Source organism: Paenibacillus liaoningensis (genome assembly GCF_059609455.1).
On record NZ_JCAALU010000001.1, the window covers coordinates 346,030 to 403,700 of the forward strand.

Sequence of the window (57,671 nt, forward strand, 5' to 3'; positions counted from 1 at the left end):
CCTTCATGACCATGGCGTACATACTGGCTGTAAATCCGATTGTGCTCACACCAGCCGGATTTGACTGGGGAGCCGTATTTTTGGCCACGGCACTGTCAGCAGGTATTTTCACGATTGCCATGGGGCTGTTCGTTAATTTCCCCGTAGCTCTCGCGCCCGGAATGGGGCTTAATGCGTATTTTGCAGCTACGGTTATTTCTTCACAGGCGACTGGAAAACCGATTTCCATCGCGATGGGACTTACAGCGGTTTTTATTTCGGGTATTATTTTTATTATATTGACCGTGACTCAAATCAGGCAAATGCTGATTACAGCCGTACCAGACAGCCTTAAGCATGCGATTACTGTCGGTATCGGCTTGTTTATTGCGATTATCGGCCTGAAGGGCAGCGGCATTATGACGATTGCCGTATCCAGCTTCACGGATATTAAGCAGGGCGCTTATACCGACGTATCGGGCTCGGAGACGGTTATTCACCTTGGCAGCCTGCACAATGGTACGGTAGCACTCACGGTTGTGGCGCTGTTCATTATCGGGATTATGATGGTGCTTCGCATTCCTGGGGCGATTTTGTGGGGAATTTTGCTCACGACGGCCATTGCGATTGTTATCGGTCAGGTGAACGTCAGCGAGAAACTGAGCGGACAAACATGGGTGCCTGATTTTTCAAAAATGAATTTATTCCACTTTGATTTCCCTGGTGTATTGGAAGTTGGCCTCGTGACCGTCATTCTGACGTTTACGTTCGTCGAGCTGTTCGATACCTTCGGAACGCTTGTCGGCACGGCGAACCGCGCTGGCTACATGAAAGATCCGGTGGAAGGCAAGAAGCGCATCGGCAAAGCGATGTTCGTCGATGCTATCGGCGTTAGCGGCGGCGCAATGCTCGGAACGAGCACAGTGACAGCGTTTGTGGAAAGCTCCTCCGGTATCGCTCAGGGCGGACGTACAGGCCTCACCTCGGTTACGACAGGTATCTGCTTCCTGCTGGCTGTGTTCCTCTCGCCGCTCGTTGCACTTGTGCCTCCAGCAGCTACGAATGCGGCTCTCATTATTGTCGGCGTGCTGATGATGCAGTCGATCAAGGAAATTGATTTTTCGGATATGGTTTATGCGATTCCGTCATTTTTGACGCTCGCCTTGATGCCATTTACGTACAATATTGCGAACGGCATTTCGTTCGGTATCGTATCGTACGTTGTATTGGCCTCGGTTGCCAACCTGTCAGGCAAAGCAAAGGAAAAATACCATATTCACTGGCTCATGTGGATACTCGCCGTGCTCGTCATCGGGCGCTACGTATTCATGGGCGGCGAATAAACAACAAAAAGCGTTCAACCCGCTCATGCAGCAGGGTTGAACGCTTTTTTTACGTTTAATAAGGATAAAGAAATTCGTACAAGCCATTACTTGAAAAACAGGAAGCTCGTTGGCAGCTTGCGGAGCTGGCGATCGGAAGGGCTATTAATGACGCTGCCGTTCCAGATCAGCGACGAGGAGCCGCCGCCATCGAGATTAAAGCCATTAACGGCGCCGTAGCGCTTAAGTAAAATTTGCAGTTCTTCCAGCGTCGCGCCGGAGCTGCCATTCTCGTTATAGCCATCGGCGACGAGAAGTAGCAGCTGATTGTCCTTGTAGTTCGCGATGACCGTGCGAGGTGCGCGCTTGGGGCTATTTTTCCACTTATCGGGAATCGGCATGGCGGCACCATTTTGCAGCAGAACAGGCACGAACGAAGCGCCAAACTTCATGTGCTGGCTATCGAGCTGCGCCTTGCTCGTGAACTTACCGCCGACGAGCTCGTTATCCTCGTTCAAGCCGACAAAAAATAAATCGGCAAACGATGGCTCAAAGCCATTCACATATTCGCCGTCAATCATCGTCGTGCTTAGGGGGTAGCGAACGCCCTGAGCGTCTGCGAAGCCTCCGGCATTGATACCGATATACGCGCCGAGGCGCTTCACCGCTGCGAGCGTCGTCTCCGCGCCGCCATACTTGTCTCCGCCGAGCGACATTTTCATTGCATCGTCTGATTTCAGCTCGATTTTCACCGCGTAGCTTTGAAAGTTTTGCGTCTTGATTTGGAAGAGCTGGGCGCGAAGCTTGTCCGTATTAACGGTAGCCGACGGTGCTCCAAGCTTGCTCGTGATGAGCTGGTCGTAAATTTCAAGCGGTATGCGGGCTTGGGCAGCTGCGGTGCTGGCGATTTGCTTCATTTCCGCATTGGTCCGGTTATACAGCGTAATTTCCTTCTTAATCAGCTTTCCCGTCTGCTCGGCTGTTGTACGAGCCTGCTCCAGTCCCGCCGCTGTCTTCGAGGTGAAGGCTGCGGGCTCTTGCCGCTGCGCTTCAGCCTCGTGAACGGGAAAAGCAGTGGTGGACAGCTCAACGGCCACCTCCGACAGCAGCAGCCAAAGCAGCATGCCGAGAAAAGGGGTACACGCGAGCAGCATCGTCCTATTGAGTGCTTTTACGGATACATTCATTTCAACACATCCAGATTTTTTTGCAGTTCGTTCAGCTTCTTCTTCACTTCATTAAGCTGGGTATACAGCTTGTTGCTGTTGTCGGTCTTGGAGTCGGCATTATCCTTCGTAAAGGTCAACAGCTCATTCAAGGCATCCACCTTGGCATCGAGCTGGGCCAGCTCTTCCTTATAGGAAGCTTCCAGCTTGTCCATCCGCTGCGTGTAGTCCTGCTGCATCGCCGCGATTTGCGCGGACGTCTGGCGCTCCAGATCAGCTGCGACGTCGCGCTGGATTTTGTCGCTGTACCATTTGGCGCCCATAATGCCGCCGGAAATGAGAATGATCCAGACGATAACGAATACGAAAAAAGCGCGATTGCTCCGTTTGCGCCGCCGCAGCGGCTCATGGTGGCTGGAGAGCTCAGCTTCTTGCAAGTTGCTCATATTTTAACGTTCACCTCATTTTGAAAGTCATATTGTGTGCTGCAACGAGGCTGAACGAACTGCAATCGTAACCTGACTTATACGGCTATAGTATTGGACGGAAAAAAAGCCATTTTGTTGCGCGTGTCACTACATTGTAACAAAGAATAGGGCGCAGGTCTTGTTGTCCTTTTGCGGAGGCTGGCAGTTGAGGTATAATAAGGGTCAGGCGATTGTATAGCAGCAGCGGCTGCAGCAAGCCTGTAAAGGAGGCTGTATAGACATGTCAGTTGAGTTTAATGAAACCCAGAATGAGTCACCATCCTATGAAAAGGCGATATTCGCCGGAGGCTGTTTCTGGTGCATGGTTTCTCCATTCGAGGAGATGCCCGGCATTATCGAGGTAGTATCGGGCTATACAGGCGGTCATGTGCCGAATCCAACCTATGAACAAGTCTGCTCGGAGACGACAGGCCATACTGAAGCGGTGCAAATTACATTTGATCCGGCGATTTTCCCCTATGAGAAGCTGCTTGATGTTTTTTGGCAGCAGATCGATCCGACCGATCTGGCTGGCCAGTTCGCGGATCGCGGCAACTCGTACCGTCCCGGCATCTTTTATTATAGCGAGGAACAACGGGAGAAGGCGGAAGCCTCGAAGAAGGCGCTTGATGCAAGCGGCCGATTCGATAAGCCTGTCGTAACGCCGATTGAACCGGCGCAGCCTTTTTATTTGGCGGAAGATTATCATCAGGGCTTCTACCGTTCAAATCCGCAGCGCTACAAATCTTACCGCAAAGGCTCTGGACGTGAGGATTTCCTCGCAAACCATTGGCAATATAAGAAGAGTCTGGGAGAGCTGAAAGAGCGACTGACGCCTATTCAGTTCGAAGTGACGCAAAACAGCGGCACGGAGCGGGCATTTACCGGCGAATATTGGGATCATAAAGAAGAAGGCATCTATGTGGATATCGTGTCGGGAGAGCCGCTGTTCAGCTCGCGCGACAAGTTTGATTCAAGCTGCGGCTGGCCAAGCTTTACGAAGCCGATTCAGGAATCGAAAGTAACGGAGCACCGCGATATTAGCCATTTTATGATCCGTACGGAGGTCCGCAGCAAGGCGGCTGATTCGCATCTGGGGCATGTTTTTAATGATGGCCCTGGACCAAATGGCTTGCGCTACTGCATTAATTCCGCAGCTCTTCGTTTTATTCCAAAGGATCAACTTGAGGCAGAGGGCTATGGCGAGTATGCGGCCTGGTTGAAAGCTTAATTTGAGGAATGGGGGAATGGACATGCAAGTGGAAGAGGCTATAAGGGGAAGACGTACAATCGGAAGGGTCAAACAGGACCCGATTGATCGCCGTCTCATTGAAAAGCTGCTGGAGGCGGCTAGCTGGGCGCCGAGCCACCATAATACGCAGCCATGGAAATTTATCGTCATGACAGGAGAGGGCCGCGCCAAGCTGGGCGAAGGCTACGCGCGCGTTGCGCTGGCTTCACTGGAGACCGGCATAGGTACCGCTCTTGAGGACCGCCTGGCGAAGGAGCGCTCTAAAGCCTACCGTGCCCCTGTCGTCATTGGCGTCGTATGCTCGCCGGCAGAGGACCCGCGCGCTGTCTATGCGGAAGAGCTGGCGGCCGCGCATGCCGCTGTGCAAAACCTGCTGCTCGCGGCCCATGCCAATGGACTGGGCGCCATCTGGCGCTCAGGCGAGCCCATGTACCATCCGCTGATGAAGGACACATTTGGCCTTGATGCGGAGGAGCAGTTTGTTGCCCTTATTTATCTCGGATATCCCGATATGCAGCCATTGGAAGCGAAACGGACATCCGTCTCCGATAAGACGGTATGGCTGGAAGGGTAAAATGAATTATAGATTTTAATAGCCGAAGTCCCAAGCCTTCCTGAACCGCATTAGCATGCGGGGATGGGAGGCTTTTTGGCGTGGAATAGCAGCTTCAGGACACTTAAGCCGATAAAAAAGTCGTGAAACTGGCAGTGATAGGTCGTCCAAGCGGCGGCACATCGAGGGAAGGCCAGACTACAATGAAGAAAAACAGATGAGCAGCCTGGTGAATAACCGAGAGCTTGGTCACTGCCCTTCCAGAGGAGGAACTGAATATGCTATTTTCTAATCCTATATTAAGCGGTTTTTATCCTGATCCGAGCGTGTGCCGTGTCGGGGACGATTATTACTTGGTGACGAGCTCGTTTGAATATTTTCCAGGCGTTCCGATTTTTCATAGTACGGATTTGGTCAACTGGCGGCAAATCGGGCACTGCCTGACGAGAGAAAGCCAAGTACCCCTGCACGGAAGCCCAAGCTCCAGAGGGATTTTTGCGCCGACACTAAGGCATCACAATGGGCGCTTCTATATGATTACGACGAATGTATCGGTAGTCAAAAATTTTTACGTATGGGCGGACAGCCCTGAGGGCCCTTGGTCGGAGCCGGTATGGCTTGAGGATTGGCCGGGTATCGATCCGTCGCTGCTCTTCGATACGGATGGGAAAGTCTATATTACCGGAACGAGCGTCATGTTTGGCGGTGAGCTTCCGGGCATTTACCAGGCAGAGCTGGATTTGCAGTCGGGCCATCTGCTTAGCGAGCGGAAGCTGATCTGGGAAGGAACAGGCGGTTCCTTTCCTGAAGGGCCGCATCTTTACCGAATCGGCACGTGGTACTACCTCATCATTGCCGAAGGCGGTACCGAATACGGGCATATGGTCACTGCGGCGAGGAGCAAGGAGCCGTTTGGACCGTTTGAAAGCTGCCCGCATAATCCGATTTTGACGCAGCGCAGCACGGATAACCCGATACAGGCGACCGGACATGCCGAGCTTATCCAAATTTCCGAGCAGCAATGGTGGGCGGTGTTTCTTGGCATCCGCCCGATAGGCTACCCGGCGGCGCATCATTTGGGCCGCGAAACGTTTGGCGCGCCAGTGACTTGGACTGCGGACGGCTGGCCGATCATTGGCAACCATGGCCGGGCGGCATTAGAGCTGGAGTCACCGTCATTGCCGCTCTGCGAGCGGGAAGCGTGGCAGGAGCTGGATCATTTCAATCAACCGCAGCTCGCGCTCAGTTGGAATTTTTTGCGGAATCCGAGCGAGTCAAGCTGGTCGCTTGCGGAGCGTCCGGGCTGGCTGGCGCTGCACGGCAGCGCCTATACGCTGGACGATACGGAGTCGCCTGCATTTGTTGGCCGGAGGCAGCAGCATTTTAAGGCAAAATGGTCGACTTTAATGGCATTTCAGCCGCAGCAGGACGGAGAGGAAGCGGGGATGACGGTGCTCATGAATGAGCGCTACCATTATGAAATTGCACTCGCCAGGCTGGAGGGCAAAAATCGGGTGATTTTGCGCCGCCGGATCGGAAGCCTTTGGAAAATTGAGCATTCGGCGGATTACAACGACTCACTTATCGAGCTTGGCATTGCAGCAAATGAAACCCATTATACGTTTACCTACTCAGTACCGGATGGGCAGACGCATGTATTAGGAACGGGAGAATGTGCCATGTTATCCAAAGAGGTAGCTGGCGGCTTTACAGGGGTGTATGCCGGACTTTATGCAACGGGAAATGGAGAAAACAGTACAGCGCCAGCGTATTTCGACTGGTTCAAATATGAAATAGAGGCATAGCAGGAAGCGTATGGCAGCTGGGAGCGATTTTCGACAAAGGTTTCGACAAATTTCCCGATAAAGATTGATCTTCCTTCCTAGAGCGTGCTAAGTTTCATGATAATGGCATTGAAATTTTGGCTCATTATCGCGGAGAACGGGGGGCTTGTGGATGAACAGTCGATTGAAAATTTTATCGTGGAGCTCGATCCGAACGAGATTGATTACCAGCGTTTTACTATTTACTTTGCCGCTCATCGTATTGCTGCTGTATAACAGCTTTTATTCGATTGATGTCGTGCGCAATCAGGTGGCCAACTCGAACCGGAATATGATGACCTTGTATATGGATCAGATTGACCAGAGCCTCGAGGATGTTGATCAATATGTGAACAGCATCGCCGCTGTTGATCCGGATTTGCTCGTAATGGGCACGACAAGGCAGCCGGATGAATATTATATGGCGAAAATCAGCCTGTCCAACAAGCTGTCGCAAGCGCTGGCGATTTATAAAAGCATGGATGCTTTTTTCGTCTATTCGGATCAGGAGAAGGAATTAATGCTTAGTCCGCAAGTAGGCAGGCCCTTCGGAGAACGGGAAAGAATGCGGGGGTTTTTGAACCAGGTGATGCTCGACAAGAACAGCAACGGAAGCTTGCTGAATACCGCTCATTGGAAAATTACGCAGTTGAATAATCAATATTATATTTATCATATCGTGGAATCGGGCGGCAGCTATATTGGTGCCTGGGTAAATGCCAATCGATTAATTGGCGCGCTGGGATTGATTGATCTGGGTGAAAAGGGACAGTCGCTGCTGACGACGAGCGATGGAATCCCGCTAACGACGTCCAGTCTGTTTCAGGAACATGGTATTGAGCTCAATCATAGCTTGGCTGATTATTATATGACCGGGGATAAAACCCGGTTTCTTGTCGTAGGCTCCCCTTCGCTTCGAGGGGATTTTAATCTAGTTGCGGTCATACCAGATGAAAAAATACTTGAAAATCTCCCTTATTTGCGGAGTCTGATCACCTTTGTCGCGCTGGGCTCGCTGATCATTTTACCGCTTGGACTGCTTATGCTGCGCCGGGAAATATTGATCCCGCTGAACCGGATTTTGGCGGCGATGAAGCGGATACGTGAAGGCAATCTGGACGTCCGAATCAAGGCCGCTCCAAGCGCCGAGGAATTCAAGCTAGTTAACGAAACATTCAATACGATGATGGCGGATATTCAGCAGCTGCGTATTGATGTATACGAGGAGCAGCTGAGCAAGCAAAAGGCGGAATTGCAGCATTTGCAGCTGCAAATCAATCCCCATTTTTTCATGAATTCTCTGAATATGATGTACAGCCTTGCCCAGGTGCGCAATTATGAGCTGATTCAAGAGCTGACGCTGTGTTTGGTAGGCTATTTCCGCTATATGTTTCGCAGCAATCTCAGCTTCGTTTCCTTGAAGCAGGAGCTGGATCATGTAAGCAACTATGTCCGCATTCAGGAGCTGCGTTATCCGGACAGCCTGACAAGCAGCATCGAGGCGCCTGATTATATGATGAATGCCAGCCTGCCGCCGCTCATTATTCAGTCCCTTGTTGAAAATGCCGTAAAATATGCCGTAACGCTGGATGAAGCGGTGCATATTCATATTCGCATCGAGCTTCTGGATACGACCGATGAACCCAAAATGCGAATTGTCGTGCAGGACACCGGCAAAGGCTTCGAGGAAGAGGTATTGAAGGAGCTTCAGGAAGGAAGAAAATTAATGAGGGAACAAGGCGGTCAGGTCGGCATTTGGAACATTTGCGAACGGCTGCGGCTGCTTTATGAAGGCCGGGGGCAAATATCATTCGCCAACGCTCACGGTGGAGGGGCGATTGTTGAAATCATCCTGCCGATGAATGCGGAAGCGGAGCATAGCTAGCGAAGGGGGAGTTTACATGTATTCGGTACTCATTGTCGATGATGAAGTGCATGCGGTCAAGGCGATTGAATCGGCCATCGATTGGGACAAGCTTCAAGTGAGCGAAGTGTATACCGCCTATAATATCCGCCAAGCGAAGGAAATATTCGATCAGCAGGCCATCGATCTGATGCTGTGCGATATTGAAATGCCGCAGGGCAGCGGATTGGAGCTGCTGGGGTGGGTGCGTGAGAAATACCCGAAGACGGAGTCGGTGTTTCTGACCTGCCACGCCGATTTTGAATTCGCGAAGCAGGCGATGAAGCTCGGCAGCCTTGATTATATTCTCAAGCCGATTCCCTATGCGGAGCTGGAGAAGGTTATTGTCAAAGCGACCAACAAAATCAATAAGGACAGCGAGCTCGCCCAGTTCAGCGAATACGGGCAATATTGGTTTAAGCAGCAGCCGATTATGACGGAGCGGTTTTGGCTGGACATTTTGAACCAGACGATTCCAGCTTATGAAATCTCGATTAAAGAGGCGGCAACTGAGCGTTATTTGCCCTATATGGAGCATTTGCGGCATTTGCCGATTCTGATCTCGGTTCAGCGCTGGCGCAAAAAGCTGTCGGTACGCGATGAAAAAATTATGGAAATCGCCCTGCGCAATGCGGCGGAGGAGACGATTTTGAACCATGGCGCTAGCGGACATTTGGTGCAATGGGAAAAAGACAAGCTCGTTGCGCTGCTGCCGATGGAGATCAATAATCAGCCGGAGCTTGCGGCTTTGCGAGACGCCTGCTCCTTGTTTATTTCGGCTTGCAATGCCTATTTCTATTGCGATCTTTCCTGCTACATTGGCGAGCCCGTGCCTAGCTACCAGCTGTCGGCGATGGCAAGGCGGCTAGCCGGCCTCGATCAGAACAATGTTGCGCTTAGCAATATCGTTTTGCATACTAGCGGCAGATCAAGCCTGACGCCAGAGATGAAGCTGCCCGATTTAAGCCTGTGGGCCGTGCTGCTGAAGGAAGGCTCCAAGGACAAGCTGCTCGCGGCAATAGACGCTCATCTTAAGGAGTGCATTCGGCTGGGAACGCTTGATGCGAAGCGGCTGCATACGTTTCATCAGGATTTTCTGCAAATGATGTATTATATGCTCCAGTTGAAGGGTATTGGGGCCCATCAATTGTTTGGCGATGATGAGTCTATTGAGCTGTCGAGCCGGGCGAGCCGTTCGGTGACGGACATGTATGCCTGGATCGATCATATTGTGACCAAAGCGGCGGATTATGCGAAGTCTGTTGAAGAGACTCAGACGGTAGTCGAGCGGGTCATTGCTTATATTAAGCTGAATCAGAACAAGGAAATTACGCGCGAGGAGCTGGCGAATCATGTGTTTTTGAACCCAGACTACTTAACGCGTATTTTCAAAAAGAAAACAGGCTTGTCCATTTCCGATTATTTGCTCAATGAGCGTCTGCTTGTAGCGAAGGAGCTGCTGATGCAGACGGATATGCCGGTCAGCGCGATAGCGGTTCACGTAGGCTATGCGAACTTCTCGCATTTTTCAAGGATGTTTAAGAAGTACGCAGGCGTCAATCCGCTGGAATTCAGGCAAAACTATGAGCTCGAGCAGCAGGGCCGTTGAAATGGTCGGAAAACGCTTACCAAAAAGTCGTCTGCGGGGCAGTAGCGGGTATGGGGATTCTCTACAATGAGGATAGATTCACTCGTTAGAGACGAGCCGAATCTCGATACTATAAAGCATCGGGGGAATTACGAATGAGAAGGATAACAACAATGATTAGCTTGGTCCTCGTGCTGGGCATGGTGCTGAGCGCATGCGGCGGCGGCAACAAAGGCAGCAATGGAGAAGCGGGCACAGGCACAGCAGGAGCAACCAATTCGGGCGGCAAAACAGATGCGGCAGCAGAGCTTACCGTTGCGTATGTGACGTTCGGCAATACGCCTACTGACCTGCAGGCGGTTCAAGATGAGCTGAACAAGCTGACTAAAGAGAAAATCAATGCAACGGTGAAGCTTCTCCCAATCGGTATCGGCGCTTGGAACCAGCAAATGAATCTCATGCTTACGAGCAACGAGAAGCTGGATCTGATCGTAACGGGCAGCAGCGCGACGTTTGGTTATGCGCCGCAAGTAGCGAAGGGCCAGCTGCTTCCGATTGACGATCTGCTAGAGCAGTATGGACAAGGCATTAAATCGGCAGTAGGCGAAGATTTTATTAAAGCAAGCAGCATTGGCGGCAAAATTTATGCTGTGCCTTCGATTCGTGATTTGGCGGTCAATTATGGCGTGCTGGTCCGGAAGGATCTTGCTGATAAATACGGCATCGACGCCTCCAAGATCAACTCTCTTGACGCGTTGGAAGGAATGATGAAAACGCTGAAAGAGAACGAGCCGAGCATGGCGGCTATCTCTCCGGGAGCGGCTGGGCAATCGATTGCTGACTACCTGCTCAAGCTTGATAAATTAGGTGACGGCTTTGGCGTTCTGATTAACAACGGGCAGGATGATTTAAAAGTAGTCAACTACTTTGAGACGCCAGAATATGCGGAGCTGCTCAAGCGTATTCGCGGCTGGTATCAAGCCGGTTATATTTTGAAGGATGCGGCGACGAACAAAGAAGGCATCGCGGATTTGATTAAAGCGGGACGTACCGCTGCTTATGTGGCTAACCTGAAGCCTGGCATCGAAATGCAGGAATCGCGCATTGTGGGTACGACAATTGTGAAGGGTGAAATTACGGCTCCAGTTTCCAAAACAGAAACGGTAACTAACATTATGTGGGGCATTCCGCGTAATGCGACGAATCCTGAAGCATCCATGAAGTTCTTGAACCTGATGTACAGCGACAAAGATATTATTAACTTGATGGACTGGGGCATTGAAGGCAAGCATTATGTGAAAACCGATCAAGAGAACGTTATTAAATATGCAGATGGCGTAGATGCCAACAACAGTGGCTACAACCCGAATACAGGCTGGTTATTCGGCAACCAGTTCATGTCCTATTCTTTTGAAGGGGACAACCCGGATATTTGGAAAGAAACAGATGAATTTAACAAAAACGCAACAAAATCCAAGGCACTAGGCTTTACCTTCGATTCCGCGTCGGTAAAAACCGAGTTTGCTTCGGTAACGAATGTTCTGAATCAATACAAGCTGGGTCTGGAAACAGGTACGCTTGATCCGGACAAAACACTGCCAGAATTTATCTCCAAGCTGAAAGCAGCAGGCATCGACAAAATCGTAGCCGAAAAACAGAAGCAGCTTGATGCATGGGCGGCAGCGAAATAAAATAGGCAAAGCAATCTGGCACAAACACAGCAACCGCCAATCCTCCTCGTGAGGGTTGGCGGTTGCTTGTATTTTACCGATTACGCTTCGATTTCCAGACCAATGCCGAGCTCCCGAGCCTTTTGCACCCAATAGTTCGCTGTTGCAATATCAAAGACGGCCATTCCCATCGGGCAAAATAGAACGGGCTCAGCCGGATCGAATCCAGCAAGCGCGCTGCGGCATACGACATCGGCGAGCGAGCGGGTACCTTCTTTCTCCAGCCCCCGCTCCTTATGGAGCATTTCAATGTCGGTGTTTTCCCGGCATACCTCATCCCAATCATCGACGATGATGGCGTTTACGCTGCTCAAGGCTGCCGCGGTGTAGTCGCGCAGCGAAACGTCCAGCAGCAGGCTGCCTGGAAGGGGCGGAAGATCAATGTAGCGCTTGTCGCTTACCGTACAAGTAATAATGACGTTGCAGCGGCTGTATAGCTCTTGCCAGCTGCCTGCCACCTTCGTTCGTCCACGTAGTCCGACTTTCTTACCAGCGGCGGCATCGGTGACAGCAGTGCTGACAACATCGGCAGCAGTAGTTGCGGCAAGGTTGATATCGTCCAGCTCAACTCCGCGAATGTCATAAACATAAGCTTCATCGATTGTTTCGCCGAACAGCTGCCCGCACATGTCGTAATGCAGCTGGCCGACTGGGCCGAAGCCGATAATGCCGAGCGTTATGCGATGCGGCTTGCTTGGCTGCTGCGCGCTGCGCGCACGCAAATATTGGCGAAGCAGCACAGCGCTAACGGCAGCTGTCCTTGCTGCGCTCGGCAGCGGTGCATGGACAATCGCATACGGCTTGCCCGTGTCTGCATCATTCAGCACCAGCAGGCTGTGCGCTCTGGGCAGTCCGGCATGAAGGTTGCCAGGAAAGCTGGCAATCCACTTTATGCCGGCTGTATGCATGCTGCCACCGACATAGGCGGGCATGGCAATGATTCGGTTTGCCGCATGGCCGCCGTATCGCAAATATGGCTTTACCGGCTGGGCATAATCGCCGCTATCCATTACATGCACCGCATCTTCAATCTGATCCGCCAGCTCCTGCCAATGGAGTCCAACGGCACGGATATGTTTTTCCCCAAGGTAAATCAAGCTCGTTCCCCTTCCTCATGGTGGAATTGCTGCTGAACCCAATCATCATTGTAGACCGTATCCATATAGCGTTCGCCGCGATCATGTAAAATAACGGTGCAAACAGAGCCATCTGGCAGCTCATGCATCATCGATTGAAGGGCAAAAATAACGGCGCCGGACGATGGCCCGGCCAAAATCGCCTCCTGCTTCACCAGCATCTGGCAGCCAGCAACTATATCGGCATCGTTCACTTTTATCGCATAGTCCATAAATCGGCTTTGCCCGAACGGAGGAACGATGCCGGCTCCGAGGCCCGGAAACAATCTGCTCCCGCTGACACCGCCAAAAATAACGCTGCCCGCCGCATCGACCGCCACAATTTTCGTATCCAGCTTATGGTCGCGGGCATACAGCGCGCACCCGAGCATAGTGCCGCAGGTGCTGACGCCGCCAACGACATAATCAACCCGGCCCAGCGCCTGGACAATTTCCTGCATGGTGCCCTCATAATGCGACAAATAATTATGCTCATTGTTGTATTGATTCGGCCAGTAGCTGCCCGGAATGTCGGCAAGCAGCTGCTGAACGCGGTTCAGCCTGGCAGGCAGAAACTCGCCCGTGTCTGGGTCTGGCTCCTCAACGAGCTCAATGTCGGCGCCATAAGCGCGCATAATGCGGATGTTTTGCTGCGTCGTTCTAGGGTCTACGACGCTAATAAACCGCATTCCGAGATAGGAACAGATCGCGGCGAGGCTGATTGCCATATTGCCCGAGCTGGATTCGACGATGACAGAGCCGGGCCCGATGCGGCCCTGCTCCAAGGCCGCAGCAATAATGCGAGCGGCGGAGCGGTCCTTCGCGCTGCCATTCGGGTTAAGCATTTCCAGCTTGGCATGCACGGTAATTCCGCGATCATTCGCAAACAGCTTTGACAGTTGGACGAGCGGCGTCTGACCGATACAAGAAAGCCAATCTTTTCTCATGGGCGATTACCGCCTCCTAAAAATAAAGTTTTTTCGACTTGACCGCTCCCCGCTCAAGCGTCTCATCCTCCGCTGCCCGCGTCACCACGATGCCGGACAGCATGCGCCCCCGAATCATTTGGCCAATCGCTTCAATTTTTTGCTCAATGGCTTGCTGAATAACGGCAAGCATGCTATCTTCCAAAATTTTGCTGCGAATATGGATGGACAGTTTATTGCCCTGCAGCCGGACGCGCAGCTCGGCGTCATTGACGAATTGCTGGACGACGCTTTCGATGTCGTAGAGGCTTATTTTTTCCCCGTGCTTCAGATCGGTTCCGATCCGTTTCGAGATACAGCTGAATGTTTGCCTTACCTGTCCATCAATCGTGACAGTGCCGAAATCCCTAACCACATCGTAGGTGACATAACGGACGGCGGGAAACAGGGTACGCTTAAATGACGTAAGCACAAGCACCGTTTCATTGTCATCGAGCGTATCAAAGCGTGGATCTACTTCGTCTGCGCGGAGCGCTTCGGCATGAATGCCAGCATCTAGCACATAAACGCTATGCTCGTGAGAGTAGGAAGCAATGGCGCCGATCTCTATGGAGCCGTAGGTGTCGAGAATATCGCTTGCGCCGATGCCGAACCGTGCAGCCATATTGGCCTGCCAGGCTGGCGGCGCAATTTCGCCGACAATAATGATTTTTTGTATGCCGAAGGCCTTCGGATCTGGTGCGGCGGCAGCGATGGCATCGAGAATGGAAGGCATCGTATACAGCAGCTGCGGGCGAAAAGTGGCGAGGCGCTTGATATGCTCCTCTATCGGCAAGGCGAAGGAAAGCGAGTCTGCTTGGAAGCCAAGCTGCTGAAAAATCGTAATGGCGGTGCTAGCCGCATGTCCCGTTCCCATATCGGCGAGCGCCCTTGTGACAACTGCCGGGCCCCTTGCCAGCCACTCCCGGAAGCAGGCCGCTTTGCTGGCGATATATTGCTCGTCATCCTCCGGAGAATAATAAATCGCTTTACGTATGCCGGAGGACGTTCCCGACGTACGGTACACGGAGAGCCCGGGTTCCGTACGCAGCTCCTGCGTGAAATAATGCGCCTCCAACCTGTCTGCCGTCATCAGCGGCAGTTCTGGCAGTATGGCGGCGTTTGGATCAATGCCTCGCTCTGCAAGCAGCTCTCCATACCAAGGATGAAAATGGCAAATAAGAGCAAGCTGCTGCTGAATCGTCTGTTTTGGCTCCATCTATGCATATGCCTCCTAACTAATGGACCGCTGGCGGTCACGTATTGGGAATCGAAGCAAAAACGACTTTGTCGTCCTTCTGGGACGAGCGAAGAGCTTTGCCCTAGAATTCTAAGCGGATATAAGGATGAAACTTATAAATTCTTAGAATCGAACAAACATTCTGACAGGCTGCCTTAATTAAGCATATGAAGCCGCAGCATGATGGTTCGTTCTATGCCGACAGCGGCCTACAACCATTTTTGAAAAGGTTCGTATGCTAATAGAGAATTGGAATGGAGGGGTAAAGTGACGAGGAACAGAAAGTTAGCGAAGGGTTTGCGAGCAAGGAGCCATAGTGGCAAGGGAAGCAAAAGTGTACGTACTAAAGGTGGAATTATTGGGGGTAAGTGGAGCAAAACGATTGCGATGCGGAAGGATCTAATGCTGAAGAAGCACATCCCGCGGACAAAGTTGGCGACGAAGGACAGCTTGCGCAGCATGCTGAAGCAATACGGAATGGTCTATGTGAAGCCGTCACATGGCTCACAGGGGCGCGGGGTCATGAAGATGCAGAAGCTGGGGGCGAAGTACACGTATCAATTAGGTTCGAAAAAATCGACCTTCACCACTTACGAGGCAGCTTACCGTTCGATTCATAAGGAAATGAAGGGGAAGCGATATTTGGTGCAGAAGGGCATTCGCCTGCTAAAGCATAAAGGACGCCGTTTCGATATTCGGCTTATGGTGCAGCGCGCACCGCAGGGCGGCTGGGCAGCGACCGGGACGCTTGGCAGAGCGGCCCATCCGGGCAAAATTGTAACAAATGGCAGCCAAGGCGGCTCGATCTATTCGACCGTGCAAGTGCTTAAGTCACATGCTGGGCCAGCAGGGCGCTGGAAATTGCTGAAAAGCATGGATCGGCTTGGCCTTCGTACAGCGCGGCTGCTGCGCGGCATTTCTCCCGGCATCAAGGAACTGGGCCTCGACTTTGCCATCGATGCGAAGCTAAAGCCATGGATTCTAGAGGTGAATACCGTGCCGGCCGTTTGCCCGTTCTCGCTGCTTGCCGATAAGTCCATGCTGCGCCGTATCGTCCGGTATGGCAAAGCCTACGGAAAAACCTACCAGCTGAAATGCACCAAGGCGAAGCGCGGAAAATAAGCGAGGAGGCCGTGTCTATCGCGAACGGGTGACCTTATGTTTGGCCTGCCAAGGAGGCAGGCCAGGCGTAAGGCCTTTTTTTCAGCCTGCTTGTTTCCCACGGCAGTGGCCTACTTGAACGTATATTCGTGCTCAAAGCGATTGATAAAATAATCCATCACCGGCGCATTCGGCCGGTTTTGCGCCCGAACCCAGCCAAAGTGGACAGGCTGCTGAAAAAAATCTTCAATTTCCAGCATCGCAAATTGCCGGATCGTTTCGTTGGCGTTTTGCCTAAAGGAATAGTCGTGGCCGATCGAGACGGCCAGCCCCTCCAGCAAAGCGCTTTGAATGGCGACATCGTAATCGGTTCGAAACAGCACCTCCACGGGCCCGTGCTGCCTGGTAAAATCATGGATGAACTGGTCGACGTGGTCGTCCTTGTACAGGACGAATGGGTATTGCCGCAATTCCTCCGGCGATATGGTAGCTCGGGAGGCAAGCGGAGATTGGGCGCCAATGAGTGCGACCATTTTTCCCTTGCACAGTGAATGAAACGAGAGACCGTCTATCGGCAGCTTGTCTTCCCGCATGGCAATCATGCCGAGATCAGCCATCCCCTCCCGCACGCTGCCAAGCGTATTCAATGAGCCATCCTCCGTTACCTCGATGCGGAGAGCGGGATGCTCCTTTTTCAGCCAGGCGATCACTTTAACCATCGTCTTCATTTGGGCGGGCATCGTGGACAAGCGAAGCTCGCCGCTTAGGCTGCTCAGATTGCTAGCGGCTTCGAGGCGGATTTCCTCGATTATTTTGGCTGCTTCATGCACTTTTTTTATAATGGCTGCACCCTCAGCAGTAGGCAAGGTTCCGGTTCGGGCACGTTTGAACAGCTTCAGCCCGAGTTCTTTTTCAAGACTAGTGAGGGATTGGCTGAGGGCAGATTGGGAAATATGAAGATTCGCCGCTGCTTCGGATAAGGATTTGGATTTGCTTAGTTCGACGACATACATCAACTGCTCAAGGTTCATAGGTCGCTTCCTTTACATAAGTTTTGCTTAATTAAATGTAAGTATAATTAAATATATTTAATTTAACAACAGGAGTACAATAGCGGTAAGGCAATATAAGCGCTATCATTTTGTTGCTAAAGGAGATGCTGTTTATGAAAGCTGCTGTTATTTATGGAGCTAAAGATGTCCGTATCGAAAATGTGAACGAGCCTGCAGCTGCGGCAGGCCAAGTGAAAATAAAGGTGGAATGGGCCGGGATTTGCGGAAGCGACCTGCATGCCTACCATCATGGGTTTGGCGTATCGGCCGAGCCTCATCCCGTTACAGGACGCGGCCTTCCGCTTGTGCTAGGCCATGAGTTTGCGGGCGTTGTGACCGAGCTTGGCGAAGGAGTAACCAATCTGGCTGTTGGGGACCGCGTAGCTGTAGAGCCGATCGTGTATGCCGAAGATGATTATTATGTACAGCGAGGCAAATACAATCTGGCTAGTCCGTTTGCTTTCCTTGGTTTGCAGGACGACGGCGGATTTGCTCAATATGCAGTCGCAAATGCCAGCAAAGCTCATAAGCTTCCGGATAATGTAACACTTGAAGAAGGGGCATTGATGGAGCCAACTGCCGTAACGGTTCATGCCGTTAAGGAGAGCCAGTTGAAGATCGGTGATTCGGTCGTCGTTTACGGGGCGGGCCCAATTGGGCTGTTAACGATTATGGCAGCGAAGGCGGCTGGAGCTGCGAGCATTATGGCTGTAGATATTTCGCCGGAACGTTTAAGCAAAGCGCTTGAAGTTGGCGCAACCTCGGTTGTGAACAGCTTGGAAGCAGATGCAACGACAGAAATATTGGCCCAGCATGTGAACGGCGTCGATGTGGCCTTTGAAGCAGCAGGCGCACAAGCGACATTTACCAGTGCTCTTGAGGTCATCAAAAAAGGCGGGCAGCTGCTCATTATTGCCGGTTATGCCAGCCCGGTTACTTTGGATGTGAACAGCATCTTGGTGAAAGAGATATCGATTAAAACGTCACTGGCCTACCATCATATTTTCCCAGAGGTCATCGCCATGGTTTCTTCGGGCCGCCTTGATGTGAAGAAGGTCATTACGAAAAAAATCAAGCTGGACAACCTCGTTGAGGAAGGTCTGGAGCTGCTCATCAAAGACAAAGCGCAGGCTAAAATTTTGATTCATACCCAATCCTGATTCTATTATTAAAAACAAATAGGCTGTTCCAAAGGTCATGCAAATGGGCCTTGGAACAGCCTATTTGTTTTTTTGGCTGGCACGAGGCTCTCAATGGTGGAGCAGGAGCGTCGTAATAGTGCAAATGAGAAGTCGTCTGAGCGGTAGAGGGCGCAAGGGTGCATGCACTATCATCAAAGTATAAGACAGCGACAAGCTCATGCTGAAGAAAGAAGGGGTTCACCTATGGAACAAACGACGGGAAATAAAGGGACAGTGGCAGCGGCAGCTCCCCAGCAGGCAAAGCAGGTTGCCAAATCAAACGTGAAAAAGAAACAGTTCAAGCGCTATTTGCCTTTGTTTCTGATGATGCTTCCGGGGCTGGCGTATTTGATCATTAACAATTATGCACCGATGTTCGGCCTCATTATCGCCTTCAAAAACATCAATTTTGCACAAGGGATTTGGGGCAGCGAATGGATCGGGCTGCAAAACTTCGAATATTTGTTCAAAACGACAGATGCCTACATCATTACGCGGAACACGATTTTGTATAACGGCGGCTTTATCATTTTGAATTTGGTCATAGCGGTAGGAATAGCGATTTTGCTCAATGAGATTCGCAGTAAAATTATGGCCCGCTTTTATCAAAGCGTCGTGCTGCTGCCCTTTCTCATATCCATGGTTATTGTCAGCTATTTGGTTTATGCGGTGCTTAGCATTGAAACGGGCTTTATGAACAAGACGGTTCTGCCGTTTCTGGGACTCGACGCTATTTCCTGGTACAGCGAGGCGCAATACTGGCCCTATATTTTAACCATTGTGCATGTGTGGAAAAGCGTTGGCTTCTACTGCGTCGTTTATTTGGCGGCGATTATTGGAATCGATCAGGAATATTATGAAGCGGCAACGCTCGATGGCGCATCCAAATGGCAGCAAATTAAATCGATTACGCTGCCGCTCATATCGCCAGTGATTACGATGATGACGCTGCTTGCGATCGGCCGGATTTTTTACTCCGACTTCGGCTTGTTTTATCAAGTTCCTATGGACGCAGGTGCGCTCAGTGATACGACAAACGTTATCGACACTTATGTATATCGCGGCTTGATGCAGCTCGGTGATATCGGGATGTCCTCTGCGGCAGGCTTGTATCAATCGTTGGTCGGATTCCTTCTGGTTCTGCTAGCCAACTACATTGTACGCAAAATCAACAAAGACAACGCATTATTCTAAGGAGTGAATGACATGACGCATGAAAATAAATTATGGCAGTGGTCAGCCAACCTGTTTATGATGGCCGTATCGATTGCCTGCCTGCTGCCCTTCGCCTTGCTGGTTATATCTTCTTTCACCGATGAGCAGGCAATTATCAGCAATGGCTATTCCTTTTTTCCAGAACAATTCAGCTTGACGGCTTACCGTTATTTGCTTGATCAATCGCAGGAGCTGCTGCGGGCTTATGGCATTACGATACTGGTTACCGTTCTAGGTACATCGGTCAGCTTAATTATTACATCTATGCTGGCTTACCCGCTGTCGAGAAGAGATATTCCGCTGCGCAACCCACTGGCGTTTTTCGTCTTTTTCACGATGCTGTTCAACGGCGGGCTTGTGCCGACTTACCTCATTTACACCCAATATCTCGATATTAAAAATACGATCTGGGCGCTCATTATTCCGGGCCTCCTGATGAATGGCTTTAACGTTATGCTCATGCGCACGTTTTTCATTACGTCCATTCCTGTCCCGATTTTGGAATCGGCTTACATTGACGGGGCAACTGAATTCAGAACGTTCCGTTCGATCGTGCTGCCGCTGTCGCTGCCGATTTTGGCAACGATTGGCCTGTTCCAGACGATTGGCTATTGGAATGACTGGTTCAACGGGCTCGTTTATTTAACAGATCCGAAGCTGTTCAGCATTCAGAACATTTTGAACCGGATACTGACGGACATTCAATTTCTGTCGAACAGCGGCCTTGGCTCCAATGCAGGTCAAAGCATGGCCAAAATGCCAAGCGGCACCGTGCGGATGGCGATTGCAGTAGTCGGCGTTATTCCAATCCTTATCGCGTATCCTTTTTTCCAAAAATATTTTGTTAAAGGCATTACAATCGGGGCGGTAAAAGGATAGGGGGACGACGGCGATGGCGGAACGTTTACGGCATGTGCTTGCAAGAGAGGAAGAAAACTACATTATGCCTCTTCTGTGGCAGCGCGGCGAGGAGGAAGGGCAGATCCGCGAGGAAATGGAGCGAATATATGCTTCAGGCATTAAGGCGGTCATCGTGGAATCGCGCCCGCATCCAGATATGCTTGGTCCCGGCTGGTGGCGGGATATCGATATCATTATGGACGAGGCGCGCAGCCGCGGCATGAAGGTGTGGTTTTTCGATGACGACCATTTTCCAACGGGACATGCAGCAGGCAAGCTGAAGGAAGCTCCGGCTGAGCTGCGCAGAACGTATTTGGCGGAGCGGCATATCGACGCTGTCGGGCCGGCTCCGCAAGCCTCCTTCCTGCTCAATACGCTGCTCCATCCAGGCGATAAGCTGGTCGCGGTTGTGGCGGTTAAGCGTGGAGGGAAACTAGGCGTTACTGGCGCTGAGCAGCTTAGCGGATTTATCGAGCTGACATCCAGCGTGCAAAATAGCGTGCTTTACTGGGATATTCCCGAAGGCTTCTGGCGCATTTTCGTCCTGATTGAGACGGCGGAAGGCGCGGAGGAAGCGAAGCGGAACTATATTAATCCGATTGTGCCGGAGTCTACGCAGGTGTTAATCGACGCGATTTATGAGGGCTATTACGAGCGGTATCGGGATGATTTCGGCAAGACGCTGGCAGGCTTTTTCTCCGATGAGCCGGGCTTCTACAACGATAAAACGACGTTTGACTTCAATTCCCGATTAGGCAAAAAGGGTATCGTCCTGCCGTGGCGCCACGACATGCTGGAGCTGCTGTCCGCCGAATTCGGGCAGCCTGCTGCGGCGCTGCTGCCGCTGCTTTGGTACGAGGGCGGCGAGCAGACGGAGGCGCTGCGCTATACGTTCATGAATACGGTCAGCAAGCTGTATGCCGAGCATTTCAGCGGCAAGCTGGGCGACTGGTGCCGCGAGCGCGGCGTCGAATATATCGGTCATATCATTGAAGACAACAATGTGCATGCGCGGCTCGGCTGCGGGCCGGGACATTTCTTCCGCTCGATGTGGGGCCAGGATATGGCGGGCATTGACGTTGTGCTGCATCAAATTATGCCGGGTTTTGACGAGGTGCCGTTTACATGGATCGCCGGGGAAACGGACAGCGAGTTTTTCCATTATGCCCTTGCGAAGCTTGGCTCGTCACTGGCGCATATCGATCCGAAGAAAAAGGGCCGGGCGATGTGCGAAGTATTCGGCGCCTACGGCTGGAGCGAAGGCCTCAAGCTGATGAAATGGCTGACCGACCATATGCTCGTTCGCGGCATTAACTATTTCGTACCCCATGCTTTTTCGCAAAAAGAGTTCCCGGATGCCGACTGCCCGCCGCATCTGTATGCACGCGGCGAAAATCCGCAATATCGCTATTATCGCCAGCTGAACGATTATACGAACCGCATCAGCCATTTGCTGAACGGAGGACGCCATTATGCGACGGCGGCGGTGCTATACCATGCGGATGCGGAGTGGTCAGGCGCTGAGGCGATGCTGATTCAGAAGCCGATTAAGGCACTGATGCAGGCGCAAATCGATTGCGATGTCATTCCGTTTGATGTTCTGGCAGCAGGAGCTGCCATGGTGAGCGGCGGCGAGCTGCTTGTGGGAAATGAGGCGTATCAATGCCTCATCGTGCCTTATGCTGAAGCGCTGCCGGCAGTGCTCGTGGAGCAGCTGGCAGAGCTGGCTGAAGCAGGGCTGAAGCTGCTGTTTGTAGATGGGCTGCCTGCCCGCACCATTGAGGGAGGCGGAGAAGCGGCGGAGCTTAAGCGCCTGAAAGCGCTGGAACACGCAGCAATTGTTCCGCTTGCAGAGCTTGCGGCGACGCTGCGCGATGAAGGTTTGTACGATATTGAGACGGCGGATGCCGCGCCGTACTTGCGTTATTACCATTATGGACATCAGGACAGCGATGTTTATTTCTTTTTCAACGAGCATCCTTATGAGGTTGTGGATACGGTTGTCAGCTTTCAAACTTCTGCGCGGATGATGGTTTATAACGCCTTTGACAATCAACTGAGCGATGCGAATGTGGAACATATAGATGGTGTGAACCGCCTGAGAATTAGGCTGAGTGCTTACGAGACTTTGATCGTGCTGTCTGGCGAAGAGCTGCCGCAAGCGACGGTGCAGACGCTGCCCAATTATACAGCATGTGTGCCGATAGAGTTGTATGGCGAATGGACGGTTTCAACCTCCGGCTCATTTCAATATCCGGTATTTGAAAGCTATGGGAAGCTGAGCGAGCTGGAAAATATCAACGGCCCGCAACGGCTGCCGGATTTCACCGGAACGATCCGTTATGAGCTTGCATTCGATTGGGATGGCGAGGGCGAGCCGTTGTACTTGGATTTGGGTGCGGCGTTTGAAACGGCGGAGGCAGCGGTGAATGGCGTGAAGCTGGGTACGGCGATTGCCCCGCCTTATCGCTTTGCAGCTGGAATGGCCATTAAGCCGGGAACGAACCGGCTTGTCATTGAAGTGACTAATACGCTGGGCAAGCAGCAGAAGGATTTCTTCTCGCGTTTTATGCAGCAGGAGCCCGGTGGCCTGATTGGGCCCGTACAGCTGCTTGTAGCGCCGAAGGTCTAAGGGGTAAGGACTAAGGGCCAAGGCAGCAGCGAAATTTGTAGAGCAGTAAACCGAAGCGTGGTGAAAACGATGGAGTAAGGCTCCTTTTTCGCCGCGTTCTATACTTAGATGGTTAAACCGAAAGGAGCTAGACACTATGGAGCAAATCCCTCATTTAGTGAGCGAGAATGGAACATCCACTTTGTACGTAAATGGTGAGCCTTACCTTGCGCTTGGCGGGGAAATTCATAATTCCAGCGCTTCAAATCTTGCCTATATGCAGGAGAAAGTGTGGCCAGAAGTTCGCAAGCTGAATTTAAATACGATTATTGCCCCGGTCTATTGGGAATTAATCGAGCCAGAGCAGGGCACGTTTGATTTTTCGCTCGTTGAGGGGTTAATTGAGCAGGCTCGTGCGGAAAATATTCGTTTAGTGCTCCTTTGGTTCGGCTTATGGAAAAATGGCAAGTCCAGCTATGTGCCGAGCTGGGTGAAACGGGATTATGCGACGTATTTCCGTGCCTGTTATGCCGATGGCTCGCCTTCGGATACGATTTCTCCGCTGTGCGAAGCGGCGGTAACGGCTGATGCGGCAGCTTTCAAGCGTCTGATGGCGTTTCTTAAAGCGTTTGATGAGGGAACCCACACCGTAATAATGATTCAGGTGGAAAATGAAATCGGCTTTCTAGGCAGTGAACGCGATTATTCAGCAGCGGCGAACGCTGGATTTGAAGCGGCTGTGCCTACGCAGGTAGCTGAGGGTTATGGCGTGCAGGGAAGCTGGGAGCAGGCTTTTGGAACGGATGCAGGCGAATGGTTCATGGCGTACCATTACGCGCTTGCGGTTGAACGCATTGCGAGCGCAGGCAGTGAGTCATATCCGCTGCCGATGTTCGTCAACGCATGGCTGGAGCAATATCCATGGCGGGCAGGCACGTATCCGAGCGGCGGGCCAGTCGCCAAAGTGATGAAAATGTGGAAGCTTGCGGCACCAACCCTTTGCCTGTATGCCCCGGATATTTATTTGTCCAGCTTTGCGGACGTATGCCAAGAGTACACGCAGGATGGCAATCCGCTGTTCATCCCTGAAGCGCGGCGCGATGTTTCCTCAGCTGCCAATGTGTTTTACGCTATGGGCAAGCACGATGCACTAGGCTTTGCGCCGTTCGGCATAGAAGGCTTTTTTCCTGAGGAAGCTGCAAGCGGCGGGCCTGATTTCAGCATTATGATGGCGCTGAATATTGATTTTTCCGGGTTTGTCGTTAATGGGACAGGGCCTTATCTTGCCCAAAGCTACAAGCTGCTTGGCGGCATGCTCGGGCTAATTCAGCAAAATCGCGGCACGGGAAAAATGACCGGCTTTCTCCAGCAAAACGATGGCGGCTGCATTCTTCCCTTTTCCCGCTACGATGTGAAGCTGTCCTATAAACGGCCGGCAGAAGGGACGCCTCCAGCGGGCGGGCTCATCATTGAGCTGTCCGAGGATCGTTTTATTTTCGCGGGGATCGGTTTTTCGGTGGAGCTTCTACCCAAACAGGGCGAACGCGCGAAGGTCGGCTTGATCCGCGTGGAGGAAGGAGCATTCGAGCAAAATGAGTGGGTTCGAGGCAGAGTGCTGAACGGTGATGAGTCTGCGTATCGCATTGCGGTAGGCGATTATGCCTCGGCGCTATATATTGAGGCTTATACGTATAAATAAGGCTTATACGTACAAATAAAGCTTGATATGTACAAACAAAATCGTCGCTGTACCTAGGGCATCTATGCAAACGTAAGAAAGCCAACTGCTGATCGAATTTAGCGCCAAACGTATTTCCGTTACCGGGAGTGCTACTCCTTATCAAAGCGGGCATACTTACTTCAAGATAGCTTCGTTCTCTTCATCAGTGCGAGCATACGTGTCGAAAGATTGCTCGTTCTTTTCACCAATGACCATACGTGCAGAAAGATAGCTTCGTCCTTTTTGTTTCAGGGATTTAAATCGTGCGTAAGGGAGTGGCTTGGCGGACACAGCAGCCGCTATTTCAACAGAATCCAGGGTATGGCACCGTTTGCGGACTCAGGAGCAGCTAATGCGCTTGAAATAGCCATTTTGACGGGAAAATGAGGGCAATAACGGATTTCCTGTCCGCGTAGAACCTGAAATCGGGTCAAAAGCCTGAATAGCGGAACCTGAGTCCTCGCAAAAAGGTCTGAGCATTTCGACCGGAACTGCGTGAGCTCAGCATCAATCGTAGGCTGCGTTTCCACACCATTGAATCGTGAGATGAGATCGACCTCAGTAGGCTATAAGCTTGCAGCATTAGGTAGACTATGTTTTGCATACACACCTCAGTTGATCTAAACAAGCGCTGCTTAATCATGCATATGCAAAATAATATAAAAAAAATAGCCCTCCTGGCTTCCGCTCAACGCGTTCCTGGAAGGGCTATTCGTCATCGATAGGATGGCGCGCTGGATGAATGGCGGACGATAAATTGCGTGTCGACGGCAATTTTAGTTTTGACCGCATGGTCCTGTTCGATGGCTTCAATGGCTAAATCGACGGCGAGATGGGCCATGCGCTCTTTTTCTACATGTACGGTCGTGAGCTCTGGCGAAACAATTCGCGCCTCAGAAATGTTGTCGAAGCCAACGACAGAGGTGTCCTCGGGAACGCGGAACCCAAGGTCAGTCAGCGTCTTAATGGCGCTGATCGCGATGTAGTCGCATTCGCAGAAAAAGGCGGTTGGCAGCTGGCGTCCGGCCGCTTGATAGGCCGCGAGCTGATTTTTCAGCTCCTCCTGAAATGAGGTTATCGTCGGGGCGACGGAAAAAATGTCTTTCTCGTCGATCGACAGTCCCCGCTCCTCTAATGCGGACATAAACCCAATGCGCCGATCATCAAAATTGCTGATCCGCACATTGGATGCCAAATAACCGATATGCTCGTGGCCAAGCTGGCATAGATGCTCACCCGCCTGATAGCCGCCCATCACATTGTTGATCGTAATGAAATGGACGGGAAGCGTCTCAAAGCAGGTATCAAGCACGACGAGCTGTGCGGGCAAGCGGTCAGCCAAACTGGCAATTTGCTCTCTATCGAGGTTCGTGCCGAGCAAAATGACGCCATCGCTGCGGATATCCTCCGCCAAGGCATGGCTGTCACTGGAAAAAGCGTTGACGTCAATTGACGTAAACAGCAGTGAATAGCCCTTGGCCCGGCAGCGTACCTCTATGTAATGAATGAGCTCACGGAAAAAAGGCTGCTGATAATATTGCTCCAGTACGATGCCAGAATTGGCTAAAACGAGAAAGGTCAGCGTTTTGCTGGCGGCTTCCGGCTGTGCGGCTCGTGTTTTAGGCAGATAGCCATTGTCCTTGGCAACCTGCAAAATGCGCTCGCGGGTTTCTTGTCCGATTCCCGGCTTGCCGCTGAAGGCAAGCGAAACTGCTGATTTCGAAACGCCGGCAAGGGCGGCGATGTCTTCCATTTTCACAATAAGTGATTCTCCCTTCGAGCTTTAAGCCGTTTGTTTAGTAAGTTTAGTGTATATCCAGCGGGCATTAAATGCAATGGACATTCGTAGTTTAGCTAAATAATTTAGTTAATACACTAAATTAAAGCGTTTTATTTATATAAACTTATTGACTAGTCGCAGCTTTGCTGCTAAATTGGGAATATGAATGCAGGAAAAGTCCATCACAAGTTTCGTTTTAGTTTAGTTTGTTTCGCTAAACTTATAATAGGCTAGAAGCAGCAGCCAATAGGAGGATGCGAGGATGATTTTTAGTGAGGAAACGAAGATCGGATACATTTGGGCGAGCCCCGAGGGACGGAAGGTTTTGCTGAAGCATGCTCCTGAGCTTGCGCATTCGCCATATCTTTCTTTTATAAAAATGAACACACTGCCGCGCTTCGCAACCTCAAACCAAGCGTTAATGCGCTCACCGGAATGGGTGGCGGAGGTGCTGGCTGAGCTTGCTGGCATTGAATACGTAATTGAGGATGAAACGGCGCAGGAGGCTGCTTCTGCTTTAGATACGGTGAGCAAGGAAGCTTCAGCAGCACAGCTGCCGAACGAGGCACCGCTAGAGGCTGAGGGGTCGGCGAAGCTGCTCGCGCAGAGCGAAGTCGCGCGCTGGGCCGTTTATGAGCTGGAGCTGCATGGCCCCGCTCATGGCAACCCTTTCACGGACGCGACTCTCAGCGCCGTGTTCAGCCAAGGAAACAGAAGCCTGACCGCACAAGGCTTCTACGACGGAGACGGCATCTATCGCGTGCGCTTCATGCCCGATGCCGAAGGCGAGTGGCGCTACCGCACGAGCAGCAGCGTCCGCGCCATGAACGGCATTGCCGGCAGCTTCGCCTGCCGCAGCGCCGAAACCGGCAACCACGGTCCGGTGCGGGTAGCGGACACGTATCATTTTTCCTACGAGGACGGCAGCCGTTATTTGCCTGTAGGAACTACCTGCTATGCGTGGACGCATCAGGGGCAGGAGCTGGAGGAGCAGACGCTCGCCACGCTCGCGCAGACGCCGTTCAACAAGCTGCGGATGTGCGTATTCCCCAAAGCCTACCTATTTAATGATAATGAACCGCCGCTTTATCCGTATGAGCGTTTGGCAGATGGGCAATGGGATTTCACGCGCTTTAATCCGGCGTATTTCCGCCATTTGGAACAGCGGATCGCTGATTTAGGAAAGCTGGGCATCGAGGCGGATTTGATTTTGTTCCATGCGTATGATCGCTGGGGCTTCTCCGAAATGTCGAAAGCGGCAGATGACCGCTACCTGCGCTACATTACAGCGCGTTTAGCGGCTTACCGCAACGTTTGGTGGTCGCTCGCCAATGAATATGACCTGATGTGGGCGAAGGAGGAGCCGGATTGGGAGCGTTTTGCCCAGATCGTTACGGATAATGATCCATACGGGCATCTCATTTCCATCCATAATTGCTTCGGTTTTTATGACTATACCCGACCTTGGGTGACGCATTGCAGCGTTCAGCGAGTGGATGTGTACCGGACAGCGGAGAACACCGACCAGTGGCGCAAGGACTGGAATAAGCCGATTGTCATTGACGAATGTGCCTATGAAGGCGATATCGATATGGGCTGGGGCAATATTTCGGGCGAAGAAATGGTGCGCCGCTTCTGGGAAGGTGCGGTTCGCGGCGGCTATGTCGGCCATGGAGAGACTTATTTGCACCCGGAGGACATTTTGTGGTGGTCGAAGGGCGGCAAGCTGCATGGCACAAGCCCAGAGCGGATTGCCTTTCTGAAAAAAGTGCAGGAGGAAGGGCCGGAGCAGGGCCTAAATCCATTGCGATCCGAGTGGGACGCACCATCGGCTGGCATTGCCGACACTTATTATTTGTTTTATTACGGCTTCAATCAGCCGCGCTATCGGAACTTTACGATGAAGCCGGGCATCGCGTATGAGGTGGAAGTGCTGGATACGTGGAACATGACGGTGACCAAGCAGGCTGGTATTTATGAAGGAACGTTTCGCATTGAGCTGCCGGGCAGGCCATATATGGCGATTCGAATGCAGCGTGCAAATACGAATGGATAATAGCTTGGCCTAATCGTTCATTATGAGTCAACAAGGGGGAGTCAGCGGTGAAAAAGTTGAAGCTTGGCTACGCGCCAACAAGGCGGTTTGTTTTTAGTGCAGAGGATGCGTTTCGGTATAAGGTGCTCATTAAGGAAAAAATCGAAAGCTTCGGCATGGATATTGACATTGTCGATCTGGAGGGTCTCAACAGCGAGGGGCTGCTCTATGATGATCATATTAATGCGGAGGAGATTGCAGAGCATTTCCGGCGTGAAAATGTCGATGCGGTTTTTTTCCCGCATTGCAACTTCGGCACGGAGGATACCGTTGCCCGCGTAGGCAAGGCGCTCGGCAAGCCGGTGCTGCTGTGGGGCCCGCGCGATGAGTCGCCGCTTGAGGACGGCATGCGCCTGCGCGATACGCAGTGCGGACTATTCGCTTCCGGCAAGGTGCTGCGCCGCTTCAACGTGCCGTTCACCTATGTAACGAACACAAGGGTCGATGATCCGGTGTTTGAGCGCGGGTTCACGAACTTTATCGCCGCGGCCAATGTGGTCCGTAAGTTTCGTTCTTTAAGAATTTTGCAAATCGGGCCGCGCCCTGCTTCCTTTTGGACGATGATGTGCAATGAAGGCGAGCTGCTTGAGCGGTTCGGCATTGAAATTCATCCGATTACGCTCGTCGATATTCAGCGCGCTTCGCAGCGCATTGAGAAAGGCAATAGCTCCGAGCTGGCGCAAGCGATCGACTACATTAAAGCGAAGCTCGACTGGTCGGAAGTGACGGAAGCCGATGTGCGCCGTATTGCTGCGCTTAAGGTAGCGATGAAGCAATATGCGGTGCAGACAGGCAGCACAGCGATTGCAATCCAATGCTGGTCTTCGCTTCAGGATGCGATGGGCATTATGCCTTGCCTAGCCAATGCAATCCTCACCGATGAGCAAATTCCGGTTACCTGTGAGACAGATATTCACGGCGCTATTACGTCAGTCATGGTGCAAGCTGCAACGATGAATCAGCATCCAACCTTCTTCGCGGATTTGACTGTGCGCCACCCGGAAAACGCCAATGGCGAGCTGCTTTTCCATTGCGGCAACTTCCCGGTTTCCTTGTCTGTCGAGAACAAGCCAAAGCTGCGCAAGCATTTTCTGTTTGACGATCATGCGCCGGGAACACATGAAGGAGAGATTAAAGGCGGCGGCATGACGCTTGCCCGCTTCGACGGCGACCACGGCGAATACCAGCTGTTTTTGGGCAAAGCACGCGGGATTCAGGGACCTTATACGCGCGGTTCGTATGTATGGGTCGAGGTTAACGATTGGCCGCTATGGGAAGAAAAGCTGGTTAAAGGCCCTTACGTTCACCACTCCGTCGGCATTCACGCCAATGCGATTCCAGCGCTGTATGAAGCGTGCCAATATATTCCTGGCTTGAAGCCAGATGCGGTTGATCCGACAGAGCGGGAAATTCAGGCATGGCTGCGCGGCTCAGGCTTGTAATCGGGATAGAAGGCAACGCGGAGGAAAACAACGAGGAGGGCTAGCGATGGGGAGCAACGCAAGCATGAGCAGCAAGGAGCTCAAAAGCAAAGCAGCACAAATCCGGATGGATTTGCTGCGCATGATTCATGGCGCAAAGACGGGACATACGGGCGGTTCATTGAGCAATACGGATATTTTAACGGCCTTATATTATAAAATTATGACGATTGATCCGGCCCGTCCAAAATGGCAGGAGCGCGACCGTTTTATTGCAAGCAAAGGGCATTCTGTCGAATCATTATGGTGCATTTTGGCTGACCGCGGTTTTTTCCCGAAGGAGGAGCTTGCGACGTTCAGCCAGTTTGGAACAAGGCTCATCGGCCATCCGAACAATAAAGTGCCAGGCATTGAGATGAATACGGGAGCGCTTGGGCACGGGCTGGCGATATCGGTAGGCATGGCGCTTGCTGCGAAGAAGGATGCGAGAGCGAGCCGCGTATTTTGCCTAATGGGCGACGGCGAGCAGGCGGAAGGCTCGGTCTGGGAAGCGGCGATGGCTGGCGCTCATTACAAGCTCGACAATTTGGTTGGCATTATCGACCGCAACCGGCTGCAAATTAGCGGTTCGACGGAAGAGGTTATGGGACTGGAGCCATTGGAGGAAAAATGGGCCGCTTTCGGCTGGCATGTCGTCTCCATCGATGGCAATGATATAGACGCGCTTGTAGAAGCTTTCGAGTCTGCCCCGGCTGTGGCTGGCAAACCTACGCTCGTTATGGCGAATACGGTGAAGGGCAAAGGAGTGTCATTTGCTGAAAATGTTCCGCATTGGCATCATCATGTGCCTAACGATGAGGAGCTGGCAAAGGCGCTAGCTGAGCTTGAAGCCGTCATCAACAGCTACTCACAGGAAGGGCAGGTGCAATAAGCGATGGCGAATAAAATACCGAATCGGCAAGTCATTTGCGAGACGCTGGTGACGCTGGCGCAGGAAGACAAAGATATTATGGTGCTGGCGAGCGACTCGCGCGGCTCGGCGGCAATGGCGCCTTTCGCCAATGCTTATCCCGAGCAGTTTGTAGAGGTCGGCATCGCGGAGCAAAATATTGTCGGCATCTCAGCAGGCCTTGCCCACAGCGGCAAAAAGCCATTCGTGACGTCGCCGGCTTGCTTCCTGAGCATGCGCAGCATCGAACAAATAAAAGTCGATGTCGCGTATTCTGGCACAAATGTGAAGCTCGTTGGCATTAGCGGCGGCATTAGCTACGGCGCACTCGGCATGTCGCACCATTCGGTGCAGGATATCGCTGTGGCACGGGCGATTCCGGGGCTAGCGATTATATTGCCGGCGGATCGCCATGAGACGAAGCGGATGACCGAAGCGCTTGCCGTACATGAGGGCGGCGTGTACGTCCGTATCGGCCGCAATCCGGTCGAAGACAGCTACGAGTCGGATGACTACGAATTTGTCATTGGCAAAGCGGTTACGATGCGTGAAGGCAGCGATATTACGATCATTGCGACGGGAGAGACGGTACGCATCGCCTTGGATGCGCAGGCAGAGCTGGCGGAAGCAGGCGTGTCGGCACGTGTGCTGAACATGCATACGATCAAGCCGCTTGACGAGGAAGCCATTGTGCGGGCTGCGCAGGAAACGGGCGGCATCATTACCGTTGAGGAGCACAGCATTCATGGCGGGCTGGGCGCAGCGGTTGCCGAGGTAGTCGTGCAGCAGCATCCGGTACCGATGCGGATTTTGGGCATTCCCGATGAGCCGGCGATAGCTGGGAAATCGTCCGAAGTGTTTGACCATTATGGCATTAGCAGCAGCAATATAAAAGCGGTTGCTCTAGGCATGCTGAGAAAGTAGAGGGCCTTGGCGATGGACAAAAGCTATCTGCTGACGATTGATCAAAGCACGTCCGGCACGAAGGCGCTCGTCATTAATCGCGCGGGCGAGGTTGTGTCCCGCAGTGCTGCGGAGCATAAGCAGTATTATCCGCAAGCAGGCTGGGTGGAGCATGACCCGCTGGAAATTTATGAGCAGGTGAAGCGGACAGCGAAGGAAGCACTGGAGGCGGCAGGCATAGCAGCGGGCGAGCTTGCGGCCCTTACCATTACGAATCAGCGGGAGACCGCTGTAATGTGGGATAAGGAGACGGGCGAGCCCGTTCATCGCGCCATTGTGTGGCAGTGCCAGCGTACTGCTGAGCGCTGCGATGCGCTAAAGGCAGAGGGCTTGGAGCCGCTTGTACAGGCGAAGACAGGCCTGCTGCTTGATCCGTATTTCTCGGCGGCAAAATGGGGCTGGCTGCTGGAGCATGCCGCCGGCGCCAAGGAGCTGCTCGCAGCAGGCAGGCTGCTCGTCGGTACGATCGACAGCTGGCTGCTATGGAAGCTGACGGGCGGGGACGTGCATGCAACCGACTATACGAATGCGAGCCGAACGTCGCTGTTTAATATTCATACGCTCGAGTGGGATGCGGAATTATGTGGGCTGTTCGGCCTTCCACCTGCGCTGCTGCCCGAGGTGAAATGCTCGGATGAGCGGTTCGGTTACACGAACGACTCGGATTTATTCGCTGAGCCCGTCGCGATAGCGGGCGTCGTTGGCGATTCGCAAGCTGCGCTTTATGGGCAGCTGTGCTTGGAGCCCGGCATGGCGAAGGCAACCTACGGCACCGGGACGTCGGTGCTGATGAATGTGGGGAGCAAGCCAGTCGCTTCCAGCAATGGGCTGGTGCTCGCCATTGCTTGGGGGCTCAGCGGCAAAATGACCTATGCGCTGGAAGCGGTCATTCGCACCTCCGGCGACAGCATGCGCTGGGTGCGGGATAATCTGGGGCTGTTCAGCTCGTTTAGCGAGCTTGCGCAGCTGCTTGAGGAGACGCCAGACAATGATGGCGTCTATCTAGTCCCAGCCTTCGTTGGGCTGGGCGCGCCCTATTGGAAGCCGCATGCCCGGGCGGCGATTACCGGCATGAGCCGGGGAACGGGCAAGGCGCATATTGTGCGCGCCGCCCTGGAAAGCATCGCCTATCAGGTGCGCGATGCGGCCGAGCTGATGCAGGCGGAGACCGGCATCGCTCTGAAGGGTCTGCGGGCCGATGGCGGAGCGTCGGATAATGCCGTGCTCATGCAGTTCCAGGCGGATATGCTCGGGCAAACCGTCGCTAAATCCGGCGTAGCGGAGCTTTCCGCAATGGGCTCTGCCTATATGGGCGGCGTAGGTGCAGGCTTTTGGGCGAATGAGGAGCAACTGGTTCAGCTATTGAGCACTAAGGAGAACGCTTATCGCTCGTATGCGCCTGCGATGAAGCAGCAAGAGAGAGACCGCTTGTACAAAGGCTGGAAGCAAGCGGTTGCCTCTGTATTGCATGACGGCTAGTTAAGTCAACAATTAAACGACTTTTTGTATGACTTTAGGCAACGAAGCATGTTATAATGCTTATAGATTATGCGTACAATGCAAAGAGAGCCGTGCGTCAACACGACTCTCTGCGCAATAGCCGCTTTTAAGGGCGGTAGGCTCCGCAATGAATGAGATACACGAATAGACCGCATTCCTTTGCTAGAGGGCGGTCTATTTGCGTTTATTGGACAGCAGCGCTACGATAAGCGTACCAAAGGTAAGCATAAGCATGAGTGCTTCGAAAACTGTCACAGGGCATCCCTCCCTTCTTGAGGAGGTAGCCGACCGCGCCTTTAAGCCTATTCTATTACTTTGCGATTATACCATGGAGTAGGATGAAATGGATAGATATGTATATTTAGAATAAGCTTTAGCAGCGCAAAATAGCCAACATTGACGCAGGTACAAGCTTTAAGGTATAAAAAGAGTGTAAACGCTTTTATTTTCACATCGAGAGGAGAATTACCTTTATGACATTGGAAATTGGATTGCAGCTGTTTTCTGCCAAAACCGAATTTGCACGCGATCGCGCCGGCACTTTAAATAAAATTGCGGAGATTGGCTACAAAAACATCGAAATCCCACTCGATTTTACAGGCCAGGATATGTTTAAGCTGGGGGACTTAAAGGCTGCTGATTTGAAGCAAATGGTAGATCAAGCAGGCTTGAATGTGATTGCCACGCACATTTTCGTCTCGGACGATGCGCAAATCGCTGATGTCATTGCCTTCAATCAAGAGCTGGGCAGTACGAAAGCGATTATTCCGATTTCATTTTTCACCAATTACGAGGATGTCCTTGCCTTCAGCGAGAAGCTGAACCGCTATGGCAGCCAAATGCGCGAGCAGGGCATCAGCCTGCTTTATCATAACCATTTCCATGAGTTCCAGAAGTTTAATGGAAGCTATGCGCTCGATATTATTTTGGAGCATACTTCTCCTGAAAATGTCGGTTTCGAGCTTGATACCTACTGGGCGCTTCGCGGCGGCGTTGATGCTGTAAGCTATATCGAGAAGCTGGGCAGCCGCTGCGAATTTATTCATCAGAAGGATTTGCCGGCGAGCGTTAACCCGGTTAACCTTTTTGAAACGCTTGATGAAAATGAGCCTGTGACGATGGGAACGTTCATGTCGATTGGCAGCCCAGATGCATTCACCGAAATTGGAGAAGGCACGATTGATATTGCGGGCATTTTGCGGGCGACCCAAAAGCATACAAGCACTAAATACATCATTGTAGAGCAGGACGCAACAAACAAAGGCGAGCTGGAAAGCATTGAGATTAGCTATAAAGCTTTGACTAAGCTGTTGGCTGAGCTGTAGAATACAGCAATTATAAACGACTGCTATCATAGTTGAAAAAGTAAGAGCCGAGATCTGTTTTGCAGATTTCGGCTCTTTTTGATTTTGCCCAAGTAATTCCCAGCCGACCCAAAATCGAATGGGCTAAAGCATTGACTAATTTCCTGAAAAGATTTATAGTGATAAATAGTTTAGTGATGAAATATTTATTAATTGCGCTTTATGGCTAAGCGCTGGAATGATTGTTCGAGGAAAGCAATTACGATGAAAGCAATCAAGAAAGGAGTGAATACATGCCAAGCAGGGAAGACGTCGTCGAGCTCTCCACTATGTTCAAATTGATCATGAGAAATGCAAATACAGAGTGGAACAAGCGGATGCAAGGGAATATGTCGTTGTCCCAGTTCAAGCTGCTTTATTGGCTCAAGCAGGGTGGTCAGCAAAGAGTGTCCGATCTGGCGGAGAAAATGTGCATTTCCGCTGCCGCCATAACGGGATTGGCTGATAAGCTGTCTGCTGACGGCAACATTGATCGGGTTCGGGATGAGGAAGACCGCCGTGTCGTATACATCGATATTACCGATAAAGGGAAAGCTACACTCGACCAAATATCGGATGATCAAAAAGAGACGCTGAGCATGATGTTGGATTGTTTGGACCCAGAGGACATCGCGCATTTAAAACGGATTTTCAAAAAGCTAAGCGTTCAATTTCATACTTAATTCACACCGGATGAGAGGAAGAGATTTTATTTATGGAACATTTATCACAAAAAAGAAAGCTGACCATTATGGTGGCAATTATGTTCGCTATGTTTTTTGCAGCGATCAACCAAACCATCGTCAGTACGGCGATGCCAAGAATTATTGCGGAGCTGCACGGTATGGAGCTGTATACATGGTCGATTTCGATCTACATGCTCACTTCAACCATTGCGACCGTTCTTGTCGGCAAGCTGTCGGATATTTACGGACGTAAGCCATTTATATTGGCTGGTATTTTATTTTTTATCATCGGCGCTTTTCTTGCAGGGACGTCGACTGACGTTTATCAAATGATTTTCTATCGTGCGATACAAGGTGTGGGCGCGGGTATTATTATGGCAACAGCCTTTACCGCAGTAGGCGACTTATTCCCGCCAAGGGAACGCGGCAAATGGACCGGAATTATGACAGCCGTTTTTGGTTTTTCCAGCGTTCTTGGCCCAACCTTCGGCGGTTATATCGTTGACCACATGGCGTGGCACTGGGTGTTCTGGATTTTCCTGCCGATCGGCATTATCGCCTTCATTATGATTTTGATGCTGTTTCCGAAGACGGAACGCAAGCAATCCGAGTCGATTGACTACTTGGGCTCGCTGTTTCTGACAACAACGCTTGTGCCGTTGCTGCTTGCTTTTACATGGGCTGGTACGAAATATGCTTGGGGCTCTGCCCAAACCATTGGTTTATTCGCAGTAACGATCGTATCAGCGATCATTTTTGTAGCCGTTGAATCCAAGGCGAAAAGCCCTGTGCTTCCGCTTCATTTTTTCAAAAATGGAATTGTAACGCTCTCTAATGTGATTGGCTTCCTGATGAACTTCGGGATGATGGGCGCTTTGATTTACCTCAGCTTCTTCGTGCAAGGCGTGCTGGCGATTTCGCCAACCTATGCCGGATATGTAACGATGCCCATGTCGATTGGTATGGTCATTACGAGCGCGATTGGCGGCCAATTGATCAGCAAATCGGGCAAATACAAAAAATTCGCCTTAATCGGCATGCCGCTCATGGTGGCAGGCATGGTGATGATGGTGTTCATGAACAGCGTGTGGATGGCGGTTCTGGCGATGACTGTTTTCGGCCTGGGCCTCGGCCTTGGGATGCCGGTATTCTCGCTGGCCATTCAAAATGCGGTTCCATTCAAGGAGCTTGGCGCCGTTACGGCGGCAATGCAGCTGTTCCGTAATATGGGCGGCACGATCGGGATTGCCGTAATGGGCACCGTGCTTTCAACCAGCTTGAAAAATAATCTGACCGAGCTTGCCCAGTCGGGAGAAGCGGTTGACCTAAGCAAGCTTGATCCGAAAGTAGCCCAAGAGTTTGCCGTATTTGCCAATCCGCAAATGCTGACGAACCAGCCGGAGCTGGAAAAGCTGCATCAAAGCTTGCCAGCCGACCTTCAACCGTTATTTACTAAAATGGTTGAAATGCTTCGCGAGGCGCTCGCTTCGTCGCTTTCTACCGTGTTTCTGGCAGGTACGCTCATTTTGGTGGGCGCGGTTATTCTGACCTTCTTCCTGAAAGAAATTCCGCTCCGAACCTCGAATGCAACGCCACAGCCGGCAAATCCGGATGCAGCGTCGGATACGGATGCAGGCAGCAAGCTGCGCGGCAAGCTTGTCGGTCAGACGACAGAATAAGCAAATTCAAATCTGTACGCTTCTATATCAAAATGAATGCCATTAATAAAAAAGCTCTCCTGCATGAGGTTCGGCTTCACGAATGCCGACTACACGCAGGAGAGCTTTTTTTATAGCGGAAAACCAGAAGTGATTGATGTGCAATCAGGCATCTCTTGCGCAGCGGAATCCCATATTGCCGGAAGCGCTGTCGGGCGTATTGGAGCTGCGGGCGGCAACCCGATAACGATTGCAGTAGGAGCGATGGCACAGGTAGGAGCCGCCCTTCATCACCTTGCTTTGTCCTCTTGGAGGTCCTTGGGGATTTTGGAGCGAAGCTGATTGATGATAATCCACACTAAACCAGTCTGCACAGAACTCCCATACATTACCGACGATATTGTAAAGGCCATATCCATTCGGCAAATAAGCATCCACAGGAGCGGTCCCTGCATAACCATCCTTGCTGGTATTCACTGTCGGAAATTTTCCCTGCCAGATGTTGCAGCGATATTGTCCGTCAGGCTTTAATTCATCTCCCCAAGGATAACGCTTTTGATCCAGTCCGCCACGAGCAGCATACTCCCATTCCGCCTCCGTTGGAAGCCGTTTCCCCGACCATTTGCAATAGGCTAAGGCATCGTTAAAGGAAACCTGTACGACAGGATGATCCATCCGGTCTTCAATGCTGGAATCCGGCCCATCCGGATGCTTCCAGTCGGCGCCCTCCACGACCCACCACCAAGGTGTGCGTTGAACAGATCGGGTAACCGTCCGCGCACATGCCTCTGAAACAAAAAGATGGAATACGTAAGACCAGCCATATTGCTCGGATTCGGTTGCGTAGCCAGTATCATCAACAAATTGTTTGAATTCCCGGTTGCTGACCGCATAGGCATCTATATAAAACGGAGATAGCTCAACCTCGCGAACTGGTCCTTCCCCGTCGCTGGGAAACCCTTCTAAATCGTCAGTTCCCATCTGAAAAGTGCCACCTGGCAATAATATCATAGAAGGCTGAGGCGGATTTTCGGAGGGTTTGCTTGCTCTCAGCGGTTTATGGAAGCAAGTAGATGAAGATAATGGAGCTGTGCTGCTGTCTTGGCGTCTTGCTGCACAACAAGACTTGTCAGGCTGATGATTCATTTCATCACTCATTAATCGATATCCCTCTTTTTATATGATTTCTTATCTACGGATCACGGATACGCAAGCTTACTCGTGCTTGATACCATGTTGCAGCAGTCGGCGTCTATACGCCATTGGCGACATGCCCTCAGATTGCTGAAAAGCCCGGGAGAAATGGTGCTGGTCTTCAAAGCCTATTTGACTTGCAATATCTTTAATCGGGTAGGAGGTCAGCATTAGCAAATCTCTAGCCCGCTGGAGTCGGGCATGGCGAACGTATTTCATGGGAGACAAACCATAAGTCGTTTGAAACAGCGTCCGCAGCTGCTCCTTGCTAAGCGATACATAGGTGGCAAGATCTTCAAGTGATGGCGGCTTATCCAAGCGTTTTTCTACATAATCACAAATCTCGAATACACGGTCATCATAAGAGACGGGGTGTTCAGGAAGCCGGTAACGGATCGTTTGAAACAGCTGCTGTACCCACAACATGCCCTTTGCGCGAATTTTTAAATGCTGAATCGTTTGGTCTGTATTTAATTTGAATAAAGGAAATGGTTTGTCGTAGCCCTTTTCGCTCGATTTAATGTCCTTTTCGTCAAATGGCTGCAGAAAAGCATTATAATCGTCTGCCAGCCTTCTCCATTCTTCAATTAAAGCGTGTATGTCTTCGGAAGGAGCATCAGAGACGACATGGGGAAATCTGTAGGAATGAATAAAATCCATCGCTCCGACCTTGGCTTCACAGGCCAATGACAAATAATGAAACGGCTGATCGGCGCTAACCTCTCCCCAGGCTAGAGCTGTTTTGGGAGCAATGGAGACGATGTCTCCTTTCTTAAGGGGATAACGAATGTGATTAAGCTCAATGACAGCTGTCCCAGACAAGACGATCCAGAAGGTTGTGTAAGGGAAAATATACATATGCTCACGCCTCTTCGATAACTTCCATTCCTTTAACCAGCGGATATTAATGTTCAAGTGATCCAAAGAGCTTTGATTGCTAAACTCAATGAGATTTTTCATGGTGAACGACCTTTCCTGGCGGCAGTCTGTATTTTTGAAACATATTAGCTTGCTTGTGATAAATACGAGCGACAGTCATGATGCTATAATTGTAAGCATTAACGAGCTTTAATACAAGTAAGTTAATAGGAATAATAAGTTTGTGTTTCAAATATAGGAAAGTCTATCCTTTCTCTATATTTCTCGGAATGAAACGCGCCGCGCCGCCAAAAGGACGGAGACAGCCGTTTCACCTTCAGACCAGATAACTGGATGACATTTTGCTTGTATACTCGATATGAAAGAATCCAGGGGGAAATGGTATGAAGAAGATTACGGCTCTATCGCTTGCAATGATGCTGACATTAACAGCCCTTTTAACCGCATGCTCGTCGGGCCTGCCCAATAAAGAGGGGGCGTCCGCAGCTGGCTCTTCTAATGAAGAGGTGACATTGAAATTGTGGTATCCGGGAACGGATCAAATTGTAACGGATGCTGTTAACGCAACGATTCAAGGGTTTGAAGCGAAAAACCCGGGAATAAAGGTAGAGGCTACCTTTATTCCATGGGCTGATTATTTTCAAAAGCTGACCGTTGCTTATTCCGGGGGACTGCAGCCAGACGTGCAGGGCTTAGGATTCGGGCAGCTGATATCTACGGTAAGCCAAGGCAAATACTTGAATTTAACGCCATATATTGAAGCGGATAAATGGGAGGGGCAAGCCGACTTCTTCCCTGATATTTTGAAAGCCGGCCAATATGAAGGAGGTCAATACGGGCTGCTGCTGCCAGAAATACGTCCCCTCGCTTGGCGCAAGGACTTCTTTAAGGAGGCAGGCTTAGATCCGGACAGTCCGCCGAAGACGTTTGATGAAATATTTGAATATGCCGAAAAGCTCAAGGTCGTCGAAGGCGGCAAAACGGTTCGCGGCGGTATCGACATCCAGACCAGCAATGGGGAGCAATCTTATTTATCCCTGCTTCTGCTGCTTGGGGAAGATTTTTATGATGCGGAAGGGAATCCGACGTTTGACTCCCCGGTATCCGTTCAGCTTGTGCAGAAGCAGGTTGATTTGTACAATTCGGGAGCCATTATTCCGTCCAATCAGCAGCAAGTCTCGGGAACGCCGTTTCAAAACAGTCAGGCAGCGATGGCATTTACTTCAACGCAAGGCGCGGCGTCGCTGCAAAAGTCGGTAGGCCAAGGCAAACTTGGCTGGGCGCTGCCGCCAGCAGGGCCGGATGGGGAAAGAACCGCGCTCATGTTAGGGACGTTTCTGTCCGCTGCCGGTCAGACGAAGCATCCGCAGGAAGCATGGGCATTTATAAAGTATTGGTTTGAAAAGGACAATGTGCTGGAGTTTACCTCCAAGACGGGATCGATTCCGCCGCTTCAATCGCTTAAAGGTGAATATGTGAAGCTAGGGGAAGGAAATGAGATTGCCTTCGAGGCGCTTAAAGATGCAAGGGGCTACGGCGCCTCAGGCAACTGGTCAATTAACGTAAAGTATTTGCGTATTGCGCTCGAAGAAGCTTTTAACGGGATAAGACCTGCCGAGGAAGCCTTGAAAGAGAATGCCAAAAAGGCTAGAGAGGAGATTGCAAACGCCAAATAAATTTGCAATCGAGGACAGGGACGGATTACAAGCCATCCCATCGATCTCAGGAGGGTGTTATGCAAAGAGGCTGGAACCGTTTCATACCTTATTTTTTAATATTACCGAATGTCCTGTTGTTTACGGTGTTTATTTTGGTGCCGCTGCTCTGGATATTTTATTTAAGCTTAAACGACTATACGATGCTGAACGCCCCGAAATGGGTAGGTCTGAAAAATTATTCGCTTTTGTTGAAAGACAGCATTTTTCATCAGGCCGTTAAAAATACAGCCTTGTATTGGATGGGCACTGTCGTCCCTAGCATGCTGCTGGGCCTAGTGCTCGCTAATTTGCTTTCAACGCGGCTGAAGGCTTTATCTGCGTTCCGTGCGCTCATCTATTTGCCGGGCGTCATTTCGTCGGTAGCGGTTGCGATGACATGGCTATGGATGCTCGACCCGCTGCAGGGACCTGTTAACAGTCTACTTGGGCTTATCGGAATCGATGGGCGGAACTGGTTGCAAGATCCCGCAACCTCGCTGCCGACCGTCATCGTCATTGGTATTTGGACCGGAATAGGCTACGCCATGATTATTTTTTTGGCAGGCATTCAAAATATTTCTGAAAGTCTTTATGAGGCTGCCAGCTTGGATGGAGCTTCTGTACTGAAAAAATTCTGGTACATTACGGTACCGCTGCTGAAGCCGATGACATTATTTCTTTTCGTTACGTCAACGATTCGATCATTTCAGGTGTTCGATTTGGTATTTGTATTAACGGGCGGTGGCCCTGCGAATTCAAGCACGACGATCGTTACGCAAATCGTGGGTGCCAGCTTCCAAGAGTATCGGATGGGGTATGCCTCGGCAATGGCCGTATTCCTTCTTGCATTAACGCTGTTTATCACCTTGATTCAGTATGCCATAGGCAGCCGGAATCAGGCAGGCGAGTAGAGGTGAACAATGAGATTATCTAAAGCAGAACAAGGATTGGCTTACACGGCCTTGCTTTTATTTTCGCTCGTAACGATATTGCCATTATTGCTGGCCTTCTTTACTTCCATGAAGGGAGATGAAGAATTTTCACTTCAAGCGATGCGGCTGCTGCCTTTAGAGTGGCATCCCGGCAATTATGTGAGGGCGCTTGAAATGGGGGACTGGCTAACCTATTTAAAAAATTCCGTGTGGGTAACGTCGATTGCGCTGGCGGGGAGCCTTTTGTTTAACTCCATTGCTGGATTTGCTTTTGCGCGTATAGCATTTAGAGGCAATTTGCCGATTTTTCTAACGCTGCTGGCTGGAATGATGGTGCCTGCGCAGGTTATTATTATTCCGCAATTTCTAATTATGAAGTCGATTCCTTTATTTGGGGGAAATGATTGGCTTGGAGCGGGCGGTAGCGGATGGCTGGACAGCTATTATGCTTTAATCGTTCCGGAGCTTGCAGGAGCGTTTGGCGTATTTATGGCGCGTCAATTTTATTTGCAATTTCCTAAGGCGCTCGATGAGGCTGCTTATATCGACGGTGCCGGGTATCTTCGCTTATTCCTTCGCATTTATGTGCCGCTGAGCGGTCCATTGTTTGCGACGCTTGGCATTTTTAAATTCGTAGGCGTTTGGAACGATTTTTTCCATCCGCTCATTTATACGAATAGTGCTTCTATGCGCACGCTCCAGCTGGGTCTGCAAACCTTTCGCGGCGAGCACCAGGTTCAATACAATTTATTGATGGCAGCATCGCTTCTTATATCTGTGCCCATTATTGCGATGTTTTTCATATTCCAAAAGCAATTTATTCGCAGTATGGTCGCGTCAAGCGTGAAAGGATGATTACTATTGAAAGCCATTATGATTATGTTCGATACGTTGAATCGTCATATGCTCTCCGCCTATGGAGGGCCTGATTGGATTAAAACGCCTAATTTCAAACGGCTTGCCGAGCGGACAGCTGTGTTCGACAACAGTTATGTGGGAAGCATGCCTTGCATGCCCGCCCGGAGGGAGCTGCACACCGGCAGATACAACTTCTTGCACCGAAGCTGGGGACCATTGGAACCATTCGATGATTCTGCCATCGAGAGGCTTGGAGAAGCTGGCATATACACGCATCTGATTACCGATCATCAGCATTATTGGGAGGATGGCGGGGGGACGTATCATACCCGTTTTAACTCCTTCGAATTGATTCGCGGACAGGAAGGCGATCCTTGGAAGGCCGAAGTGAACAGCGCTGATATTAATCTTGGCAAGGACTTTCCTCCTCAGGTAAAAAGAATGCTGGTGCAGGATCGCACGAACAGGAAGTTCATTAAGGAGCAGGAGCAATTTCCGCAGGCGCAAACGTTTGCGAGCGGGCTTGATTTTATCGAACGGAATCATGGGGAGAGCCATTGGTTTTTGCAAATGGAAACATTCGATCCTCATGAGCCATTTTATAGTCCCGAGCAATTCAAGCAATTGTATGCCCATGAGTACGAAGGCGGTCTGGGCGATTGGCCGATGTACGGACCGGTGACCGAAACCCCAGAGGACGTCCAGCATATGAGGTATGAATATGCCGCATTGTTAACGATGTGCGACCACTACTTGGGGAAAGTGCTTGATATGATGGACAAGCATAACTTATGGGAAAGCACGCTGCTGATCGTCAATACCGATCATGGTTTCCTTCTGGGCGAGCATGACCAATGGGCAAAATGTGTGCAGCCATTTTATAATGAGGTTGCTCACACACCGCTTTTTATTTGGGACCCTCGAACAGGCGTGCAGGGGGAGCGCAGGCAAAGCCTTGTACAATCCATTGATATACCGGCCACGCTTTTAGAATTTTTCCAAGTACAGCTGCCTCCTGACATGCAGGGCGTTCCGCTGCGCCAGACGGTTGAGTCAGATAAGCCAGTCCGCAAAGCGGCATTATTTGGCATTCATGGCGGACATGTGAATGTCACCGATGGACAGTATGTGTATATGAGGGCGTCCATATCTGAGGAGAACCAACCTCTGTATAACTATACGTTAATGCCAACGCATATGCGCAGCCGGTTTCATCCCTCTGAATTGCAAAAGCTGGAGCTTGCCGAGCCCTTTTCTTTCACGAAAAATGTTAAGACGCTTCGCATTCCAGCGGAGATGAGAGGCAACCTCCATGCATTCGGAACGCTATTGTATGATGTAACGGCAGACCCTGAGCAGGCCCATCCGTTAAAGGATCTAGAGGTAGAGTCAAAAATGGTCGAGCTGATGACGAAGCTGATGCGGGATAATGACGCTCCTCCAGAGCAATTTGAACGTATGGGGCTGAACAGCCCGCCGGTTGACCGATGAGAGCGAGTGGATGCTTCTTTATGGTAAAATAGCTGTATTTCCTGCCTATTTATAAAGGATTGAATGGAGGACAGCTCATGGTACAGAAAAGAGAGGCGGCGGTCGTAGCATTACCGCTCTTTCATGTCGTCGGTTATAAAGTGGAAGCGAGCGTTCAAGAGTTTGAGTCGGGACTTGGGAAGAAGACTTATCTTTCTTTAATCGAAAGAAAAGCAGAAATTCAGCACAGGAAAAATGACCATATTCTTTTAATCCAAATATATCCGATGGCTGCTGATTTTAATCCCCAGACAGATCGGTTCACAAATATCGTTTGCTGCGAAGTAAGCGAGCTGGGCAATGTGCCCTTGCAAATGGCAAGCCATACGGTTGCTGAAAGCAAGTATGCCGCCTACACGCATATTGGGCCCGAATCGGAGCTTAGCCTGTCGTATAACTATCTTTATGGCGAGTGGATGGAAGAAACGGGACATGTGACGCAGCATTATGATTTCGAAGTTTGGGATGAACGATATCAGCCGGAAAGTCCGGATAACGAGATTGATATATTTGTCGCGTTGAAGGGATAGCCGAGGTATGACATACGAATGTAATAACGAACGAAGAACATAACAAAAAGCGAAAGCCCTCCGGCTGCGGAGGGCTTTTTTGGCAAGGCAGCAATCGGGCTGCTACACGAGCTTGCGGACGGTGAAATTATGCTGCAGGACGTACCAGTTTTGGGGAAAGGGTACGCCGAGCACCCAGTAGCTGACGCCTCTGAGCTTATAGTCTTTCACAATATTGAATTTGGCTTGTACGCTGCGGGCGTCCTCATACCAGACTGTATGCTGTGCGCCTTGTTCATCATAATAAGTATAATGAGGCGACTCGGCTATTGGATCATATTGAATCGTTGCCCCATATTTAGCGGCCCGAGCGACGGCTTGCGGCGGATTAACTGTAGGTGCCCATTTGCCGCCTTTCACGTAGGGCAGCGTCCAGTCATAGCCGTAGAGCGGCATGCCCATGACAATTTTGGAGGCGGGAATAACGGACAGCGCATAATTCAGCACCTTAACGACTTCGTTGAGTGGAGCGACAGCGAGCGGAGGTCCGCCAGACCAGCCCCATTCATACGTCATCAAAATAACGAAATCGACAATCCGTCCATGGGCCTCATAATCATGCCCCTCGTATAACGTGCCTTTCTGTTCCGCGCTTTGCTTCGGGGCAAGACAAGTAGATACGAGCAGATGATAGGGATGCAGCGTATCCACCAGCTTTTGCAAAAAGGCATTATAAGCTTCGCGATCCGCTGCCCGAACATATTCGAAGTCTACATTCAGCGCTATATAGCGCTTCTGCTGCATCACGGACAAGACGCTTGCAATGACCGCATTTTGAATCGCAGCATCCGTCAGCACAGCATGGGCAATATCACTGCTGAAGGTGCCGTTCTCGAAGTTGGTCAGCACCATCATCGGTGCTGCTTTCTCTTGAAAGGCCGCTTCAATAATAGCGCTGTCGTCGAGTGGCACGAGTGTACCGTCCAACTGGACACGATAACTGAAGGGGCTTAGGTAAGTAAGATTGGCACCAATTTCATGTACGAGCGCTACGCCGTTTGCGCCGAATTTTTCCGTATAGCCGTTCACTTCAATGATAGGCTTCTCCTGCTGCGGAATGACGAGTATTTGTCCTGTCTTAATGAGGGTGGGGTTTTTGAGCTCGTTGGCGCGCATGAGTTGTTCGATTGTAACGCCATATTTCAGGCCAATCGACCATAGGCTTTCTCCCGGAAGCACCTTATGATTGCCAGCCTCTGAAGGTATAATGATTGCCTGGCCTATGACGAGCGGAACATCAGCGGATATGCCATTTGCTGAAGCGATAGCATCCGTGCTGACGCCGAAGCGCTGTCCGAGCTGCCACAGCGTATCGCCTTTTTTAATGGTATGGATAAACATATCGTGTCCAACCTCCCCCAAGCATAAGTTCTTTATCTACTTATATTCGACCGTTCTATGAAAAAAGACTTCGGCTTCGCTTTTTCGACTTGTGTGGTGAGGGTGGGCTACTACCACTATTCACTCGTAAATAAAAAGGCCCCCAAAATAAAAATGGGGGCCAAAAGCGGCATTGTAGCTTTTCTGATTTGTTTTGTTTTAAAAGTATGGTGAAGGGGGCGTAGTGGAATGAAAGGCTTGAACTGGAGAAGCGTCAGCGTTCGCTTTTACCCTTGAATTTCCCCATTTAGAGGGGTGGTTATAGAAATTCAAGGGTAATGGCGATCGGAAGTCAAGCTTTTCATGCAGCGCAGCCATCTTTCACCAAGGTTTTACGACGATAACCGAATCGAAAAGCGGAAATCGATTGGGGCCACCAGATTAACAATAACGCTTTGACACCCAGCCGGGTGGCTATCGTCGCGAACGGAAGGCATCCAGTGCTCGAAGGCGCCGGACGTCAGCTCAATTGCTGAGCCATCGGCGGTTTCATAGCGGCAGGAGCCCTGCTTCAAGAAGTAGTTGCTGCTGCCCGCAATGGCTTCGAGACCTTCGCCGCTAAGCTTGCCGTCTTTGGCAAAAATAAACGTCAGCTGCGTCATCACATCCTCCTGCACCTTGTCGGAATACAGATGAATGTCCCAGCCGTCTGCTGTTTGCGTTAGCTCGGATTCAATAAAATGCTCCTGCAAATGGGTCGCTTTCCGTTCCCCATGGGGAAGCAGGTACCAAGGAGTGGCTGCTGTTACGCCGTCTGCTTTCAGCGGCGGAAGCAAACCCTTTGGAATGGGCCCGTTGTAGCCTTTATACATGCGTTTGCCGAGCTTGTAATGTCCGTCCTCCGCTTGAAACTGGTCGAAGCTGACGACGCCTGGTGTAAAGGCGGTCGATACTTTAACGGCAAGCAGATTTGCCGAGCCATGACGGAGTGAGAAGAAGGATGGCGCATTCGTCATGACCGTTGCGCTTGTCTGTCCATTGCGGACACGGACTAGCGGCGCGCCGAAGGCGGTATGCGCAGAGCTGTGTGTAATGTGGAGCTGATGCCCTAGCTTTTTCATCTGCTGCAAATCTTCATGAATCGGGTGCTGCCCGTTGATCACTTTTACATATTGGTCTGGAAGTGAAGCCCGCTCAATATGGCTGATGTCCATTTGCTCAGGATAGAGCAGGTAGCCAATGAGCGGATGGTCTGTCACCGAGAAAAACTGCTTATAGAAAGGACCTGCATAATCGGATAATGCGGCAAATAGCGGATCGCGGTCATAAGCAGCCATCAAGCGGTAGGTGAGAAAATAGCCGGACATATCCGAAGGGTGTCCATAATCCTGCCTGCCGGAATAGTCGGTTACGACCTCGCCGGATGGGTGGACCAAATATTGCATCATTCGCAAATTGCTGCGTACGCTCTCCAGCAGCTCGGGGCGATCAAGCGATATCGCCGCATGGTACAGTGCAATATCGCTGACGGCATTGTAGATGCCATTGCTGCGCTCAGTCCATTCGCCATCAGCCGTAATATCAATGCCTTCCGCAAGCCAAGCATCCGCACGAGCGACGAGCGCCGGATCAGGGAACGACTTGTTCAGCAGACCTAGCGCCGCTGTCAAAATCCAGCGGTGGTTTGGCGTATGGCAGCCGCCTTCAAGCATGGCTGGCGTTGCCCGCTTCAGGAACAGCGCAAGCAGGGAAGCGGCCTTTTCAAAAGCAGGATGGTCCACACTTTGCTGCACCAGTAGCTCATAAAGCTGTGCAAAGCCAATAACGACAAAACCGGTGTCCGGCGGCGAATGGTAGTTGGTTGATCCTAGCGTAATCGTTCCGTCGCTATGCTGGCGGTTCAGCATATATTGCAGGGCAAGCTCAAGGTTGGCAAGCAGCTGGTTGTCGCGGTAGAACGCCGATTCCGGACTGCACAAGGCAGCTGTCCACTTTGCGATAACAGCGCCTGTTCCGACATGGCTTGGATGGGGCAGGCCTGTAAAAGAGTCGATGATGCCTCCGACATTGCGGCTTGCGGAGTCCTTAATTTGAAGGTTAAGAGATGGAGTGACAAGCTGATCATTCAATTGCACCAAGCGCTGATAGATGGAGTCCATGTTGTTGCTCCTTTTTAGGTTTGTGGTTGTTTTGAATGCTTGCGGTATTGAGCGGGAGTGCAGCCGTATTTCTTGCGAAAGACACGGTGCAGATAGCTTGCGCTGGAAAAGCCATGCTGCTGGGCCAGCAACTCGACCGTCTCGCTGCTTTCAAGCAGCTGCGTGCACACATGGGTCAGCCTGACCTGTTCTACGTAGCTGCTGAATGTTTGGTCGGAATGCGTTTTGAAAATGCGCTGCAGCTGGCGCGCGCTAATCTGGACGCGCTCTGCCACAAGCTCCAGCGTGAAGGGCTCCTGGAATTGTCTTTAATAAACTGCTCCGCCGGCCTCCACAAGGCCAAGCGCTCCGCTCGCATAACGCAGCGTGACGGCTGCGTTGTCCTCGACTTCTTTGCCGGTCACATAACCGAAGCTTGCGCTCACGCTGCTTGGCATGCCCAGAAACAGCCGCACCAAGTACATTGGATGGCAGCCGAGATCAGTTAGTGCGCCGCCGCCGCTTTGAGCCTGCTTGAAGAATGCCTCCGGCAAATAGCCGAGCGGTTCAAGCTCGGTGGGCAAAGCGCCGCTATGGGACAGGCGAGCGCGCACAAGCGTTAACTCGCCAAGCAAGCCATCGCGAGCCAGCTGCTGTGCGGCTTGCGTGAACGGCGTATTCAGCCGGGGCAGCGATACGGTCATCGCAACGTCAGCTTGCCGCACACTCTCCAAAATGTCGTCGCACTCCGCATGCGTCAAGGCGATGACCTTTTCGGTAAAAATATGCTTGCCCGCCGCTGCTGCTGCTTTTATGATTTCCGGATGGTCGACCGTTGGCGCAGTCACAATAACAGCGTCGATGGAGGCATCCGCCAGCAGCTCGTCAAGCTGCTCATAGAAACGGATTCCCCGGGCTTCAGCTTCCGCCCGGCCGCGCTCCGGCTGCTCGTCCCAGATAGCGGCGAGCTCGGTCTCCGGATGCTGCTGTGCCTGCAAAGCGTAGTCCTTCGCATGCACATGCCAGAAGCTTAATACAGCTGTGCGAATCGGTTTTTGCATGAAGAGAAGCCTCGCTTTCAGTCGAAGTATACCGCTTTACCTGACGCAGCGGATTCATAAATGGCCTCTAGTATCTCCGAAACAACGCAAGCCTGCTCTGGCGTGACGACCGGCTCCGTATCATTCAGCAGCGCATCAAACCACAGCCTCATCTCCACATCCTGCATCGATTCCTTCTTGCCTTCGTAGAAATCGACGCCCTTCGGATCGAGCTTGATTTGATTCTCGTACAGTTTACCATATTTCTCGCCGTTTAGGCGCAGTCCATCTGTCATATCTGCGCCGCCTTCTGTACCGCTAAGCGTCGTGCGGGCTTCCTTCGTATCCAGCGTATTCAGCGCCCAGCTGGCTTCGAGCATAATGGTCGCACCGTTTGGCGGCTCTGGCGGTGAGCATTTCAACCAACTGGCGCATTTGCCGAGCGGCCAGCGGCTGACCTCGCTCAGCATCCGCAGCGGCTCGCGTCTGGATGGCATCCAGCTGGGGTTTGGAAGCGGCGTGGTGCTGAGTGCTGGCGGAACGTCAGCTGCACAGAGCAGCATTCAGCTCGCTTCCGATGAGTATGTGAAGAGTGTAGTGCTGAACCAAGGCAGCCGCAACGGCGGCATGCGCATCTTCTATGCCAAGATTACGACTAACAAAGGGCGAGTGCTGTCTGGCGGCACAACGACGTCCGATGCGGTAACCTTTACGGCGCCGGAGGGCTGGTATATTGCTGGTTTTTATGGCAAGGCGGATAGTGAGATGGATCGGCTGGGTGTCATTTATAAGAAGCTGTAGATGTATTTCTTGAATATGCTTAATGCTTCCTAACAAAACAGGGCATTCTCTCACTAGTCAAAGACTAATGCGAGAATGCCCTGCATTTTTAGCGGAAATTAGTTTAGAACGTGTATGGAAAGGTAGCTTCATGCTATTTATTTCTCGTTTTAGGGGCTCATGCCCCGTGCAAAGATGGATTTGGCGGACACAGCAGCAGCTATTTTAATCAGATCACGGGTTATGGCACGGGCTGCGGACTCAGAAGCCGCTAATACGCTGCCAAAAGCCATTTTGACGGGATAATGAGGGCAATAACGGATTTCCTGTCCGCGTGCGGCCAGAAATCAGAGCAAAAGCCAGAATAGCGGAATCTCAGTCCTTCAAAAAGAAGGGAGCGTCCCGAGTTGCGTAGCCTCAGCAGTATTCGCATGCTGCGGGTACCCAACATTGAATAGTCAGATGAGACTGGCCCCTACTGAGCGCAAAGCAAGCAACAGTCCGACTCAGGTCTGCATACATACCCTAATATACAGAAATATTAACGAGGCTTCCTTTAATAAATAGCGTCTGCAACGATTCATTATTGAGGGTTCCAAGCGTTAAAAGTTGAGATGGAGTCGAAGCAGATTGAAGAGGAGCGATTTCACCCGATTTCGTCAAAAACCATGAACCTTGATTTTCTGTAATATAATATTTAACATTTTCAAACGTAAAGGATACTTCATGCCCCGTATTCAAATCCTCTACTAATTGGTTATAAGAATAATCGGAGTCGGTTTCAACTATATACCAAGGGCCTCTCTGCGGTTTGCTGTTATAATGCCAGTCGTGCCTGTGTGGAACATTTGGGTTAATTTGCGTGTTGCCATGGTTGGTATAGTCAATATCCAGCTCAGCCCTGCCATCGGAGCCGTAATACCTTCTTTGTTCTAGTTGGCCTTGTTTAATATTATCCTTCGAACTATATGGTATTCCGGTAACTGGCAAGCTCCGCGCATTTTCTACAATAGAATGATAAGGTGCTGGACTGCCATTACGCTTCGCATTGTCATAAGAGAGAAAAGTATAATTGCTGGCATTTGCTTTTGTTAAGGCAGCGAAGTTGCCCGTTACACTCGGAAAGCCAATAACGATTTGTCCAGTTATTACGCCGCCCGCACGTCCAATAGTTGGTGTTTTATATTGTTTAACTGTATAATCGGCATTCAGTACACCTTGTGGAGCAGGCATAACGATGGAATTCGGGAATACGGTGCTTGAAGGGAATACGACTTCTACGTAACGACTTTTGGTGCGTCCATCTACAAAGATAGGTTTCGTCGTATAGGTGCCCTTCTCAATTTTAAATCGGGTAACAAATTCATTATAGGCATCGCGGGCATTGGCGAAAGGCTTATTATTTAAATCTAATAACCCACTGTAGCTAGGATTTACTCCTGATCTGAATTCAATGGTTGCTTTTCCAGATATATCAACATAAATCGCACGTATTTGAACGTTAGCTATGTATCCTATATTTCCCTCGCCAACAGCATTACTTTGAGCGATAACAGAGCTCGGACGTATAATCGCCCCTGGCCCCATAATATCCGCTATGACTTTGTTGTCATAATAAGTAGCTCCGCCTCCAAAATGGTCATACCATTTGTCCTGCAAGTAAGCGAGTGTCTGAGGCGTCCAGGATACGACATAAGAATTAGGTGTATTCCAGCCATCTCGCATACCATATGTACTTTCTGTGATGGAAGTTTTAATAGAAGCAGGGGCATCATCCCACATCGATTTTGCAAAAATCTGAATATCCTCTTGCAGCTCAGGCTTAACTCCGATTGCCCCATCTACTGAAGCGACATAAACCGCGCCGCTCCAATAGGCTAATGCTGCGGCTTCAATGCCACCTTCTGCAACGGGAAGCGAGCTTGCCTCTGTCTTTTTCACAGGAATTGCGATAGTAGCTACTAGTGAAACTAGCAATAAAGCTGCTAAGATTTTTCTTGAAACATTGAACATCCAAATAAACCTCCATTTTTTTGTGATTCCTAAGTATTAGGTCTATTTTACTGATTTAAAGTAAAATTATTATTAATATACTACAAAAGTTGGGTTTTTGCGATATTTGGAATGATATATTTGGAATTTTTCGTTTTAGATGATCTTTTTTACTTTATATAGGGGAAAGGAGAAGGGGATGTTGTTTTCTGTTTAAAAGAAGCCATCGGTTAAATGCGTGCAGCTACATGGGCTGCACGCATTTAACCGATGGCTTTTCCATGCCTGATTAAGCTTGCTGATTGGAGAGAAAGAAATCCCGTCAGCTATAGCTCAAACTGTCCATCATACTCCATTGATCTAGCCGTATTTCTAGCCGCCTGTGGGCCTAAAATACGATCCACCATATGCAGCGACATCTCGATGCCTGCGGAAATGCCAGCCGAGGTGATGACATTACCTTCATCTACATACTTTACATTTTCGACGACTGTCGTCTGAGGGAACTGCGTCCGCATGCGTTCGATGCTTGCCCAGTGTGTCGTCGCCCGCTTGCCATCCAGCAAACCGATTTCTGCAAGCAGAAACGCTCCCGTACAGACAGAGGTCAACCACGTCACCTGGCTGCTCTGCTGTGTGATCCACGCAAGCAGCACTTTATTATGAATCTCGTGGCGTGTGCCCATACCGCCAGGAATAACGAGTACATCAAATACAGGAGCATCAGCGAAGCTGTAATCGGGCGTCACCTTAAGGCCATTCTTCGCCGTCACGAGCGCCCCATTTTCAGAAATTGTCGATACTTGGAACGGGTGATAGGCATTCTCCTGCCCCCAGTTCAGCGCAGTTACTGCAAAAACCTCGAAAGGACCGGCAAAATCAAGCAGCTCTACATCATTAAATAAAAGAATGCCTACTTTGTAATTTTCCATAGCTGTGTTTCCTCCGCTTCTTCCTATATTATTGCAGCAGCTCATCTGGAACATCAATTACTCTAATTTCATTTCCATTTGGCTGTGCGACAGTCGAGTAGACGATTTGATTTTGCGTAGGCGACCATGCCATATCAGAAGCGTTGCCTGGCAATGGCAGCATGACGGGATCGGCGCTGCTGTCTATTTTATAAATATATAGATTAGGAAGCTGCTCAGGGTATTGTGCGGCAAGTGCAATATGGCGTCCATCCGGTGACCAGCAATAGCTATAAATAACCTCAAAAGGCTTGGGAAGCTGCACTTGCTTCGTTACACGTTTGTTTATGTCATATATATTTATTTGATCTAAGGCAATTCCGTTGATACTATGCGCCTCTGTTTTTTCTAAGAAAAGCAGCTTATTGCCATCCGGCGAAAGCACAAACTCTCTGCCTTTAGTTAAGGCTGGATCGAGCGTATCTGGCGCGGTAGAGCTCTCGGATAGATCAAGTTTGCGAACGCCTTGTTTTGAAGTTCCAAGATAGGCAATTTGATGATGAATGTAGAGGACATTAAACCAAGCGATATTTTTGTGCAAAATCATTTTTTTACGAGAATCAAGAGTGACTGCTCCAAGCTCTCCTTGGAGGCTATTTGAATCTGTTACTGAAAAATAGGCGATTTGCTCGGCGTTCATCCAAGCGGCATGAGAGACAGAGGCTTCAGAAACGAGTTTTTTGCTTTTTCCCGTTTTCATGTGTTTGACCCATAAATTCCGATCTTGAATATAGGAGATTTGCTCTCCATCAGGCGACCATTTTACATATGAGTAATGGGTTCCATTATGGTCAGGGCGGGCAACGACTCCATCTCCATCAGTAAATGCTACTCCTTTAGAGGAACATCCCGCTGTCAGCAAAATGAGAAACAGCAGCATTATAAGGTAGGGACGTTTCGTTTGCTGGTAATTCGCTGGTACATCTGCGATTTTGTTCACTTCCTTTCCCATAATATCAAAATTCAATCTTATACTGCGTTATTCAGCGATCTCTATGAAAACCCTCTAGACAAATAGGCAGGGCCCTGCGAATATTCCTCCCATAAATCCACTTCTCTTATAGCTGTCTGTGCGTAATCCCGAGTAAATTCCTGTCATATTATGATATTTTACCTGCCAAAAACGAACTTTAATAAAAGCTACTCTTTTCAACGTTCGTATTTTGTTGACAGCCCCGTGGGGATTAGATAAACTGGAAGAGGTCAGAAGCGGAGCAATCCGTTCATTATAGTGTTGGTCTCGTATAATCTCGGGGATTGGCCCGAAAGTTTCTACCCGAAAACCACAATTTTCGGACTACGAGCAAGCTTGAAGCGGCTAACTTCAGGCATAAAGAGCGCCATGCGGTTCCCGGAAGACGGGAGGCTGCGCTGTGCGCTTGGCTCGGGTCCCGCAGCATACGTATGATTAATACTCTTACGGTAGCTGTCGGGATTTTTCTGTTGGAATCGGGCAGTTTAGAGGATAAGGAAAGCTTCGGGTTACGGTTTTATATGGTTTTCATATTATATAGATGAAAGAAGGTTTGAACGCATGTCTGCGAAGGTAGGCGTCATCATGGGCAGCAAGTCGGATTGGGATACAATGAAACTGGCTTGCGATGTGCTGGAAGAGCTTCAAATTCCTTATGAGAAAAAGGTTGTATCGGCGCACAGAACGCCCGATTTAATGTTTGAATATGCGGAAACGGCAGCGGAGCGCGGACTTAAGGTCATTATCGCGGGGGCTGGCGGAGCTGCACATCTTCCCGGCATGGTCGCCGCCAAAACGGTGCTGCCGGTTATTGGCGTTCCTGTCAAATCGTCGAATCTCAGCGGCCTAGACTCGCTGCTGTCCATCGTGCAAATGCCAGGCGGTATTCCGGTTGCGACTGTCGCGATCGGCAATGCAGGCGGCACGAATGCCGGACTGCTGGCTGCTCAGATGCTCGGGGCATTCGATCCGGACATTCAGGCACGCGTGATCGCAAGACGCGAGCGCGTTAAGCAGGAAGTGCTGGAAAGCAGTGAGACGCTATGATGGCTGAGGCGGACAAGCAGCGGCCGGATAACAACCGCACGCTGCTGCCAGGCAGCACAATCGGCGTACTCGGCGGCGGGCAATTGGGCCGGATGATGGCGCTCGCAGGCAGCGCAATGGGCTACAAATTCGTCGCGCTTGATCCTGCGGTGGATTCGCCTTGCGGACAAGTCGCAGACCAAGTAGTCGGCGCTTATGACAATCATGAGGCAGCGCGCGAGCTGGCGCAGCGTTCGGATGTCATTACGTATGAATTTGAAAATGTGAATGCGGAAGTTGCTGCGATGCTGATGAAGGAGTCTTACGTGCCGCAAGGCAGCAAGCTGCTTTATACGACGCAGCATCGGCTGCGGGAGAAGCGGGCGATTGAGGCGGCGGGCGTAAAGGTTGCGCCTTACAGCGAAATTCGCAGCAGCACGGAGCTTCATATAGAAGCTGAACGATTAGGCTTGCCATGCGTATTAAAAACAGCGACGGGCGGCTACGACGGCAAGGGGCAATGGGTCATCCGCGCCGCGGAGGAGATCGACGAGGCGTACGAAACGCTTAGCCGCGCTGGAACTGAGCTGGTACTGGAGAAATTCATCTCCTTTGAAAAAGAGTTGTCGGTCATTGCAGCGCGCAGCCCGCAGGGCGAGGTGAAAGCATTCCCCGCGTCGGAAAATATTCATATCGACAACATTCTACATCTGTCGATTGTACCGGCGCGGATCGATGAGGGCATTCAGCGCAGAGCGGAGCAGCTGGCAATGCAAATCGCCGAAGGGCTGGGCGCTGTCGGATTAATCGCCGTTGAGCTGTTTTTGACGGCTGACGGTGAGCTGTATGTGAATGAGCTGGCGCCAAGGCCGCATAACAGCGGACATTACACGATGGAAGCGGCGCATACGTCGCAGTTTGAGCAGCATGTACGGGCGGTATGCAATTTGCCGCTTGGGCGTACGGAGCTGCTGACGCCAGTCGTAATGGTGAATGTGCTCGGCCAGCATGTAGAGCCGATCATTCAGCGTTTTGGCGCTCGGGATGAAGCGGCAGAGCGCCTCGGTGTAACGCCGAAGCTGCATCTGTACGGCAAGAAGGACGCCGTTCACAAAAGAAAAATGGGCCACATTAACGTGCTTGCTCCAGATGTGGAAGCAGCGCTGCAATGGATAGATGAAACAACAATTTGGAAGGTGGAGTAGCTACATGTTAGAGCGTTACAGCAGACCGGAAATGAGAGCGATTTGGACCGAGGAGAATAAGTTCCAAGCATGGCTGGAGGTTGAGCTTTGCGCATGCGAGGCTTGGTCGGAGCTGGGCATTATTCCGAAGGAGGACGTGGAAGAGCTTCGTAAAAACGCGAGCTTCAACATCGACCGCATTTATGAAATCGAGCAGGATACGCGCCATGACGTTATCGCCTTTACGCGCGCTGTATCCGAAACGGTTGGCCCTGAGCGCAAATGGGTGCACTACGGCCTGACATCGACGGATGTTGTAGATACGGCTACGGGCTACCTACTGCTGCAAGCCAATGCGATTTTGCAAAAGGATATTGAGCGTTTCATCTCGATATTGCGCGAGAAGGCGATTCAGTACAAAGATACGCCGATGATGGGACGTACGCATGGCGTTCATGCTGAGCCAACTACCTTCGGCCTCAAAATGGCATTGTGGCACGAAGAGATGAAGCGCAACCTGGAGCGTTTCCTGCATGCAGCTGATGGCGTGCAATACGGCAAAATTTCCGGTGCTGTCGGTACTTACGCGAACATCGATCCTTTCGTAGAAGAGTTCGTCTGCAACAAGCTGGGCACGAAAGCTGCACCAATTTCGACGCAAACGCTGCAGCGTGACCGCCATGCGGAGTACATGGGCACACTGGCGCTCGTTGCTTCGTCGCTGGACAAGTTCGCTACGGAAATCCGCGCTTTGCAGAAGAGCGAATTCCGCGAGGTGGAAGAGCCTTTCGCCAAAGGTCAAAAAGGTTCATCGGCTATGCCGCACAAACGCAACCCAATCGGCTGCGAGAACATTTCCGGCTTGTCGAGAGTTATTCGCGGACATATGCTGACGGCTTACGAGAACATTCCGCTGTGGCATGAGCGCGATATTAGCCATTCGTCCGCAGAGCGCGTTATTTTGCCGGATGCTACGATGCTGCTGAACTACATGCTGAATCGTCTGGGCAACATCATCAACAATCTGCAAGTATTCCCTGAAAATATGAAGCGCAACATGCAGCGTACGTTCGGCGTGCCGTTCTCCGGCCGCGTCATGACGAAGCTGATCGACAAAGGCTTCAGCCGCGAGCAGGCTTATGACACCGTTCAACCGCGTGCAATGCAGGCTTGGGAAGAGCAGCGCCAATTCCGCGACATTATTGAATCGACGAAGGAAATTACCGAGCTTCTGTCGACGGAAGAGATCGACGATTGCTTTAACCCAACATGGCATTTGAAGCATGTGGATACGATTTTCACCCGTCTTG

General features: G+C 51.0%; 48 protein-coding genes, 1 pseudogene and 1 riboswitch (2 of these 50 only partly in view). Of the genes and pseudogenes, 31 read left to right on the forward strand and 18 right to left on the reverse strand.

Annotated features, from left to right (window positions below; genetic code table 11):
- On the forward strand, positions 1-1,322 hold the 3' portion of the coding sequence (locus tag AC6B99_RS01420; RefSeq protein ID WP_494858902.1) for a solute carrier family 23 protein. 70 nt of this gene lie to the left of the window's left edge; only the last 1,322 of its 1,392 coding nucleotides appear in the window; the start codon falls outside the window, past its left edge; the stop codon is at positions 1,320-1,322.
- 86 nt (positions 1,323-1,408) lie between these two features.
- On the opposite strand, the gene AC6B99_RS01425 is transcribed toward AC6B99_RS01420, so the two are convergent.
- Both AC6B99_RS01425 and AC6B99_RS01430 read right to left on the reverse strand, forming a co-directional pair.
- Positions 1,409-2,488 carry a phosphodiester glycosidase family protein gene (locus AC6B99_RS01425; protein WP_056030754.1) on the reverse strand — a complete coding sequence of 360 codons (1,080 nt, stop codon included), beginning with the start codon at positions 2,486-2,488 and terminating at the stop codon, positions 1,409-1,411.
- Complete coding sequence (locus AC6B99_RS01430; protein ID WP_056030751.1) at positions 2,485-2,913, reverse strand: hypothetical protein; 429 nt, start codon at positions 2,911-2,913, stop codon at positions 2,485-2,487. The genes AC6B99_RS01425 and AC6B99_RS01430 overlap by 4 nt, the downstream gene beginning before the upstream one ends.
- 262 nt (positions 2,914-3,175) lie before the next feature.
- Here AC6B99_RS01430 and msrB point away from each other — a divergent pair, with 262 nt between their 5' ends.
- The 6 genes from msrB to AC6B99_RS01460 all read left to right on the forward strand — a co-directional run bounded on the left by msrB (position 3,176) and on the right by AC6B99_RS01460 (position 11,744).
- Complete coding sequence (msrB, locus tag AC6B99_RS01435) at positions 3,176-4,165, forward strand: peptide-methionine (R)-S-oxide reductase MsrB (RefSeq protein ID WP_056030748.1); 990 nt, start codon at positions 3,176-3,178, stop codon at positions 4,163-4,165.
- 22 nt (positions 4,166-4,187) lie between these two features.
- On the forward strand, positions 4,188-4,760 hold the full coding sequence (locus AC6B99_RS01440; RefSeq protein WP_081418702.1) for a nitroreductase family protein: 573 nt from the start codon (positions 4,188-4,190) through the stop codon (positions 4,758-4,760).
- A gap of 257 nt (positions 4,761-5,017) precedes the next feature.
- Entirely contained in the window at positions 5,018-6,544 is a 1,527-nt protein-coding gene (locus AC6B99_RS01445; RefSeq protein ID WP_496662575.1) for a glycoside hydrolase family 43 protein, read from the forward strand.
- A 151-nt stretch (positions 6,545-6,695) separates the two neighbouring features.
- Positions 6,696-8,447 carry a histidine kinase gene (locus tag AC6B99_RS01450; protein ID WP_494858907.1) on the forward strand — a complete coding sequence of 584 codons (1,752 nt, stop codon included), beginning with the start codon at positions 6,696-6,698 and terminating at the stop codon, positions 8,445-8,447.
- Between the two features lie 16 nt (positions 8,448-8,463).
- The gene (locus AC6B99_RS01455; protein WP_496662576.1) at positions 8,464-10,074 is read left to right on the forward strand and encodes a response regulator transcription factor; all 1,611 of its coding nucleotides are present in this window, start codon (positions 8,464-8,466) and stop codon (positions 10,072-10,074) included.
- A 152-nt stretch (positions 10,075-10,226) separates the two neighbouring features.
- Positions 10,227-11,744, forward strand: a complete 1,518-nt coding sequence (locus AC6B99_RS01460; protein ID WP_235533049.1) for an ABC transporter substrate-binding protein — start codon at positions 10,227-10,229, stop codon at positions 11,742-11,744.
- Positions 11,745-11,824: 80 nt separating this feature from the next.
- On the opposite strand, the gene AC6B99_RS01465 is transcribed toward AC6B99_RS01460, so the two are convergent.
- Genes AC6B99_RS01465 through AC6B99_RS01475 form a run of 3 tightly spaced genes read right to left on the reverse strand, consistent with a single transcriptional unit; the run spans position 11,825 to position 15,082 of the window.
- Positions 11,825-12,880, reverse strand: coding sequence for a 2,3-diaminopropionate biosynthesis protein SbnB (locus AC6B99_RS01465; RefSeq protein WP_056030727.1), 1,056 nt, complete (start codon positions 12,878-12,880; stop codon positions 11,825-11,827).
- A complete protein-coding gene (gene sbnA / locus AC6B99_RS01470) occupies positions 12,877-13,845 on the reverse strand; it encodes a 2,3-diaminopropionate biosynthesis protein SbnA (protein WP_494858914.1) in 969 nt (322 codons plus the stop codon). The genes AC6B99_RS01465 and sbnA overlap by 4 nt, the downstream gene beginning before the upstream one ends.
- A 16-nt stretch (positions 13,846-13,861) precedes the next feature.
- Positions 13,862-15,082, reverse strand: a complete 1,221-nt coding sequence (locus AC6B99_RS01475) for a phenylacetate--CoA ligase family protein (RefSeq protein WP_056030721.1) — start codon at positions 15,080-15,082, stop codon at positions 13,862-13,864.
- A gap of 318 nt (positions 15,083-15,400) precedes the next feature.
- On the opposite strand from AC6B99_RS01475, the gene AC6B99_RS01480 reads away from it, so the two are divergent.
- Complete coding sequence (locus AC6B99_RS01480) at positions 15,401-16,225, forward strand: YheC/YheD family protein (protein ID WP_494859697.1); 825 nt, start codon at positions 15,401-15,403, stop codon at positions 16,223-16,225.
- Positions 16,226-16,335: 110 nt separating this feature from the next.
- Here the strand turns inward: AC6B99_RS01480 and AC6B99_RS01485 are convergent, their stop codons facing one another.
- Entirely contained in the window at positions 16,336-17,235 is a 900-nt protein-coding gene (locus tag AC6B99_RS01485; protein ID WP_494858918.1) for a LysR substrate-binding domain-containing protein, read from the reverse strand.
- A 134-nt stretch (positions 17,236-17,369) separates the two neighbouring features.
- Between AC6B99_RS01485 and AC6B99_RS01490 the strand changes: the two genes are divergently transcribed.
- The 5 genes from AC6B99_RS01490 (at position 17,370) to AC6B99_RS01510 (ending at position 24,862) form a co-directional block, all read left to right on the forward strand.
- Entirely contained in the window at positions 17,370-18,416 is a 1,047-nt protein-coding gene (locus AC6B99_RS01490; protein WP_056030715.1) for a 2,3-butanediol dehydrogenase, read from the forward strand.
- A 345-nt stretch (positions 18,417-18,761) separates the two neighbouring features.
- The gene (locus tag AC6B99_RS01495) at positions 18,762-19,631 is read left to right on the forward strand and encodes an ABC transporter permease (RefSeq protein WP_155972952.1); all 870 of its coding nucleotides are present in this window, start codon (positions 18,762-18,764) and stop codon (positions 19,629-19,631) included.
- Positions 19,632-19,643: 12 nt separating this feature from the next.
- Positions 19,644-20,531: a carbohydrate ABC transporter permease gene (locus tag AC6B99_RS01500; protein WP_056030709.1), complete on the forward strand. Its 888-nt coding sequence runs from the start codon at positions 19,644-19,646 to the stop codon at positions 20,529-20,531.
- 13 nt (positions 20,532-20,544) lie between these two features.
- Positions 20,545-23,184, forward strand: a complete 2,640-nt coding sequence (locus tag AC6B99_RS01505; protein ID WP_496662577.1) for a glycosyl hydrolase — start codon at positions 20,545-20,547, stop codon at positions 23,182-23,184.
- Positions 23,185-23,320: 136 nt separating this feature from the next.
- Positions 23,321-24,862: a DUF5597 domain-containing protein gene (locus tag AC6B99_RS01510; RefSeq protein ID WP_496662578.1), complete on the forward strand. Its 1,542-nt coding sequence runs from the start codon at positions 23,321-23,323 to the stop codon at positions 24,860-24,862.
- A gap of 736 nt (positions 24,863-25,598) precedes the next feature.
- Here the strand turns inward: AC6B99_RS01510 and AC6B99_RS01515 are convergent.
- A complete protein-coding gene (locus AC6B99_RS01515; RefSeq protein ID WP_494880012.1) occupies positions 25,599-26,642 on the reverse strand; it encodes a substrate-binding domain-containing protein in 1,044 nt (347 codons plus the stop codon).
- Positions 26,643-26,925: 283 nt separating this feature from the next.
- Here AC6B99_RS01515 and AC6B99_RS01520 point away from each other — a divergent pair, with 283 nt between their 5' ends.
- The 5 genes from AC6B99_RS01520 to glpK all read left to right on the forward strand — a co-directional run bounded on the left by AC6B99_RS01520 (position 26,926) and on the right by glpK (position 33,570).
- Positions 26,926-28,719 carry a DUF5605 domain-containing protein gene (locus AC6B99_RS01520; RefSeq protein ID WP_494858925.1) on the forward strand — a complete coding sequence of 598 codons (1,794 nt, stop codon included), beginning with the start codon at positions 26,926-26,928 and terminating at the stop codon, positions 28,717-28,719.
- 47 nt (positions 28,720-28,766) lie between these two features.
- Positions 28,767-30,200, forward strand: a complete 1,434-nt coding sequence (locus tag AC6B99_RS01525) for an L-fucose/L-arabinose isomerase family protein (RefSeq protein WP_056030699.1) — start codon at positions 28,767-28,769, stop codon at positions 30,198-30,200.
- Positions 30,201-30,264: 64 nt separating this feature from the next.
- Positions 30,265-31,110 (forward strand): transketolase, encoded by an 846-nt coding sequence (locus AC6B99_RS01530; RefSeq protein ID WP_056032860.1) that lies wholly within the window; start codon positions 30,265-30,267, stop codon positions 31,108-31,110.
- A gap of 3 nt (positions 31,111-31,113) precedes the next feature.
- Complete coding sequence (locus AC6B99_RS01535; RefSeq protein ID WP_056030696.1) at positions 31,114-32,052, forward strand: transketolase family protein; 939 nt, start codon at positions 31,114-31,116, stop codon at positions 32,050-32,052.
- Positions 32,053-32,064: 12 nt separating this feature from the next.
- Positions 32,065-33,570 (forward strand): glycerol kinase GlpK, encoded by a 1,506-nt coding sequence (gene glpK / locus AC6B99_RS01540; RefSeq protein WP_056030693.1) that lies wholly within the window; start codon positions 32,065-32,067, stop codon positions 33,568-33,570.
- Positions 33,571-33,765: 195 nt separating this feature from the next.
- Here glpK and AC6B99_RS01545 read toward each other — a convergent pair whose 3' ends face one another.
- Positions 33,766-33,846 carry a putative holin-like toxin gene (locus tag AC6B99_RS01545; RefSeq protein WP_442952516.1) on the reverse strand — a complete coding sequence of 27 codons (81 nt, stop codon included), beginning with the start codon at positions 33,844-33,846 and terminating at the stop codon, positions 33,766-33,768.
- 218 nt (positions 33,847-34,064) lie between these two features.
- On the opposite strand from AC6B99_RS01545, the gene AC6B99_RS01550 reads away from it, so the two are divergent.
- From AC6B99_RS01550 to AC6B99_RS01560, 3 genes are all read left to right on the forward strand, one after another.
- Positions 34,065-34,916 carry a sugar phosphate isomerase/epimerase family protein gene (locus AC6B99_RS01550; protein ID WP_056030689.1) on the forward strand — a complete coding sequence of 284 codons (852 nt, stop codon included), beginning with the start codon at positions 34,065-34,067 and terminating at the stop codon, positions 34,914-34,916.
- Positions 34,917-35,188: 272 nt separating this feature from the next.
- Positions 35,189-35,617: a MarR family winged helix-turn-helix transcriptional regulator gene (locus tag AC6B99_RS01555; RefSeq protein ID WP_056030685.1), complete on the forward strand. Its 429-nt coding sequence runs from the start codon at positions 35,189-35,191 to the stop codon at positions 35,615-35,617.
- A 32-nt stretch (positions 35,618-35,649) separates the two neighbouring features.
- Positions 35,650-37,299: an MDR family MFS transporter gene (locus AC6B99_RS01560; protein WP_056030682.1), complete on the forward strand. Its 1,650-nt coding sequence runs from the start codon at positions 35,650-35,652 to the stop codon at positions 37,297-37,299.
- A 144-nt stretch (positions 37,300-37,443) separates the two neighbouring features.
- On the opposite strand, the gene AC6B99_RS01565 is transcribed toward AC6B99_RS01560, so the two are convergent.
- A complete protein-coding gene (locus tag AC6B99_RS01565; RefSeq protein WP_496662579.1) occupies positions 37,444-38,436 on the reverse strand; it encodes a formylglycine-generating enzyme family protein in 993 nt (330 codons plus the stop codon).
- Between the two features lie 57 nt (positions 38,437-38,493).
- Positions 38,494-39,432 carry a helix-turn-helix domain-containing protein gene (locus AC6B99_RS01570; RefSeq protein ID WP_056030679.1) on the reverse strand — a complete coding sequence of 313 codons (939 nt, stop codon included), beginning with the start codon at positions 39,430-39,432 and terminating at the stop codon, positions 38,494-38,496.
- 302 nt (positions 39,433-39,734) lie between these two features.
- Here AC6B99_RS01570 and AC6B99_RS01575 point away from each other — a divergent pair, with 302 nt between their 5' ends.
- The 5 genes from AC6B99_RS01575 (at position 39,735) to AC6B99_RS01595 (ending at position 44,898) form a co-directional block, all read left to right on the forward strand.
- Positions 39,735-41,027 (forward strand): ABC transporter substrate-binding protein, encoded by a 1,293-nt coding sequence (locus AC6B99_RS01575; RefSeq protein ID WP_496662580.1) that lies wholly within the window; start codon positions 39,735-39,737, stop codon positions 41,025-41,027.
- 59 nt (positions 41,028-41,086) lie between these two features.
- Positions 41,087-41,959, forward strand: a complete 873-nt coding sequence (locus AC6B99_RS01580) for a carbohydrate ABC transporter permease (RefSeq protein ID WP_496662581.1) — start codon at positions 41,087-41,089, stop codon at positions 41,957-41,959.
- A gap of 9 nt (positions 41,960-41,968) precedes the next feature.
- On the forward strand, positions 41,969-42,835 hold the full coding sequence (locus AC6B99_RS01585; RefSeq protein WP_494858939.1) for an ABC transporter permease subunit: 867 nt from the start codon (positions 41,969-41,971) through the stop codon (positions 42,833-42,835).
- A gap of 6 nt (positions 42,836-42,841) precedes the next feature.
- The gene (locus AC6B99_RS01590) at positions 42,842-44,329 is read left to right on the forward strand and encodes a sulfatase (RefSeq protein WP_496662582.1); all 1,488 of its coding nucleotides are present in this window, start codon (positions 42,842-42,844) and stop codon (positions 44,327-44,329) included.
- 77 nt (positions 44,330-44,406) lie between these two features.
- A complete protein-coding gene (locus AC6B99_RS01595) occupies positions 44,407-44,898 on the forward strand; it encodes a GyrI-like domain-containing protein (protein ID WP_496662583.1) in 492 nt (163 codons plus the stop codon).
- Between the two features lie 102 nt (positions 44,899-45,000).
- Here AC6B99_RS01595 and AC6B99_RS01600 read toward each other — a convergent pair whose 3' ends face one another.
- The 5 genes and pseudogenes from AC6B99_RS01600 to AC6B99_RS01620 all read right to left on the reverse strand — a co-directional run.
- Positions 45,001-46,278 (reverse strand): glycoside hydrolase family 18 protein, encoded by a 1,278-nt coding sequence (locus AC6B99_RS01600; RefSeq protein WP_496662584.1) that lies wholly within the window; start codon positions 46,276-46,278, stop codon positions 45,001-45,003.
- Positions 46,279-46,649: 371 nt separating this feature from the next.
- Entirely contained in the window at positions 46,650-48,416 is a 1,767-nt protein-coding gene (locus AC6B99_RS01605) for a hypothetical protein (protein WP_496662585.1), read from the reverse strand.
- Between the two features lie 14 nt (positions 48,417-48,430).
- On the reverse strand, positions 48,431-48,691 hold the full coding sequence (locus AC6B99_RS01610; RefSeq protein WP_056030656.1) for a helix-turn-helix transcriptional regulator: 261 nt from the start codon (positions 48,689-48,691) through the stop codon (positions 48,431-48,433).
- A 33-nt stretch (positions 48,692-48,724) separates the two neighbouring features.
- A complete protein-coding gene (locus AC6B99_RS01615; protein WP_496662586.1) occupies positions 48,725-49,456 on the reverse strand; it encodes a Gfo/Idh/MocA family protein in 732 nt (243 codons plus the stop codon).
- A 17-nt stretch (positions 49,457-49,473) separates the two neighbouring features.
- A pseudogene (locus AC6B99_RS01620) lies at positions 49,474-49,830 on the reverse strand (gfo/Idh/MocA family oxidoreductase); the annotation flags it as partial.
- Here AC6B99_RS01620 and AC6B99_RS01625 point away from each other — a divergent pair.
- Both AC6B99_RS01625 and AC6B99_RS01630 read left to right on the forward strand, forming a co-directional pair.
- Positions 49,817-50,236: a jacalin-like lectin gene (locus AC6B99_RS01625; RefSeq protein ID WP_496662587.1), complete on the forward strand. Its 420-nt coding sequence runs from the start codon at positions 49,817-49,819 to the stop codon at positions 50,234-50,236. The pseudogene AC6B99_RS01620 and the gene AC6B99_RS01625 overlap by 14 nt on opposite strands.
- 159 nt (positions 50,237-50,395) lie before the next feature.
- A complete protein-coding gene (locus tag AC6B99_RS01630) occupies positions 50,396-50,521 on the forward strand; it encodes a hypothetical protein (RefSeq protein ID WP_494858952.1) in 126 nt (41 codons plus the stop codon).
- A gap of 219 nt (positions 50,522-50,740) precedes the next feature.
- Here the strand turns inward: AC6B99_RS01630 and AC6B99_RS01635 are convergent, their stop codons facing one another.
- The 3 genes from AC6B99_RS01635 to AC6B99_RS01645 all read right to left on the reverse strand — a co-directional run bounded on the left by AC6B99_RS01635 (position 50,741) and on the right by AC6B99_RS01645 (position 54,118).
- The gene (locus AC6B99_RS01635; protein ID WP_496662588.1) at positions 50,741-52,228 is read right to left on the reverse strand and encodes a hypothetical protein; all 1,488 of its coding nucleotides are present in this window, start codon (positions 52,226-52,228) and stop codon (positions 50,741-50,743) included.
- Positions 52,229-52,533: 305 nt separating this feature from the next.
- Complete coding sequence (locus AC6B99_RS01640; RefSeq protein ID WP_494858954.1) at positions 52,534-53,139, reverse strand: DJ-1/PfpI family protein; 606 nt, start codon at positions 53,137-53,139, stop codon at positions 52,534-52,536.
- 28 nt (positions 53,140-53,167) lie between these two features.
- On the reverse strand, positions 53,168-54,118 hold the full coding sequence (locus AC6B99_RS01645) for a DPP IV N-terminal domain-containing protein (RefSeq protein ID WP_496662589.1): 951 nt from the start codon (positions 54,116-54,118) through the stop codon (positions 53,168-53,170).
- Positions 54,119-54,398: 280 nt separating this feature from the next.
- Positions 54,399-54,498, forward strand: a riboswitch (purine riboswitch).
- 214 nt (positions 54,499-54,712) lie between these two features.
- Between AC6B99_RS01645 and purE the strand changes: the two genes are divergently transcribed.
- The 3 genes in view from purE to purB are tightly spaced (at most 4 nt apart) and all read left to right on the forward strand, a layout consistent with a single transcriptional unit that may run on beyond the window.
- Entirely contained in the window at positions 54,713-55,198 is a 486-nt protein-coding gene (purE, locus tag AC6B99_RS01650; protein WP_046231578.1) for a 5-(carboxyamino)imidazole ribonucleotide mutase, read from the forward strand.
- Positions 55,198-56,382: a 5-(carboxyamino)imidazole ribonucleotide synthase gene (gene purK / locus AC6B99_RS01655; RefSeq protein ID WP_155972949.1), complete on the forward strand. Its 1,185-nt coding sequence runs from the start codon at positions 55,198-55,200 to the stop codon at positions 56,380-56,382. The genes purE and purK overlap by 1 nt, the downstream gene beginning before the upstream one ends.
- A gap of 4 nt (positions 56,383-56,386) precedes the next feature.
- A protein-coding gene (purB, locus tag AC6B99_RS01660; RefSeq protein ID WP_056030629.1) for an adenylosuccinate lyase crosses the window boundary here: on the forward strand, positions 56,387-57,671 show its 5' portion. The gene runs 11 nt beyond the window's last position; the window shows 1,285 of its 1,296 coding nt (coding positions 1-1,285); it begins with the start codon at positions 56,387-56,389; its stop codon lies off the right edge, out of view.

Bases quoted from the DNA above. Each gene is read 5' to 3' on its own strand.
- AC6B99_RS01425 (WP_056030754.1), bottom strand. From the start codon at position 2,488: ATGAATGTATCCGTAAAAGCACTCAATAGGACGATGCTGCTCGCGTGT.
- AC6B99_RS01430 (WP_056030751.1), bottom strand. From the start codon at position 2,913: ATGAGCAACTTGCAAGAAGCTGAGCTCTCCAGCCACCATGAGCCGCTG.
- msrB (WP_056030748.1), top strand. From the start codon at position 3,176: ATGTCAGTTGAGTTTAATGAAACCCAGAATGAGTCACCATCCTATGAA.
- AC6B99_RS01440 (WP_081418702.1), top strand. From the start codon at position 4,188: ATGCAAGTGGAAGAGGCTATAAGGGGAAGACGTACAATCGGAAGGGTC.
- AC6B99_RS01445 (WP_496662575.1), top strand. From the start codon at position 5,018: ATGCTATTTTCTAATCCTATATTAAGCGGTTTTTATCCTGATCCGAGC.
- AC6B99_RS01450 (WP_494858907.1), top strand. From the start codon at position 6,696: ATGAACAGTCGATTGAAAATTTTATCGTGGAGCTCGATCCGAACGAGA.
- AC6B99_RS01455 (WP_496662576.1), top strand. From the start codon at position 8,464: ATGTATTCGGTACTCATTGTCGATGATGAAGTGCATGCGGTCAAGGCG.
- AC6B99_RS01460 (WP_235533049.1), top strand. From the start codon at position 10,227: ATGATTAGCTTGGTCCTCGTGCTGGGCATGGTGCTGAGCGCATGCGGC.
- sbnA (WP_494858914.1), bottom strand. From the start codon at position 13,845: ATGAGAAAAGATTGGCTTTCTTGTATCGGTCAGACGCCGCTCGTCCAA.
- AC6B99_RS01475 (WP_056030721.1), bottom strand. From the start codon at position 15,082: ATGGAGCCAAAACAGACGATTCAGCAGCAGCTTGCTCTTATTTGCCAT.
- AC6B99_RS01485 (WP_494858918.1), bottom strand. From the start codon at position 17,235: ATGAACCTTGAGCAGTTGATGTATGTCGTCGAACTAAGCAAATCCAAA.
- AC6B99_RS01490 (WP_056030715.1), top strand. From the start codon at position 17,370: ATGAAAGCTGCTGTTATTTATGGAGCTAAAGATGTCCGTATCGAAAAT.
- AC6B99_RS01495 (WP_155972952.1), top strand. From the start codon at position 18,762: ATGATGCTTCCGGGGCTGGCGTATTTGATCATTAACAATTATGCACCG.
- AC6B99_RS01500 (WP_056030709.1), top strand. From the start codon at position 19,644: ATGACGCATGAAAATAAATTATGGCAGTGGTCAGCCAACCTGTTTATG.
- AC6B99_RS01505 (WP_496662577.1), top strand. From the start codon at position 20,545: ATGGCGGAACGTTTACGGCATGTGCTTGCAAGAGAGGAAGAAAACTAC.
- AC6B99_RS01510 (WP_496662578.1), top strand. From the start codon at position 23,321: ATGGAGCAAATCCCTCATTTAGTGAGCGAGAATGGAACATCCACTTTG.
- AC6B99_RS01520 (WP_494858925.1), top strand. From the start codon at position 26,926: ATGATTTTTAGTGAGGAAACGAAGATCGGATACATTTGGGCGAGCCCC.
- AC6B99_RS01530 (WP_056032860.1), top strand. From the start codon at position 30,265: ATGAGCAGCAAGGAGCTCAAAAGCAAAGCAGCACAAATCCGGATGGAT.
- AC6B99_RS01535 (WP_056030696.1), top strand. From the start codon at position 31,114: ATGGCGAATAAAATACCGAATCGGCAAGTCATTTGCGAGACGCTGGTG.
- glpK (WP_056030693.1), top strand. From the start codon at position 32,065: ATGGACAAAAGCTATCTGCTGACGATTGATCAAAGCACGTCCGGCACG.
- AC6B99_RS01550 (WP_056030689.1), top strand. From the start codon at position 34,065: ATGACATTGGAAATTGGATTGCAGCTGTTTTCTGCCAAAACCGAATTT.
- AC6B99_RS01555 (WP_056030685.1), top strand. From the start codon at position 35,189: ATGCCAAGCAGGGAAGACGTCGTCGAGCTCTCCACTATGTTCAAATTG.
- AC6B99_RS01560 (WP_056030682.1), top strand. From the start codon at position 35,650: ATGGAACATTTATCACAAAAAAGAAAGCTGACCATTATGGTGGCAATT.
- AC6B99_RS01565 (WP_496662579.1), bottom strand. From the start codon at position 38,436: ATGAGTGATGAAATGAATCATCAGCCTGACAAGTCTTGTTGTGCAGCA.
- AC6B99_RS01570 (WP_056030679.1), bottom strand. From the start codon at position 39,432: ATGAAAAATCTCATTGAGTTTAGCAATCAAAGCTCTTTGGATCACTTG.
- AC6B99_RS01575 (WP_496662580.1), top strand. From the start codon at position 39,735: ATGAAGAAGATTACGGCTCTATCGCTTGCAATGATGCTGACATTAACA.
- AC6B99_RS01580 (WP_496662581.1), top strand. From the start codon at position 41,087: ATGCAAAGAGGCTGGAACCGTTTCATACCTTATTTTTTAATATTACCG.
- AC6B99_RS01585 (WP_494858939.1), top strand. From the start codon at position 41,969: ATGAGATTATCTAAAGCAGAACAAGGATTGGCTTACACGGCCTTGCTT.
- AC6B99_RS01595 (WP_496662583.1), top strand. From the start codon at position 44,407: ATGGTACAGAAAAGAGAGGCGGCGGTCGTAGCATTACCGCTCTTTCAT.
- AC6B99_RS01600 (WP_496662584.1), bottom strand. From the start codon at position 46,278: ATGTTTATCCATACCATTAAAAAAGGCGATACGCTGTGGCAGCTCGGA.
- AC6B99_RS01605 (WP_496662585.1), bottom strand. From the start codon at position 48,416: ATGGACTCCATCTATCAGCGCTTGGTGCAATTGAATGATCAGCTTGTC.
- AC6B99_RS01615 (WP_496662586.1), bottom strand. From the start codon at position 49,456: ATGCAAAAACCGATTCGCACAGCTGTATTAAGCTTCTGGCATGTGCAT.
- AC6B99_RS01625 (WP_496662587.1), top strand. From the start codon at position 49,817: ATGGTCGCACCGTTTGGCGGCTCTGGCGGTGAGCATTTCAACCAACTG.
- AC6B99_RS01630 (WP_494858952.1), top strand. From the start codon at position 50,396: ATGCCCCGTGCAAAGATGGATTTGGCGGACACAGCAGCAGCTATTTTA.
- AC6B99_RS01635 (WP_496662588.1), bottom strand. From the start codon at position 52,228: ATGTTCAATGTTTCAAGAAAAATCTTAGCAGCTTTATTGCTAGTTTCA.
- AC6B99_RS01640 (WP_494858954.1), bottom strand. From the start codon at position 53,139: ATGGAAAATTACAAAGTAGGCATTCTTTTATTTAATGATGTAGAGCTG.
- purE (WP_046231578.1), top strand. From the start codon at position 54,713: ATGTCTGCGAAGGTAGGCGTCATCATGGGCAGCAAGTCGGATTGGGAT.
- purK (WP_155972949.1), top strand. From the start codon at position 55,198: ATGGCTGAGGCGGACAAGCAGCGGCCGGATAACAACCGCACGCTGCTG.